General features: G+C 45.7%; 36 protein-coding genes (2 of these 36 only partly in view). 5 read left to right on the top strand and 31 right to left on the bottom strand.

All coding sequences use genetic code 11. From position 1 onward, the window contains the following. From metF to NQ546_RS05195, 4 genes are all read left to right on the top strand, one after another. A protein-coding gene (gene metF / locus NQ546_RS05210; RefSeq protein WP_029429308.1) for a methylenetetrahydrofolate reductase [NAD(P)H] crosses the window boundary here: on the top strand, positions 1 to 185 show its final stretch. The gene continues 769 nt to the left of window position 1, outside the view; only the last 185 of its 954 coding nucleotides appear in the window; the start codon falls outside the window, past its left edge; the stop codon is at positions 183 to 185. A 16-nt stretch (positions 186 to 201) separates the two neighbouring features. Next, the gene (locus tag NQ546_RS05205) at positions 202 to 1,326 is read left to right on the top strand and encodes a DNA polymerase III subunit (protein WP_004288967.1); all 1,125 of its coding nucleotides are present in this window, start codon (positions 202 to 204) and stop codon (positions 1,324 to 1,326) included. 106 nt (positions 1,327 to 1,432) lie between these two features. Beyond that, positions 1,433 to 2,776 (top strand): PSP1 domain-containing protein, encoded by a 1,344-nt coding sequence (locus NQ546_RS05200; RefSeq protein ID WP_004288966.1) that lies wholly within the window; start codon positions 1,433 to 1,435, stop codon positions 2,774 to 2,776. Then, positions 2,754 to 3,239, top strand: coding sequence for a gliding motility lipoprotein GldH (locus NQ546_RS05195; protein WP_004288965.1), 486 nt, complete (start codon positions 2,754 to 2,756; stop codon positions 3,237 to 3,239). The genes NQ546_RS05200 and NQ546_RS05195 overlap by 23 nt, the downstream gene beginning before the upstream one ends. 23 nt (positions 3,240 to 3,262) lie before the next feature. Here NQ546_RS05195 and rodA read toward each other — a convergent pair whose 3' ends face one another. The 15 genes from rodA to NQ546_RS05120 all read right to left on the bottom strand — a co-directional run bounded on the left by rodA (position 3,263) and on the right by NQ546_RS05120 (position 29,341). Continuing rightward, complete coding sequence (gene rodA / locus NQ546_RS05190; protein ID WP_004288964.1) at positions 3,263 to 4,720, bottom strand: rod shape-determining protein RodA; 1,458 nt, start codon at positions 4,718 to 4,720, stop codon at positions 3,263 to 3,265. A 26-nt stretch (positions 4,721 to 4,746) separates the two neighbouring features. Further along, a complete protein-coding gene (mrdA, locus tag NQ546_RS05185; protein WP_004288963.1) occupies positions 4,747 to 6,612 on the bottom strand; it encodes a penicillin-binding protein 2 in 1,866 nt (621 codons plus the stop codon). A 32-nt stretch (positions 6,613 to 6,644) separates the two neighbouring features. Beyond that, positions 6,645 to 7,145, bottom strand: a complete 501-nt coding sequence (mreD, locus tag NQ546_RS05180; protein ID WP_004288962.1) for a rod shape-determining protein MreD — start codon at positions 7,143 to 7,145, stop codon at positions 6,645 to 6,647. Continuing rightward, positions 7,142 to 7,978, bottom strand: coding sequence for a rod shape-determining protein MreC (gene mreC, locus NQ546_RS05175; RefSeq protein WP_004288961.1), 837 nt, complete (start codon positions 7,976 to 7,978; stop codon positions 7,142 to 7,144). The genes mreD and mreC overlap by 4 nt, the downstream gene beginning before the upstream one ends. 2 nt (positions 7,979 to 7,980) lie before the next feature. Beyond that, entirely contained in the window at positions 7,981 to 9,003 is a 1,023-nt protein-coding gene (locus NQ546_RS05170; RefSeq protein ID WP_004288960.1) for a rod shape-determining protein, read from the bottom strand. Between the two features lie 109 nt (positions 9,004 to 9,112). Beyond that, positions 9,113 to 10,636 carry a bifunctional phosphoribosylaminoimidazolecarboxamide formyltransferase/IMP cyclohydrolase gene (purH, locus tag NQ546_RS05165; RefSeq protein ID WP_004288959.1) on the bottom strand — a complete coding sequence of 508 codons (1,524 nt, stop codon included), beginning with the start codon at positions 10,634 to 10,636 and terminating at the stop codon, positions 9,113 to 9,115. 222 nt (positions 10,637 to 10,858) lie between these two features. Beyond that, entirely contained in the window at positions 10,859 to 12,895 is a 2,037-nt protein-coding gene (locus tag NQ546_RS05160) for a M13 family metallopeptidase (protein ID WP_004288958.1), read from the bottom strand. A 26-nt stretch (positions 12,896 to 12,921) separates the two neighbouring features. Beyond that, positions 12,922 to 14,892, bottom strand: a complete 1,971-nt coding sequence (locus NQ546_RS05155) for an ABC-F family ATP-binding cassette domain-containing protein (protein WP_004288957.1) — start codon at positions 14,890 to 14,892, stop codon at positions 12,922 to 12,924. Between the two features lie 337 nt (positions 14,893 to 15,229). Next, complete coding sequence (locus NQ546_RS05150; RefSeq protein WP_004288956.1) at positions 15,230 to 16,141, bottom strand: glycosyltransferase family protein; 912 nt, start codon at positions 16,139 to 16,141, stop codon at positions 15,230 to 15,232. Positions 16,142 to 16,316: 175 nt separating this feature from the next. After that, positions 16,317 to 18,671, bottom strand: coding sequence for a translocation and assembly module lipoprotein TamL (gene tamL, locus NQ546_RS05145; protein ID WP_004288955.1), 2,355 nt, complete (start codon positions 18,669 to 18,671; stop codon positions 16,317 to 16,319). 1 nt (position 18,672) lies between these two features. Next, positions 18,673 to 23,214 (bottom strand): translocation/assembly module TamB domain-containing protein, encoded by a 4,542-nt coding sequence (locus tag NQ546_RS05140; protein ID WP_004288954.1) that lies wholly within the window; start codon positions 23,212 to 23,214, stop codon positions 18,673 to 18,675. Between the two features lie 108 nt (positions 23,215 to 23,322). Further along, positions 23,323 to 25,659, bottom strand: coding sequence for a hybrid sensor histidine kinase/response regulator (locus tag NQ546_RS05135; protein ID WP_004288953.1), 2,337 nt, complete (start codon positions 25,657 to 25,659; stop codon positions 23,323 to 23,325). A gap of 30 nt (positions 25,660 to 25,689) precedes the next feature. Next, complete coding sequence (locus NQ546_RS05130; RefSeq protein WP_004288952.1) at positions 25,690 to 27,027, bottom strand: MATE family efflux transporter; 1,338 nt, start codon at positions 27,025 to 27,027, stop codon at positions 25,690 to 25,692. A gap of 207 nt (positions 27,028 to 27,234) precedes the next feature. Then, positions 27,235 to 28,470, bottom strand: coding sequence for a M16 family metallopeptidase (locus NQ546_RS05125; protein ID WP_004288950.1), 1,236 nt, complete (start codon positions 28,468 to 28,470; stop codon positions 27,235 to 27,237). A 31-nt stretch (positions 28,471 to 28,501) separates the two neighbouring features. Beyond that, positions 28,502 to 29,341, bottom strand: coding sequence for a peptidylprolyl isomerase (locus tag NQ546_RS05120; RefSeq protein WP_004288949.1), 840 nt, complete (start codon positions 29,339 to 29,341; stop codon positions 28,502 to 28,504). Positions 29,342 to 29,433: 92 nt separating this feature from the next. Here NQ546_RS05120 and NQ546_RS05115 point away from each other — a divergent pair, with 92 nt between their 5' ends. Beyond that, on the top strand, positions 29,434 to 30,795 hold the full coding sequence (locus NQ546_RS05115; protein ID WP_004288948.1) for a sigma-54-dependent transcriptional regulator: 1,362 nt from the start codon (positions 29,434 to 29,436) through the stop codon (positions 30,793 to 30,795). A 458-nt stretch (positions 30,796 to 31,253) separates the two neighbouring features. Here NQ546_RS05115 and NQ546_RS05110 read toward each other — a convergent pair whose 3' ends face one another. From NQ546_RS05110 to NQ546_RS05035, 16 genes are all read right to left on the bottom strand, one after another. Further along, positions 31,254 to 33,791 (bottom strand): prolyl oligopeptidase family serine peptidase, encoded by a 2,538-nt coding sequence (locus tag NQ546_RS05110; protein ID WP_004288947.1) that lies wholly within the window; start codon positions 33,789 to 33,791, stop codon positions 31,254 to 31,256. Between the two features lie 22 nt (positions 33,792 to 33,813). Beyond that, the gene (locus NQ546_RS05105) at positions 33,814 to 34,485 is read right to left on the bottom strand and encodes an RluA family pseudouridine synthase (RefSeq protein ID WP_004288946.1); all 672 of its coding nucleotides are present in this window, start codon (positions 34,483 to 34,485) and stop codon (positions 33,814 to 33,816) included. A gap of 106 nt (positions 34,486 to 34,591) precedes the next feature. Beyond that, entirely contained in the window at positions 34,592 to 35,338 is a 747-nt protein-coding gene (gene fabG, locus NQ546_RS05100; RefSeq protein WP_004288945.1) for a 3-oxoacyl-[acyl-carrier-protein] reductase, read from the bottom strand. 31 nt (positions 35,339 to 35,369) lie between these two features. Further along, complete coding sequence (locus tag NQ546_RS05095; protein ID WP_004288944.1) at positions 35,370 to 35,954, bottom strand: TetR/AcrR family transcriptional regulator; 585 nt, start codon at positions 35,952 to 35,954, stop codon at positions 35,370 to 35,372. 317 nt (positions 35,955 to 36,271) lie between these two features. Next, a complete protein-coding gene (locus tag NQ546_RS05090) occupies positions 36,272 to 37,588 on the bottom strand; it encodes a DUF4974 domain-containing protein (protein ID WP_050764425.1) in 1,317 nt (438 codons plus the stop codon). A gap of 13 nt (positions 37,589 to 37,601) precedes the next feature. Further along, positions 37,602 to 38,939 (bottom strand): glycoside hydrolase family 28 protein, encoded by a 1,338-nt coding sequence (locus NQ546_RS05085; protein ID WP_004288941.1) that lies wholly within the window; start codon positions 38,937 to 38,939, stop codon positions 37,602 to 37,604. A 66-nt stretch (positions 38,940 to 39,005) separates the two neighbouring features. Continuing rightward, positions 39,006 to 40,769, bottom strand: a complete 1,764-nt coding sequence (locus NQ546_RS05080) for a right-handed parallel beta-helix repeat-containing protein (RefSeq protein ID WP_004288940.1) — start codon at positions 40,767 to 40,769, stop codon at positions 39,006 to 39,008. A 46-nt stretch (positions 40,770 to 40,815) separates the two neighbouring features. Then, positions 40,816 to 42,912 carry an aceric acid hydrolase gene (locus NQ546_RS05075; RefSeq protein ID WP_004288939.1) on the bottom strand — a complete coding sequence of 699 codons (2,097 nt, stop codon included), beginning with the start codon at positions 42,910 to 42,912 and terminating at the stop codon, positions 40,816 to 40,818. Positions 42,913 to 42,949: 37 nt separating this feature from the next. Next, positions 42,950 to 46,987 carry a family 78 glycoside hydrolase catalytic domain gene (locus NQ546_RS05070; protein WP_004288938.1) on the bottom strand — a complete coding sequence of 1,346 codons (4,038 nt, stop codon included), beginning with the start codon at positions 46,985 to 46,987 and terminating at the stop codon, positions 42,950 to 42,952. Positions 46,988 to 47,034: 47 nt separating this feature from the next. Then, complete coding sequence (locus tag NQ546_RS05065) at positions 47,035 to 48,483, bottom strand: glycoside hydrolase family 140 protein (RefSeq protein WP_004288937.1); 1,449 nt, start codon at positions 48,481 to 48,483, stop codon at positions 47,035 to 47,037. Between the two features lie 44 nt (positions 48,484 to 48,527). Then, complete coding sequence (locus NQ546_RS05060) at positions 48,528 to 50,933, bottom strand: glycoside hydrolase family 95 protein (protein ID WP_039953072.1); 2,406 nt, start codon at positions 50,931 to 50,933, stop codon at positions 48,528 to 48,530. 279 nt (positions 50,934 to 51,212) lie between these two features. Then, the gene (locus tag NQ546_RS05055; protein ID WP_004288934.1) at positions 51,213 to 51,878 is read right to left on the bottom strand and encodes a DUF3826 domain-containing protein; all 666 of its coding nucleotides are present in this window, start codon (positions 51,876 to 51,878) and stop codon (positions 51,213 to 51,215) included. A gap of 90 nt (positions 51,879 to 51,968) precedes the next feature. Continuing rightward, on the bottom strand, positions 51,969 to 53,714 hold the full coding sequence (locus tag NQ546_RS05050) for a thrombospondin type 3 repeat-containing protein (RefSeq protein WP_004293454.1): 1,746 nt from the start codon (positions 53,712 to 53,714) through the stop codon (positions 51,969 to 51,971). Positions 53,715 to 53,906: 192 nt separating this feature from the next. Beyond that, positions 53,907 to 54,572 carry a DUF3826 domain-containing protein gene (locus tag NQ546_RS05045; RefSeq protein ID WP_004288931.1) on the bottom strand — a complete coding sequence of 222 codons (666 nt, stop codon included), beginning with the start codon at positions 54,570 to 54,572 and terminating at the stop codon, positions 53,907 to 53,909. Positions 54,573 to 54,727: 155 nt separating this feature from the next. Further along, a complete protein-coding gene (locus NQ546_RS05040) occupies positions 54,728 to 56,998 on the bottom strand; it encodes a RagB/SusD family nutrient uptake outer membrane protein (protein WP_004288930.1) in 2,271 nt (756 codons plus the stop codon). 23 nt (positions 56,999 to 57,021) lie between these two features. Then, positions 57,022 to 57,671, bottom strand: the end of a protein-coding gene (locus NQ546_RS05035; protein ID WP_004288929.1) for a SusC/RagA family TonB-linked outer membrane protein. It continues 2,836 nt past the right edge of the window; only the last 650 of its 3,486 coding nucleotides appear in the window; the start codon falls outside the window, past its right edge; the stop codon is at positions 57,022 to 57,024.

Genomic DNA, 57,671 nt, shown 5'->3' with positions numbered 1-57,671 from the left:
ACCTACCCGAAGAGCTGACAAAAGAAGTATTGAAATGCAAGAATGACGCCGAAGCGCAACAAGTGGGCATTGAATGGTGCGTACAGCAATGCAAGGAATTAATGAAACACCATATTCCCAGTATTCATTTCTATTCCATAGGCGCGGTAAACAGCATAAAGGAAGTAGCCAGACAAATTTATTAACTTAAATATCACCGTCGTGTTTTTTAAAGATGTAATCGGCCAGGAAGCAGCCAAACAGCGATTGATACAAGAAGTGCAGGAAGGACGTATCCCTCATGCACAACTTTTCTGCGGCCCGGCAGGAACCGGAAAACTTCCGCTTGCTTTGGCTTACGCCCGTTATATCTGTTGCCCGAACCGTACGGAGACTGACGCATGCGGTACGTGTCCCTCGTGTGTAAAATGGAATAAACTGGTACATCCGGACGTACACTTCGTATTCCCCATAGTGAAAAGCGCCAAAGGGAAGAAGGAAGTCTGTGACGACTACATAGCCGATTGGAGACACTTTGTGCTGAACAATCCTTATTTTTCGCTGAACCATTGGTTGAACGCAATGGGAGCGGAAAACGGGCAGGCAATTATCTACGCAAAGGAAAGCGATGAAATCACCCGTAAACTCAGTTTGAAATCCAGTGAAGGCGGATATAAGGTGACTATCGTATGGCTGCCGGAAAAGATGCATGAAGTCTGTGCCAACAAATTATTAAAATTATTGGAAGAGCCTCCTGAAAAAACGGTATTTCTTCTGGTATCCGAAGCTCCCGAGATGATATTGTCCACTATCCTCAGCCGTACACAGCGTTTCAATATCCGCAAAATAGAGGAAACGAGCATAGCAGACGCCTTGCAACGAAAGTATGGCGTACAGCCCATAGACAGCCAGACCATAGCGCATCTGGCAAATGGGAACTTCATCAAAGCATTGGAGACGATCCACCTGAACGAAGAGAACGAACTCTTTTTTAATCTGTTCATCAGCCTAATGCGTCTTTCCTATCAACGAAAAATACGGGAGATGAAACAATGGAGCGAGCAACTGGCTGCAATGGGACGCGAACGTCAAAAGAACTTTCTGGAATATTGCCAGCGCATGATACGGGAAAACTTCATCTATAACCTACACCGGAAAGAAATGAATTACATGACTCTGCCCGAACAGAACTTCGCCACCCGCTTTGCCCCGTTTGTCAACGAACGTAATGTGATAGGAATCATGGACGAACTAAGTGAAGCGCAGATACACATTGAGCAGAACGTGAACGCCCGCATGGTATTCTTTGATTTCTCCCTGAAAATGATTGTATTATTGAAACAGTGAGAAAAAAATATCGTAGGAGGATATTTCCAAATGATGGGATGATAAAACAATAAGATAAGAGAATTAATATAAAGAGAATTTGAATCGTAAATAAATAAAGAAAGAGATGGAATTTAAACTACATAACGGAAGCGGCGGTCTCTGCTGTAAAAGCTGCGGCAGGCAAGACAAGCAACTGAACACCTATGATTGGCTTGCCGACATTCCCGGCAATGCAGAAGAATCGGAAATGGTGGAAATCCAGTTTAAAAACACCCGTAAAGGTTACTTCCGCAACAGCAATAAAATACCTTTGGAAAAAGGTGATATAGTGGCGGTAGAAGCTACTCCCGGACATGATATAGGCGTGGTGACCCTCACCGGCCGGCTCGTCCCGTTACAAATGCGCAAAGCAAATATAAAGTCGGAAGCGGACATAAAACGTATCTACCGCAAAGCCAAACAGGTGGATATGGATAAGTACAATGAAGCGAAAGCACGTGAGCACAGCACAATGATTCGTGCCCGCCAGATAGCCCTCGACCTCAACCTCAACATGAAAATCGGTGATGTGGAATATCAAGGAGACGGCAACAAAGCTATTTTCTACTACATTGCCGATGAACGCGTAGACTTCCGCCAACTAATTAAGGTGCTTGCCGACGCTTTTCACGTGCGCATCGAAATGAAACAGATCGGTGCCCGCCAAGAAGCCGGCCGCATCGGCGGTATCGGACCTTGTGGTCGTGAGCTGTGCTGCGCTACGTGGATGACGTCCTTTGTTTCCGTATCGACCAGTGCAGCCCGCTTTCAGGACATCTCACTGAATCCGCAGAAACTGGCCGGACAATGCGCCAAATTGAAATGCTGTCTCAACTACGAAGTAGATTGCTATGTGGAAGCACAAAAACGCCTGCCTTCCAAAGAAATCGAGTTGGAAACCAAAGACGGTGTTTTCTATTTCTTCAAAGCTGATATCCTCAACAATCAGATAACCTATTCCACTGATAAAAACATTCCGGCCAATCTGGTCACAATCAGCGGCAGGCGCGCCTTTGAAGTTATCGGCCTGAATAAAAGAGGAATCAAGCCGGATTATCTATTGGAGGAAACACACCGCTCCGAACCTAAGAAGCCGGTGGACTTGCTGGAACAGGAAAGTCTGACCCGCTTCGACCGCAACCGCAAAAACAAAAATAGCGGAGACGGCAACAACGGTAACGGGAATAATAATGGAAACCGGAACAAAAAGAAGAAAAAAAGTTCCAATAACCGGCCCCAAGGCAGCGAACAACCAGCCACCCCGCAACCGCAAGAACAGCAGTCCAAACCTCAAGGGAATGAGAAACGGGCACAAGGAGATGAGAGACGCCCGCAACGGAACAACAATAACCGCAAGCGCCCTCACAACAACAAACCTAAACCCCAAGGGGATAAACCTGTTCGAGATGACAAACCGGTTCAAGAATAAAACAAAACATCTGAAATATATCATTCTGCTGTTTATCGTAGGCGCATTGGGCGCTTGCGATAAACAGACTGTATATCATGCTTTCCGGTCTGTTCCCCAAGAAGGTTGGAAAAGACAGGACACATTGTTTTTTGATGTCGCTGTGCCCGACTCACAGACTTACTACAAACTGACCGTAGAAATCCGAAACCGAAACACCTATCCTTATCAAAACATAAACCTGTCGGTCGGTTACGAAGATCCGGAAAGCAAAAGAGTACAGGTAGACACGCTGAAAGCCGTCTTAGCCAGCAAAGAAGGAATCTGGAAAGGAGACGGCTGGGGTGGTTTATATCAATCGGCATTCTCCGCCGGCAGCATCAAAATAGGGAGGTCCGGCAATTACCTCTTCAAGATAGCTTATACATTACCGGATGAGATTCTACCCGGCATCAACGATGTAGGAATCAAACTACGACGATAACATCACATATCCCTGCGAGGATATTACACCAGTCTTCTATTTCTTCCCGCATCGATACGCAGGAATATGAACAACAGTATCGTAAAGCCCCATAACGAAGAACCTCCATAACTAAAGAAAGGCAGAGGGATACCTATTACGGGAGTCAGCCCAAGTACCATTCCTATATTAATGAAAAGATGAAACAGAAAAATACTCAGCACCGAGTATCCGTACACCCTCCCAAATGCAGACTGTTGCCGTTCTGCCAGTACTATCAGACGAAGTATCAGTGCCAGGAACAGAAGCAAAACGGCCGTTGAACCAATAAAACCCTCTTCCTCGCCCACTGTACAGAAGATAAAATCCGTATCTTGTTCAGGAACGTATTTAAGTTTGGTTTGCGTACCGTTCAGAAAGCCTTTCCCTGTCAAGCCGCCTGACCCAATGGCTATTTTCGACTGATTTACGTTATACCCCGCCCCTGTCAGATCTTCTTCCATACCCAACACAACTTTAATGCGGATCTGCTGGTGAGGTTCCAATACTTTATTGAAGAAATAATCGCTGGAATAAAGAAAGCCTATCGAGCCTATGGCAAACAAGCCTATAAGAAGATAACTCAAATGGCGCTCGCGCAAAGAAAGATAAAACAAATAAAACGTTACAACCACACATAATCCCCATTGCACCCATACAAGGTTGAAAGGGGCGACATACTCTGAAATAATATAAGCTATGAGCAATACCACAGAAGAACCACCGATAATATTACGAACCGGCTCCCACCTCTTTTTATATACCCATACCATTCCACCGGCGAAAAGCAGCACCATCGACAATACGGCAAACTCTCCGATTGGGGTTGGGGTATCTGCTATAAGAACCTGGTCAAAACGGATTCCCACCACAAAATATACCACAGCGCAAATACCGGAAAAGAGCACCACTCCGGGCATACCTTCACGATAAAGCATCAGAAAGAAAGCGGTATACACCAATGCAGAACCTGTTTCCCTTTGAAGTATAATCAGTACCAACGGCAGAAGAATAAGAAAAGCCAGCATCAATGTATTCTTCCAGTTTTTCATAGTAAATGAATAGGCACTCATATACTTAGCCAACGCCAACGCCGTAGCAAACTTAGCAAATTCGGCGGGCTGCAGACTGACAGGTCCCAGAATCAACCATGAGCGCGACCCCTTAGTGTCAGGAGCGATAAAGATAGTTATAATCAACAATAGAATGAGCCCTATATATATAATGTAAGAAAACATATCGTAGAGCGTATCCTCCAGCATCAGCAAGACAAACCCCAACCCAAACGAGCAGACAATCCACATAAATTGTTTACCGGCACGAGTGGAGAAATCAAGAAAGTCACGATCACCATAGTCATAGCTTGCCCCGCAGACGCTGAACCAGCCAAACACAATCAGAATCAGGTAGATTGCGATTGTCACCCAATCCAACGATTTCCATATATTCTCTCTTCTTACCATTTGTTCTCTCGATATTCGACCGTTTACTATCTTTCTTCGTCTCCGTACAGTATTATGCGATTACTGAATTCCTCCGCACGTATCTCATTCTCCGGCGATAACTTGCCATGCAGATACTGATCCATCATCATAGCGCCGATAGGCACTCCGTAAGTTGCACCGAAACCGCCATTCTCCACATAAACTGCGATTGCAATCTTAGGGTTGTTCATCGGAGCAAATCCCATAAATACGGAGTGGTCCTTACCGCGGTTCTGTGCCGTACCGGTTTTTCCGCATGCCTCCACGCCCGGCAAAATAGTCCCCACCATGCGGCAAGTTGCACTGCCTGTGCTTCCGGTAACAGCAGCGCGCATACCCTCCGCAACCTCGTCGTAGTATTCCCGGTCAATCGAAGTTACACGCGGAGTGCGGTAGATGCTATCCAACTCATGATCTTGTATCTCCTTGACAATATGTGGAGTAATAAAATGTCCCCGGTTGGCAATGGTCGCTCCCAAATTGGCAATCTGCAATGGAGTAGTAAGGATTTCGCCCTGCCCGATAGAGATACTGATGACAGTCAGCCCATTCCAAGAACCCCGGTATGCTTTATCATAGAATTTTGCATTAGGAATTAAACCGCGCTGCTCTCCGGGAAGATCTGTGCCGAGACGATAGCCAAATCCTTGTGAAACCATATGGTCTTTCCACACCGTAATGGCGTTTTGCGGAGAACCATACTTCTTGTCGCTAAACATGCGGAACAATCCCCAACAAAAGTAAGAATTACACGAAGTGGCTATTGCTGGAATCAACGACAAAGGAGAGCCATGCCCATGGCAACCTACATGCAGACTTCCATAATTGAAACCGTGCGCACAAGGAAAAGTCGGGTAGTCTTCATGAATAATACCTTCTTGCAAGAATGTCAATGCCTGCGCAGTCTTAAAAGTAGAACCCGGAGGATACGCTCCCATAATCGCGCGATTCAGCAAAGGTTTCCGCCTGTCCCTCTGCAACATCCGATGGTTCTTTCCACGCTGGCGGCCAATCATCAGATGAGGATCGAAGGTGGGAGAAGACACCATGCAGAGAATCTCTCCCGTAGCAGGTTCGATAGCTACGATAGCTCCAATCTTATGTTGTAAGAGACGCTCACCCAACCTCTGCAAATCAATATCAATACCTAATGTCAGATTCTTGCCGGGGACAGAAGGACGGTCGAATTTGCCATCCATATAATGTCCTTGAATACGCCCATGAGCATCACGAAGCAGAATTTCCACTCCTTTTTCTCCACGAAGATACTTTTCATAAGACTTTTCAATACCCTGCTTACCTATATAGTCTCCACGAATATAGTAATTATCCGCTTCAATATCTTTCTTTGACACCTCTCCTATATCTCCCAAAGCATGCCCTGCGGCATCATAAGTATACTGACGGATAGTGCGCCGTTGGATATAGAAACCGGGAAACTTGAACAGCTTCTCCTGAAACACACCACACTCTTCTGCCGAAAGCTGTGTCATAAATACCTGATGCGTATATTTAGAATAGCCAGGATTCATCCAACGGTTTTTCACATCCTTCATTCGCTTCTGAAACTGCTCAAGCGTGATGTTCAATGCATGGCAAAAATCGAGGGTATCCAATTGCGTCACTTCACGAGGCACAAATGTAATATCGTATGCCGGCTGATTAAACACCAATAGCTTGCCGTTACGATCGTAAATAGCCCCACGCGAAGGATATTGAATTTTATTAAGGAAGGCATTGCTGTCCGCATTCTTCTTATAATCATCCGTCATGATTTGCAAGTCGAACAGGCGAATAACGTAAATAAGGACAATGACCACAGCCGCCATGCCTATCACATATTTTCGTTTCTCCAGCGTATAATCCTTCATTTAATTATCAACTATCAATTACCGGTTACAAGTTATTTCTTCCGTATTCCCTCCACTGCCATTATACAGGTCACAGTCAACAAAGTACTTGTTACAATTCTCAACAGCAGTGTTCCAATGTGGGCAAAGGAAAAGAATTCGAGTGTAAGCAACATCCCATGATGCACCAAGACACAAATTACTAAATATTTTAGGAAAGGGAAGATGCCCATTGTGCGAACTGCGGGAATCAACGTATCCAACGTATCGCGAGGCACGAACAGACGTAAGAATATCGGACGCAAGAAAGCCAGCAATACAGTAGCCGCCGCATTCATTCCCGGAGTATCGGAAAAAACATCCACCGTCAACCCAAGAAAGAAAGCCCATAACATCAATGTATTACGGGACACATCCGACTCAAACTTTAATATCAGGTATATATATAAAAACGGAGTGGCATATCCGGCAATATGCACGTTATTCAGTATCAGTACCTGCAACAGTACCAAACAGATGAACCACCCTATCTTATGCAAATAATTGATTATCATTCTTCTTTTTCCAGAATATTCTGTTCTTCTTGTCCGCTACGCGAAATGACACGCACATTGCTCACTTTCCCAAAATCCGTAGCTAACTTTATCTTCAGCAAATACGAAAGCCCGTCATGGGAATCGGACATATCATCAACCGTCCCTACCATAACTCCCTCAGGAAAGACCGTAGAGTAACCGCTGGTTACCACCGTATCCCCCAAATTGAACTCCGCATGGCGAGGTAAATCTTTCAGATAAGCGAAGCGGGAGTCCCCGCCTTCCCATTTCAAATAACCAAAATAGTCACTACCCACAATCTTGCAACTAATGCTCGATTTACTATTCAACAATGGAATAACCAACGAGTAACGGGGAGAAGTCTTATATACAATGCCCACCACTCCGTTGGCATCCACTACGCCCATCTCCGGACGAATGCTGTCTGCTGAACCACGATCCAACGTTATGTAATTATCCGCCTTATTCAGACTGTTCTTAATAACATTCGCCTTGTATATACGATAATCAGCCGGAGCAAGACGCGCCACACTATACAGCTTCACAGAATCCAAGCCGCGCTCTTGCAGACTTTTTTCGAGAAAAGCGACACGTTGTTCCAGCCACATATTACGGTCAAGCAGATCCTCATTGACCGATTTCAAATGGAAATAAGAACTAATCCCCCCTGAAATCTCATAAACTTTCCCTGCCACTCCGTTGGCAGAAGTGAAATATACACTCTGCTGATAATGGTTGAAGCGGAATAATAAAACAAAACTGGTAACCTCTAACAGCAGAAAGAGGAACCAGTAATTATATTTAATAAGAAAGTTCAGTAAATTTCGCATGCCTATCTCATCAGGAATGAGAAGCGGTCGACATTCTTCAGTGCAATACCAGTGCCTTTGGCAACGGCATGCAAAGGGTCTTCCGCAATGTGGAACGGTATGTTAATTTTATCGGTCAGACGCTTATCCAATCCGCGAAGCAACGCACCGCCACCTGCCAAATAGATACCGTTGTGCACAATGTCGGCATACAGTTCGGGTGGTGTATTCTCCAATGCGCTCAGGATCGCAGTCTCAATCTTGGAAATAGATTTCTCCAAGCAATGCGCCACCTCCTGATAGCATACGGGTACCTCCATAGGAAGTGCCGTAATACGATTCGGACCATGAACAATATAATCTTCGGGAGCATCTTCACCCAGTTCGGTCAATGCCGCACCGACATTAATCTTGATACGTTCTGCCATACGTTCGCTGACCTTTACGTTATGCTGACGGCTCATGTATTCCTGAATATCAGCAGTCAGATCATCACCGGCAATGCGGATAGAGTTATTGGAAACTATACCCCCCAATGAAATAACGGCAATCTCAGTAGAGCCACCACCTATATCAACAATCATGTTGCCTTCCGGCGCTTCTACATCAATACCGATGCCGATAGCTGCCGCCATCGGTTCGAATATCAAATAGACATCACGTCCACCGGCATGCTCGGCAGAGTCGCGCACCGCACGAAGCTCCACTTCCGTACTTCCTGAGGGAACCCCTATTACCATGCGAAGTGAAGGAGAGAACAGACGGTTACGATTGTTCACCATTTTGATAAGTCCGCGTATCATCTGCTCGCAAGCATAGAAATCGGCAATTACACCGTCACGAAGCGGACGGATAGTGCGTATGTTTTCGTGGGTCTTTTCGTGCATCATCTTTGCCTTTTCACCCACAGCAATCATCTTGTCTGTACGACGGTCCAAAGCAACCACCGAGGGTTCGTCCACTACTATCTTGCCATTTGTGGTAATGATAGTATTGGCAGTGCCAAGGTCCATCGCTATTTCTTGTGTAAAAGAGAATAATCCCATATTTCTTAAATGAAAAATTAGGAATGAAAAATTAAGAATACTATGCAGAATACCAACGCAAGCAAGCGCAGCCAATTCTTCACTCTTAGTTCTTCATTCATCATTAATATTAGTGTTTAAAATGCCGGAACCCTGTTGTCACCATTGCGATGCCATGTTCATTGCAATAATCGAATGAAAGTTCGTCCTTGATGCTTCCACCCGGCTGAATTACGGCCTTAACACCTTCATTACCTGCAATCTCTACGCAATCGGGGAAGGGGAAGAAAGCATCACTTGCCATTACAGCTCCATTCAAATCAAAGCCAAAGTTCTTAGCCTTTTCAATGGCCTGTTTCAAGGCATCCACACGACTTGTCTGCCCTACACCACTTGCCAACAACTGCTTATTTTTTGCCAACACAATAGCATTAGACTTGCTGTTCTTCACAATCTTATTTGCAAAAAGCATATCTTCGATTTCTTGCGCAGTCGGAGCTTTAGTCGTTACCGTCTTCAAGTCTTCAGGAGTCTCCACTTTCAAATCACGATCTTGTACCAGAACACCATTCAGCAAAGAACGGAACTGCTTCTTGGGGAGAGCCGCCTGCTTACGGACCAGAATAATGCGGTTCTTCTTCTGACCGAGGATTTCCAATGCATCCACATCATAATCGGGCGCAATGATAACTTCAAAGAATATCTTATTGATTTCTTCAGCTGCAGCCTTATCAATCACAGCATTGGTGATAAGTACACCACCGAATGCAGACACCGGGTCGCCGGCAAGCGCATCGTTCCAAGCTTCCAATACAGTAGGACGTGAAGCCAGACCACAAGCGTTATTGTGTTTCAGAATAGCAAAAGTGGTATCCGTAAATTCGTCAATCAAATCAACGGCAGCGTTGATGTCGAGCAAATTATTGTAAGAAATTTCCTTGCCATGAATCTGGTCGAACATAGCATCAATATTACCATAGAAATAACCCTTCTGATGCGGATTTTCGCCATAACGCAAAGTCTTTTGGTTATTGGCGGACTGCCGGAAAGCAGAACCTGCTTCACCGTCAAAATAGTTAAAGATAGCCGAATCATAATGAGAAGATACAGCAAAAGCCTCTTTGGCAAACCAGCGACGCTCTTCGAGTGAAGTGGTAGCGCCATGTTCCATCAACATGTCGCGAAGCGGCTGGTATTGAGCCTGCGAAGCAACAATCACGACATCGTTATAATTCTTGGCGGCAGCACGAATCAGAGAGATGCCACCTATATCAATCTTCTCGATAATGGCAGGTTCTTCGGCACCGCTGGCAACAGTTGCCTCAAACGGATAGAGGTCTACAATTACAAGGTCTATTTCAGGAATTTCATATTTTTCAATTTGTTGCATGTCCTGTTCCAATCCGCGGCGGCAAAGAATACCTCCAAATATCTTCGGATGCAAGGTCTTTACACGTCCACCCAAAATGGAAGGGTATGTAGTAAGGTCTTCCACTGCTTTACAGGGATAACCCAGAGACTCAATAAATTGACGTGTTCCACCGGTTGACAGGAACTCTACACCTTCTTCATGCAGTTTGGTTATGATTTCATCCAAACCTTCTTTATGGTAAACGGATACCAGAGCTGTTTTGATTCTTTTAGTTTCAGACATGGATTTGCGTATTAAAGTAATGCGTACATTTTACTATTTGATTTGCAAAGTTACGAATTTTGTTTATTCATACATACATTCATATACAATAAATTAGGTATAATTAAAAAAGGGGCTTATTATTAATTCCGGCACTCTTACGTAACCGTATAAAAAAGGCCCCGCTGAAAAGGCATAAACACCCTTTCAGCGGAGCCGATTTTTTTTATAGAAAAAGCTCTATTACCAAATAGAAACCCGTTTTTCTACCGGCACAAACATCGGGTCATTTTCAGTAATATTGAAAGCCTCGTACCAAGCTCCTATTTGCGGCAGAGCACCGTTAACGCGCCATTTGCCCAATGAGTGCACATCACTCTTGGTACGGTTCAGGACCTCCTCCGGACGAATATTATTTCCCCATACGCCTGCATAAGCAAGGAAGAAGCGCTGCTCAGGGGTGAAACCATCCATTACCGGCAACGGATTAGCAGCCGTAGCCTTCTTGAATGCCTGATAGGAAACCTGCAAACCGCCATGGTCAGCAATATTCTCACCCAAAGTCATACGTCCATTGCCATATAATCCCGGAGCCACTTCAATGCTGTCGAACACATTCACCATAACCTGGGCACGTTCATCGAAACGCTTGGAATCCTCAGCAGTCCACCAGTCTTTCAGATTGCCTTCCTTGTCATACTGGCGTCCCTGGTCGTCAAATCCATGCGTCATTTCATGGCCGATTACCACACCGATAGCGCCGTAATTGAAGGCATCGTCCGCATTCATGTCAAAGAACGGATATTGCAGAATAGCGGCAGGAAAACAGATTTCATTCGTCGTCGGATTATAATAAGCATTTACCGTTTGCGGAGTCATCAGCCATTCATCTTTATCTACCAGCTTACCGGCTTTAGCTACCATTTCCGCATGGCTCCATTCGTTGGCACGCTCCATATTAGCCCAATATGAGTCGTCTTTAATCTCTAATGTAGAGTAATCTTTCCACTGATCGGGATAGCCTATCTTCACATGGAAAGTGGCCAGTTTCTCCAAAGCCTTTATTTTGGTAGAGTCACCCATCCAAGCGAGGTTTTTGATACGCTCACCCAAACTTTCCTGCAGATTCTTCACTAAATCCACCATACGTTCCTTAGCTGCAGCAGGGAAATATTTTTCTACATACATTTGACCTACCGCTTCACCTAAAGCAGAGCTAACAGTACCGACAGCCTTTTTCCAGCGGGGCTGCATCTCTTGCGTGCCACTCATCGTACGTTCATAGAAATCGAAATTCTGTTCGGCCATGGCATCATTCAAAGTACCTGCGGCAGCATCAATCAATTTCCATTGTAAATAGAGGCTCTGTTGTTCAATAGGCAAAGTATCCAGGATTTCAGCAGCAGCCTTCAAAGAAGCAGGCTGACCTATGATGATTTCTTTCACATCTCTCAAGTCCATTGCCGACAAATAAGCATCCCAATCGAAAGTCGGATAGTTCTTCTTCAACTCTTCCAAACTCATCTTATTGTAATTGGCGTGCGGATCGCGCAACTCCGTACGTGAACGGAATGCTTTGGCAAGGCGTGTTTCCACATCCATTACAACTTCCACACCTTTTTTGGCAGCCGCCTCATCAAAGCCAGCCAGTTGATACATTTTCTGTACGTGTGTGCGGAAAGCATCACGAATTTTAGCGGTAGCCGCATCATTTTCCAGATAATAGTCGCGCTCGCCCATACTTAAACCGCCCTGATAGGACTGTACGGCATTCATACTACTATTCATTTCATCGGCACCTACATACAGAATATTATAAGCAACAATGCCTTTTTTCTGCATCTCACCCAACAATGCATAGAGTTCTTTCTTGTCCTTCAAGGCACCCAGCTGATCAAGTTCGGCCTTAATAGGAGCTACACCGTCCTTGTTCAGTTTCACGCTATCCATTACTATTTTGTATAAATCGCCTATTTTCTGCGCTACGCTCCCCGGCTCATGCTGAGTAGCGGCCAATTCTTCGATAAGCCCCTGAATCTGCTTACGGTTGTTTTCCGCAAGAATGGTGAAAGAACCATACTGTGAGTATTCGGCCGGAATCGGATTGTTCTTCATCCAACCGCCGCAGGCATATTGGTAAAAGTCAGTTCCGGGCAAAGCCGTTGTGTCAAGATTGGCAAGCTGAATACCGGCTGTCAGTTCAGCCTGTTTCTTGCCTGTGCTGCAAGCACCCGTCATTAAGCAGAATGCTGCAATAGGTAAAAAATGAAATACTTTCATACTTAGTATAAATAAATGTTATAAGATTATTTTCTTGCCTCCTCTAACTCACTGGAAGCGGCATCCCATTCTTCCATCACATTGTCCAATTGCGCTTTCAACTTTTGGTGCTGCTCATAAAGCGCCATGTCCGAAGCACCTTCCGGTGTAGCCATTTTGGTTTCAAGGATAGAGATAGCCGACTCTGTCTGTTCTATCTCTGCTTCACAATCCGCCACACGACGTTCCAGCTTTTTGAGTTTCTTATTGAGTTCCTTTTGTTCCTCATAAGAGAGTTTGGCGGCAGAAGTTTGGCTTGCCGCCGCTCCGGCGTTGCTGCCGGCTACCGTTTTTCCCACAGCAGGTGAAGATGACAATGAAGGAGATTTCTGCAAATCGTTCAGGTTCTCTATCTGCTTTTTCTGCAAGAAATCATAGATACCTCCAAGATGCTCTTTCACCAGTCCGCCACCGAACTCATATACTTTAGTCGCAAGACCATCCAAAAAGTCACGATCATGACTGACAATTATCACTGTACCGTCAAAATCCCGGATTGCTTCTTTCAAAACGTCCTTTGAACGCATATCAAGATGATTCGTAGGCTCATCAAGAATCAGGAAATTCACCGGTTCCAGCAGGAGCTTAATCATGGCAAGACGGGTGCGTTCTCCTCCGGAAAGCACTTTCACCTTCTTGTCCGAAGCCTCTCCGCCAAACATGAACGCTCCCAATATATCCCGTATCTTCAGCCGGATATCTCCTACTGCCACACGATCAATCGTATCGAAGACAGTCCGGTTTTCATCCAGCAATTGTGCCTGGTTCTGTGCAAAATAGCCGATTTGCACATTGTGCCCCAAAGTCAGCTTGCCGGTATAATCCGTAATCTCATCCATAATGCACTTCACAAGCGTGGACTTACCTTCACCGTTCTTACCAACGAAAGCGACCTTTTCGCCGCGGTTAATAGTAAGATTAACATCATGGAAGATAACATGGCTTCCATAGGCTTTGGCCACATCCTCACAAATAACAGGGTAACTCCCACTACGGCTACTGCAAACAAATTTCAACCGTAAAGAAGAATTATCTTCCTCATCCACCTCAATGCGTTCTATCTTTTCGAGCTGTTTGATGCGGCTCTGCACTTGCACAGCTTTAGTGGCCTTATAACGGAAACGCTCGATAAAATCTTCCGTATCCTGTATCTGTTTCTGCTGGTTTTCATAAGCACGAAGCTGCTGTTCGCGACGTTCCTTGCGGAGCACCACAAACTCATCATACTTCACTTTATAATCGTATATGCGTCCGCAGGTTATTTCGATAGTGCGGGTAGTGACATTGTTCAGAAAAGCCCGGTCGTGGCTGACAAGCACCACTGCATTGGCACGAGTGGAAAGAAAATTCTCCAGCCACTGGATGCTCTCTATATCAAGGTGGTTCGTTGGCTCGTCCAGCAACAGTACATCCGGACGGCGCAGCAATAACTTGGCAAGTTCGATACGCATACGCCAGCCTCCGGAAAATTCGCTCGTAGAACGGTCGAAGTCCTCACGACTGAATCCCAATCCCTGAAGGGTACGTTCTATTTCAGCACGATAGTTTGTCCCCCCCATCATCAGGAAACGTTCATTCTCATGAGTAAAACGATCAATCAGTTTCTGATACTCTTCGCTATCATAATCGGTACGTTCGGCAAGCTGTTGGTTCATTCGCTCGATGTCGGCCTGCATTTCAAAGATATGCTCAAAAGCCAACTCAGCTTCCTGCATAACGGTGCGTTCGTCACTGAGTACCATTACCTGGGGTAAATACCCGATAGTACATTCGCGTGGAACGGCAACAACTCCGGCGGTAGGCTGTTGCAAGCCTGCCAATATCTTGAGCATGGTAGATTTGCCCGCACCATTCTTGCCTACAAGGGCGATGCGGTCTTTCTTATTGATGACGTAAGAAACGTCTTCGAACAGAGCGGTAGCATTAAACTCCACCTTCAGTCCTTCTACGGATATCATAGTGTCAATGAATTTATCGTTTCAAGACTGCAAAGGTAGCGATTTTCAGTAGTATATAATAAGGAAAAGGATATAAATTGGGGCGTGCCTTTTTGTACCTTGCCTTGGTACGGCTTATATCTCACTATGGTACAGCTTGTACCTTGCCATGGTACAGACCGTACCTTAGTAAGGTACAAGCCGTACCAAACGGTGGAATTACTCGGTACATGCAAGTTTTTGGTTATCAAAGCAGTATACAAGAGAGGGGACTATCCCCTTACAGAGACAGTCCCCTCTTTATTTTTATCACCTACTGTCCGGCAATAACCGAACAACAGGGAATAATCACACAGCTTTAGAAAAGTTTGGCAGGATATTCTCCGGCGTCTACCAATGCCTGAATCTTATCAACCACACTCTGACGGTCTTCCGGATAAGTGACGCCGAACCACTTGCTGGTAGTATCGAGCACCTCGCAAGTTGCCACACCATCATTAATCAGTTTATCCACCATCAACGGAATAAAGAACTCGCTCTTCAGATTCTCCATGTTCTTCGGATCGCTAAGGAACGTTTTGAAGAACTCCTCGCTGTAAGCAAAATAATCGGGAGTGAATCCCCAGAAGTTCATGCTCACCGGAGTAGTATCAGGAGTAGCAGTCCACTCGCCATTATCATCGATATACTTCACTTCACCGTCCATACGCTGAATCTTGGTGCGCTCTACAACAGAGGTCAGCAAGTTGTTCTCATCCGTACCGCAAAGCCCGCGTGACACAGTGCCGCTTTCGCTTAATGTGTTTCCGATGCGGAAACCGACCATTGAATATACATTCTTAGAACCCTCAGGAAGTGCAGACAGGAACTTTCCCATTACCTGAAAAGAATCACGCCCATAGAAGTCATCGCAATTGATAACGGCAAACGGTTCCTTTATCACATCCGCCCCCATCATTACAGCATGATTAGTACCCCAAGGTTTGGTACGGTCTGCCGGGCAGGTAAAGCCTTCGGGGAGCGCATCTAATCCCTGAAAAACCAACTCGCAAGGAATATGCCCTTCGTATTTAGAAATGATTTTATCTCGAAAATCCTGTTCAAAGTCTTTACGGATAACAAAAACGAGCTTACCGAATCCGGCATTAATAGCATCGTAAATTGAATAATCCATAATAGTTTCGCCATTTGGGCCCAGTCCGTCCAATTGCTTTAAGCCACCATAACGGCTACCCATACCGGCCGCTAATAAAAATAAAGTTGGTTTCATATCAGTTATTATTAAAAAAAGGTTAGTGTATCATGGTTGATAACAGGTGCAAAAGTAGTAAAATTTATATCAGTTGGGGGGTATTTTAGTCCATTCTTTACAAGAATCGTCCAAAACCCCACCTTATTAACCTATACTTTCACTCCCAGCTCACATTTTGAGCCGATACATCTTATCAGAACGGGTAACCGATAGCAAAATGCAACGCCAAGCTGTCTTTGAACTTCGGAATATTGTAGTATCCCGACTTTCCCGTTTCGTACGGGTCGTGCAATCCCACTCCGCAATCCAGACGGAAAACCAAGAAATCCATATCATAACGCAAGCCAGCGCCGGTGCCCAAAGCTATCTGCTTGGCAAAATTCTTCAAAGAGAATTCGCCGTTAGGACGTGAATCATCTTTACGCATCAACCACACATTGCCCGCATCCAAGAACACCGCTCCATGCAAATCGCCGATAATGCGGAAACGGTACTCCAGATTAGCCTCCAGACGTATATCACCCACATGATTGATGAAAGAATATTTACTCTCTTTATCCGGCGCATATCCTCCCGGACCTATGTTGCGGGCAGAAAAAGCACGCACACTGTTAGCACCCCCAATATAAAACTGTTCGGTATAAGGAGCCGCCAACGCATTTCCGTAGGACCATATCACCCCACCGGCTATACGCGAAGCAATCAGCTGGTTCTTATCAATCTTGTAATGATAGCGGAACTCACTGTTTACCTTTAAGAACTGTGCAAAAGGAACGCCCATCAGTTTCTTGTCCTGCTCGCTGAAGGGCTTTCCGAAAATGCGGTAAATACACGAAGTAAGGTTACCGGCCGAACTTACGGTGGTCTGCCACCAGATAGGATTTCGTACGTGCGATAAAGGAGCGTTATCATACGTGTACATATATTCTATAACGGGAATAAACTGGTCGCGCAGACTGACATAAAGCGCCGGATTTTCCGCCTGCAACTCCTTAAAAGCCTCCGTAGGGTTACGAAGCACATTAAACGTCAGTTTGAACGGAGTGAAACTATGCTTGCTCGTACGCTTCGGCTGAAAATCATAAGTAGCGTTTCCTCCAAACGCCAGCAGTTTATAGTACTTGGCCCGATTCAACTGGTCGACATACAATTTAAACGTAGTAGTTGCCGGAAAGTCATACTCCTTATCACCAAAGCGAGGAAAGACCACACGCGGAAACATAAGAGAAGTAGACAATCCCATCTCATAGCTGTTCATTGCCGAAGAACGGTCTTTACCCGTCTGCCATTCATACGAATCATCCAGCTTAACATTCCACGCTTCGCCGCCGCCAAACACATTGTTCTTCGTTACAGTGAACGAAGCTCCCGGACCTGTTTGGTTATTACTTTTCATCTTCACATTGAAATCCAGCTCGGCATCATAAGGTTTGTCGAGAGCCGCATGAATATTCACATCCAGCGTATCACACACAAATGTCGTGTCGCGCGGAGTATACTGCATTTCAAGATAGCGGAAGATGCCCACATTATTCAAACGCTCCTGCACACGAGTCTGACGATACAAACTATACAGGTTCTGCATGGAACGCTTGCGGGAAATACCGGTACTGTCCTGTACCTGACGCTTCTGACGGTACGCTTGGTAGTTCAGCCACCTGTAAACCATGTTGGGACGCACCCTCAGCTTGTCGTGATAATAAATACGCAACCCCTTATAATCCATACTGTCATTAGGAGCCTGCCCTTGCTTTCCATAAAGATAGAAGGCCCTTTTACCTACATAAAACGGCTTTTCGGCAACCGCAGGCATACCGGGAGCAGGCACCATGCGCATAGTGACATGTCCGCCGGGCACCAGAGTCGTATCTGCCTGATAGGTCAGATAGTCGGGACGGAAATAATAGCATCCCACATTGCGCAACAAGGTACTGATGCGGGTACGTTCTCCGTCAAGATCGGTCACATTAAACTGTTCGCCCGGACTGATGAGCGAACGGCGGCGGCTCATATTCATGATTTGCAAAGTCCGTTTACTGAAACCATGATAGTAAACCGTATCAATGAAATAGGGATTACGCATATCCACCGTATATTGTATCTTCGCCTTTAATGAGTCCTTAGGATTCAGGAATGTTTTATAGCTCACCGTACCGTTAAAGTAACCGTAATCCCGTAACAAATTGGCGGCTGCTTTCTGTCGGATATCAGGATTTACGGACGACATCAATACCGGTTTTGCGGCAAAACGGTTGAATATCCACCTGCCAAAGCCTTTCTCATATTTCACAAATCCATTGTATATCCACAGTCCCATGGGGAAAGGTATACGAATACTGGAACTGCCCAGCAAAGAATTGTTGGGGGCAGTGGCAAGCGCAGCTTCAACCTCTTCCATCGCAATTTCACCTACCGGAGTGGTGCTGCGGTTTTCAACAATCATCGTTTTTTGTCCCGTATACAGGATTTCGCCTTCCGGCAGATGCTTGGTCGTGGAACATCCTGCCAAAAATAGGACACCTGCTATATATAATATCAGTCGTTTCATATCATTCTACAGTTTGTTTCTTCTTTTTCTTGAAGATGAAAAGTTCACCCAGGCGGTCCATCTTACGGCGAAGTACAAGGCCGACTCCTGTTTCCGTTATTTCTCCATCGAGTACACTCTCGTAGTTTTTGTCATAGAACACCCGGACATAACGCGTACCGGACGTGTCCAACCTATACTCCAGTGAGATATTATCGATGAATGATTCCGCATCGTTCGTGGCATTGGCACCGGTCGTCACCTTACCTCCGATAACAATCTGTACGCGATCGTTGAAGAGGCGTTGTGAATAGCGGAAACTATAATCGGTCTGTTTATCACCGGTTTCGGCCGCTGTACGGTCTTCCATACCCATGGTGAAACTTGCATTGATACTTTGAAAAGCAGAACCCGCCAATGAGTTAATCTGACTCTGGATAACACTGTTCAAGGCACTACCCATAGACAATCCGCCACCTTTGACACCACTATTCATATAAACGCCCGTTGCCAACATGGCAATGGCCTGCTTACTGCGTTCTTCAGCTCCCATAGCCTGCAATTCGTTTTCAACTGTGGCATCATCCGGAGCTGTTATATCGAAGATCAGTTCGGGAGCATCAAGCCTGTTCTTTATGGCTATGGACACGTCAAAGTTCACCACGCGTGACCCGCCGTCATTGCCGTCGGCAACCGAAGCACGCATACGTTCCGTCGCTTTGAGGTTCAGTGTAGGATTCATCGGATCACCGCGCCAGTCCACATAGCTTCCGTTATTAATCTGGAACTCTTTCAACGGAATGACCGGAAGCGAATATTTCATGATTCCCCCCGAAAGCGTATAACGTCCCGTAAGACTTATATCACCCTGCGGAGTATATTGCATATTCAGGTCTCCACCACCCTCCAGTTCTATAAACTTACTACGGTCAGGACTCAAATCGGCACGCAGACGTACGGCATTGTCAATGTGTACGGACATAATCATATCCATACCGCCCAAAGACATAGCAGGAACCTCATCGGCACTCACCGAAGCCGTATCCGCAAAGGAAGTAAAAGTAACCAGCCCTTCAAGACGGTCTTCCACCGTCAACGGTGAGTCTGTCAGCACATAGGTAACATCCGTATTTCCCAGCAGATTCATATTTCCACGCATGGTCAAAGCATCCAAAGGTCCTCGAACCGTAGCATTCAAGTCGACAAACACCTTACCGTAGATCAGGCTTTCGCGGGTACGCGGCGCATCCAGCAATGTATAATTCTCTGCCAGCAACTTCAGGTTTGCCGTAGGACGTTCCAAGTTGCGGAAGTCCACCTTACCGTCAATGGTAAACGGATTCTTACTGGTAGTGTAGATAGCAAACTTATCAAATATCAGTTGGTTGTCCTTAACCTGTACAGGACGGTCGTCAAACCAATAACGCGCCCCCGCCTGACGAGCATATACCGACACACTGTCCAACGTAACATCCCCGTCCATCTTAGGTTTCTCCAACGGTCCGTAGATATGCACTCCACCGTCAATGTCACCGGTGAAAGACACCATCTGATCCGGAATAAAGGCATTGGCTATCTTCATAGGGAAGTGTTCAAAAGTAGTAGTTACCTCCAGTGTGTCTCTACCATTCTTTTGCGTCAGCATACCGTCCGCCACCAACACCTCCTGATTGTCATAACTGAAATAAGTATTTAAATAATGTGTAGCCCCCTTGTCTCCCGGAAGCCACGTAGCACCCATACCGACGTCTCCTACATGCTGGCGTTCGTACGTCAGTTCATCAATGTTGGCTTCGGCAGAAACCTGCAAAGAAGTAGGCGTCTGTATGTACTGCGCTTCGGCAGAGAACAAGCCGGTCAGCCGGGGCATATAAGGAAGCACCTCACTCAACTCACCCAACTGCAGGCGGCTGAGTTCCACATTCATATTCTGTAATGAGACACTATCATTCCTGTCCGATTGCATACGGAAGCCCAAACCGTTGTCGCTATCCATATCGATATTGGCGTAGACACGCATATTCTTATGCAGATAGACCCAGTTGCTATTATCCACAAAATGGAATTTACGGTACGCAATAACAGGTTCGGCAGGCGTCAGGTTAAGCAACACTCCATTGCCTTTACCCTGTCCCTCCGTCAACGGACGGGCATTAACGCCAAACAGCACTCCGGTCTGCCCCTCTCCGTCCACATAATTCACAGTCAGTTCGGCATCCTCACTCCGGATCTCTCCCGTCAACGTACTGCGGAATACAAACTGCGGATTCTTCGGTCCGTTGATCACACCGCTTTGCAACATCATCCGGGAAGTATCCTGCTTCACTGTAAAGAAGATTGTATCGAGTTGCAACGAGTCCACCCGTAAGCCATGAACAGCCGTCCGCCCATTGATGCCCCGCGTCGGTGTAGAGCCGAAACGAAGGATGAAGTCATTGAATGTTATATCTTTTGTCTTCAAGAAGTAGCTGACAGGATTGGCCTGTCCTGCCGTCAGCTGCATGCCAGCCGAAGGAAGCACCCGCCGCAAAGCCGCATGATCCAGCCTGCTATCCTCTATCTGCTTCGTAAGAATGGCAACAAACTCATCCGACTGCTCCAGCAACTCCTTCAAAGTGCTGCGGGCCCGGAACTGAAGGTTCATATCGCCGGCATCCATTTGCAACTTAATGGAGTCGTGGCGTGCCTCCGCACCCAGACTAAACGCAAACGGATGCTCCAAAGGTTTGGGAGCAACTCCCAGTTTGTATAAATCCAGCTCTTCTACATTCACATTCAACTTACCGTCCATATATTTACGGTCAAGCCGCATATCAGCCTCGGTCTGCATTTTCAACAATGCATTATCACTCGTCAGATGCACAGACGCTACCGACGACTTTAAGCCCGCATCCAAATCTACGCCCGAAATATTCCAGCGGGCATATTGCAATTCATCCAGCTTGGCTTCTACGCGGGCGATGGTTTTATGTGAAGCCACATCCACTCCCTGCCCTTTAGCGGTAACGCGGGCTGTAAGCGTATAGATAGAATCCTTGGGCAAAAAATGATGAAGTTGCAAAGCATCTATGGCAAGGTCGGCGTGGTAGACCTCTGTGTTCAAGTTGTAGGCAGCATCCAAACCCAGACTACCCTCTCCTTCTTTGATTTTCAGGATTGCATTGCATTGCGGTCCGTCGAGACCGAGACGTGCCACAAGATTCATACTGTCGGGCACAATGATAGAGCCGTCGGGAGTTACTCCGGTGAGTCCGGTAAGGAAATTGAGGTCCTGCGTCTGCATTTCAAAGTCAAGTCCCCCGTTGCGTGTCAAGCTGTCCGTAAGGTTCCACAACTCACCGCCTCCACTCAAAAAGAAGGCACCGGGCAATTCAGCCGTAAAGCGGGAGATCTGCATCTGCTTCAAATTACCCTCCGTACCGGCATGGATCACCAACGGTCGGAAAGGATAAGCTTCCTTAAAAGTTTCGGGTAACCCGCCGGCAAAAAGCAGCACATCCTGCTTACCGATATTGGCATTGAAGCGGGCCGACAGATGTCCGGTAGTGGGGATATCTACCAGTTTCCAATAGGTCTGCGCCGTCAGGTCCATATCGCTGTGCGGGGTTTTGAGTTGCAGATAAGGGATACGGATAAGGGTTGAATCGGCAAACAGGCGCCCGGTCAACGAAGTCACAGTCAGTCCGGAACGGTCGTACATGGAAAACTCACGAATAATTGCGTTCATGTCACGACCGCAAGCCATCACTGAATCAATGCCGATACGAATATCGCGCAATGCGATATGCGAAGCGTCGAAACCCTCAACGGGAGCAGCCATGCCCGAATCATAATTCACAGCGGATTCCGTAAGCGTAAACCGCCGCCAACCATAGAACTGGCGTTTGAGGTCGACATTCGCATCCTCGATGCTTGCATCTCCGATATTGGCTCCCAACGCCATAGAGTCGAGTGGCATCTGCAAATCTACCGAAACATTTTTCAGCTTCAGGTTATGCAGCGCTATCCGCCAGTTGACAGCGGTCTCAGTAGAATCTTTCGGAGTCTCGGTAGTATCGGCAAGCATTACCTGCATATGGGTATTGCTCAATTCCACATTGTTCAGTATGGCATCCTCTTTTTTCAGGTCGATGCCATGGCTTTCAAGGAAGAACCGCCCGAGTGTCCCCTTGATGTGCATTCCTTCCAGCAGATTGGAAGAATTTACGGCAACCTGTTGCAAGGTTATGGCGTTCACCTCTACCCTACCTTGCAATAAAGGCCATGCCTGTACGCTGACATTCAGGCTTCCGAGGTTCAGCAAAGTATCGGGATGTTGGACATCAGCGGCATCCGCCTCTGACTGCACCACCTGTACGCCACGCACAAGCAGGTTCAAAGGAAAACGAAGGTCTATTCGTTCTACGGAGATATTCATGCCCGTAGCGTCCGATGCGATTGCCGTAGCCTGCTTCCGTATAAAATTCTGTACCGGAGGCACATACAGCAATATCATCAATATTACAAATAGGACAATAGGGGTGAGCAACACCCAAAGTGCCCCCTTTAACCATTTTCTTCTCATTGGAACGTCAAACTGTCATGTATTAAAAGTTGTACAAAGTAAACAATTAATTTTGAGATAAGGTTCCTAAAAAGTGAAAATACTGTGCTATACCGGTGTTTATGGCCGTCAACCCAAATCGGTCCGGGTCTGTGAGCGAAGAATATCCTCAATGAGGGCAAGCGAACGGAGGGCACGTTGTTCCTGTTCCTCAGTGAAGGAAGCCCCTCGCAGGCTTTCCAATATTTTGAGTTCCCCTACCAGTTCCGTAGCCCCAATCAACGTGAAGAGTGGAATCATCTTATGCGAAACGGCAGCCACCTCATCCATATCTGCCATGTCCACAGCCTTCTGCAAACGTCCGGCATTGAGACGGGTCTCGGAGATGAAACTCTTGAGAATGGAGTCGGCAGCATCCGAGTCGTCACCGGAGAAAGCGGTAAGCGCCGAGAAGTTATAAGGACAACCCGGAGCAGAAGTTCCGGATGTATGTTCCGCCGGATGCTCCGCGGCAGACTCAGACACTCGTTCATCTTGCGAGGCAGGCATCTGCCCGATGCCCTCCATGTCCAGTTCGCGAAAAAGTTCCGCCACCGTAAACGGCTTATGCAGGCAACCGGCAAAGCCATACGCCTTAAACTCCTCCGGTTTCATGTCGCTACGGGCAGTGACCGCTATTACAGGAATGGTTTGCGCTTGGGGGAGATTCGATGCACGCAACAGTTTCAGCAGGTCGAAGCCACTTATCGCCGGCATCTGTACATCGGTGAGCAGTACGTCAAAAGTCCCGGAGCGTAAAGCATCCAGCAACTCATCCGGCTGCATGCACGACACAGAGGTGATGCCGCTATGTTGAAGCATGGCCGCGGTAAGTGTAAGCTGGATACTATCATCATCAATAAGCAATACCCGAAGCGAAGGCGAAGAAGGGACGGGAAGCGGTTCCTCCTCTTTTTCCTGCATTTCCTCACCGGTGCGCTCCGGCATCCGTACGGGGAACAGAGGCACGCGCAATGTGAACGTACTTCCTTTGCCCGGCACGCTGTCCACATCGATTGTCCCCTCAAGCAATTGCACAAGCATACGTACAATGGAGAGCCCAAGGCCGAACCCCTCCTTGCCCTGTGCACCGGGCAGGCGGGTAAACTCCTGAAAAATCCGTTCCCTGTCGGCAGGCCCCATGCCCTTGCCCGTATCGGCAACGGCAACAACCAGCCTACGGTTCTCATAACACGCCGTCATCGTCACACAGCCCTTGTCGGTGAACTTCACTGCATTGGAGAGCAGGTTATTGATTATCTGGCGAAGGCGAAGCGGGTCGCTGATATAAGTACCCTCCAGTTCGGGAGCAATGTTGCAATGCAGTTCCAGTCCCTTGGCAGAGGTCAGCGGTTCAAAGCTGACATGAATCTCTTCCAACAGTCGGGCCGGATGGAAAGTCACCCGGTTTATTTCCGCTTTATGGAGATCAAGTCGATGAAAATCGAGCAGGTCGACCACCAGTTTCAGCAGATGTTCCGAGGAAGTTTTCATGTTATCCAGATAGAAACGCTGCCGTTCGTCCACCGTCAGCCGGGAAAGCAGATCGGCATATCCCATGATGGAACCGAGTGGCGCTTTAAAGTCGTGGGTAATGGCAAGCATCATCTTCTCCCGCATGGCCAGCAAATCTTCGGCGCGCTTGCGGGCTTCTTCCAGCTCGCGACGGTAACGGTTGCTGCGCGCAATGTCACGCCCTATAATTATCAGGAAAAAGACGGACAGCAACACTGCCCCCACTGCAATGCTGCTGATTATCTTAACGGAATGGCCGCGCACAGACTGCCGGTAGTCCGCCTCTTCGCGGGCACGTTGCAAGGTTTCCTGCTCATATCCTTTCAGCAAACTGTCTATACGGGCGGTCAGCATCTTGTCCATGCGTTGCAAAGTGAGCCTGCGGCGTCGCACAATCGAGTCGCTCACCTTCTTCTGTTGCGCCACAGCACGCAGTTTTTCCTGAAGGGAGTCTACCGGATTGTAGACATCGATCACTGTATCCGTAGCGTATTCAAGGGAAGTCTTCACCTGAATGGCGGTATCTTTTTTGGGCGGTACAAACACTTCGCCCAAACGGCGGAAGAAACCTTTCTTCTTGGGTTTGGTAACCACTGTGTCGCGATGCGTGATGATACGGCGTTGTACGCGCCGGTTGGTGACCACCGAGTCCTGCCGGGTGGCTATGATATTCTCTATCGCACTGGTAGACACCATGCTTTCACTGGTCTCGCTCAGCACACGCAGCATATAAATGGTATTCTCATCTTTCTCCCGGAGTAACGTAATCAGGCTGTCCGTCCAGTGCACATCCTGATTTTCGGAATGCATGAGATTCTCCATTTCCCGGTGCACAAAGAACAGGGAAAAGAACAACACTCCCAGCAACAGAGTGTATCCGACGACTATCTTTACTTTCGATACACTATTCATCGTTTAAAGAAAAAGGATAGGACCATCACTTCATCTCGCAGTCTTATACCGGAAGCGCAGCCATAGCATCAGCCCGGCGCTGGTCAGCCCGAACGGGAAAGCCATCCAGACTCCCACTAACCCCCAGCCCAGTACAAAACCGCAAAAATATCCTACGGGCAAAGATATAATAAAATAAGAAATAAATGCAATAATCATCATCGGCTTTACGTCCGATATTCCCCGCAGGGCATTGGCAAAGTTGATTTGCAAGCCGTCGCCAAACTGATAAATCAAGAAGGGGAAGAACAAAGACGCCACCAGCGCCGAGGCCTCCGCACTATCCGTAAACCAACCGCCCATTTGCCCGCGCAGCACAAAGACAATACTTAAAAGAATGATTTCCATAGCCATTATCAAGTGGAATCCGGCATACGTGGAACGGCGCACATTCTCCATATCACCCTGACCTTTGAAGTTGCTGACGCGCACAGCCACCGCCGCCCCCATGCCGTAGTACATCATAAACGTGAATTGCGAAATCGTGAGCATTATCTGATGGGACGCCAGAGCGATAGTGCCCAACCAGCCCACCATGATAGCACTAAGGCTGAAAGAAGCCGTCTCCATCCCCATTTGCAGGCCGACGGGCCAGCCCAGCGCATTAAGCTGCCTGAACACCGGGAACGACCACCCCATGCGTAAGAAACCAACCCGGTAGCGGAGGAACCGGCGGCTGCGGAGCACAATCATCGCAAAGACCGCCACCATCGCAATACGCGAGAACAGCGTGCTGATGCCCGCTCCCAGCAAGCCCAGTTCAGGAAAGCCCAGCTTACCGTTAATAAGGATATAGTTGCCTACGATGTTCAGCGCATTTCCACCCAACAATATCCACATAGCGGTCTTGGTATCCGTAATGCCATCCGTAAACTGCTTGAAACCATTGAACAACATAACGAAGACCAGCGAAGCAAGCAGCACCAGATAATAAGGCTTTATCAAAGGAATCAGCTCTTCGGGTTGCCCCAGACGCTCCACGTTGAAGTAGACCACCGTCATAACAAAAGTAAGGAGCAAAGCCACCAAGACATTCGCCACCAGGCTGCATCGTAATGCCTGCCCCGCCTCTGCAAAGCGACGGTTACCGTAAAGACTGCCCACAATGGGCGTCAGTCCGTAACTGAAACCGGTACTGAAAATTATACAAAGCGTAAACACATTGTTCACGAAAGAAGCTGCCCCCAGCTCTTCAGTACTGTGATGCCCTATCATCAGGGTATCCGCAAAACCAAGAATAATTACACCAAGCTGCCCGATTACAATGGGAAGCCCTAAAAAAATCAAAGCTTTGTAATGTTGCTTATAGCCGGCTATCAAATTCATCATCGTACAGTTTAATTTAATTCAAAAAGAATAAACTCCCAATTTATTCCTAATAAACCTCCGGTTTAATACTAATAAACTTCCGGTTTAATGGGAATAAACCGGAGGTATACTTAATAGGAATTTTTTGTATCATGCGAGGGAACAATTCTTCTTGAAAAACGAAACGTTTCCCTTTCCGCAAAGTAACGGAAATTCCCCCCCTACATATCACTTATCACTCTTATAATATAATACTACGGTATTGTTTTCACAGAAAGCACGCTGTGCCACAGTGTGTAATTGTTCCGTTGTGACGGAACGGTAACGCTCAACTTCAAGGTCGATATCTTCCGCCTTTCCCGTCAACTCAAACCAAGCGAGGTTTGTAGCCACGTTCAGGTAATTGATATTGCCGAATATCTGGGTCGATTCAAATTTATTCTTGACCTTTTCCAGCTCCTGTTCGCCCACCGGAGACTGTCGCAACTCTTCCAGCTCCCTGCGTACAGCAGCTTCCGCCTGCTCCAACGACACACCTGCCGCCGGCTTACCGCTGATTTGCAACAGTCCGGCATCACGCGTACCGCTGATATATGCATCGATACCGGAGAAGATGTTCTGTTCCTGCACCAGACGACGGTTCAGACGACTGGAGCGCCCATTGCTGAGAATATCCGACAGAATATCGAATGTATAATAATCGGCACTCCCGCGATCGCACATGTGATAACCCATCAGCAGAGCATCCAGCGGCACATTCCTTTCTACCGTCAGCCTGCGTTCTTCCGTCTGCTCCGGCTCTTGGGGCAACCGCCGCACCGGAACGTTCCTCCGCGGAACAGGACCGAACCACTTCTCGGTAAGCCTAACAGTTTCCTCCCATGAAATGTTTCCCGTCACTGCCAGCACAGCATTGTTCGGAGCATAGAAACGATAGAAGAACGACTTCACCTCATCCAGCGTGGCCTGTTCTATGTGCGAAAGTTCTTTGCCGATAGTGGGCCAGCGATACGGGTGCACCCGGAAAGCCAGCGGCCGGAACAGATGTCCTATGTCGCCGTATGGCTGGTTAAGGCAGCGTTGCTTGAACTCTTCCATCACAACGCCCCGCTGCACCTCAAGCCCCTGCTCGCTGAATGTCAGCTCCAGCATCCGGTCGGACTCCAACCAGAAGGCAGTCTCCACATTCGTTTTTGGAACTGTGAGGTAATAATTGGTTATGTCATTGTTGGTCCAAGCATTGTTTTCCCCTCCCGCCAGCTGCAAAGGGGTGTCATAATCGGGAATATGCGCCGAACCGCCAAACATCAGATGCTCGAACAAATGGGCAAAACCGGTGTGTTCCGGATGCTCATCGCGCGCACCGACATCATAGACGATGTTCAGCGCAACCATTTGCGTACTGGTATCCTCGTGATGCACCAGACGCAAGCCATTGGGGAAACAATGTTTGTTTATTTTCATACGCAGTGGATGAAGATGTGGCAAAAGTCCATCATTCCATCACAGTCACTTTCGTAATCTTCACATCCTCTTCAGGACGGTCGCTACGGTCTGTTTTCACCTGCTGTATCTTATCCACTACATCCATGCCTTCAAGCACTTCGCCGAATACGGTGTATTCTCCGTCCAAATGCGGTGTACCGCCGACGGTAGTATAGGCTTTCACCTGCTCCGGCGTGAAACGGAACTCCGGCTCATCGGCCACCTGAGCTTCGGCCTGTGCGATGAGCGTATCCTGCAAGTTCATCAATCCTTCCTGGTCACCGTCCTTACGCATCTTGTAGATCTCCTTCATGTGCTTCTGCGCCAAAGCGTTGAAAGCATTGTTCAGGCGTGCCTGATTCATCTGATGCTCCATGCCGAGAAGCGTAGAGTCATTATAAACCTTTCCGGTCACGATGTAGAACTGGCAGCCGGATGATTCCTTCTCCGGATTCACATTGTCACCCTGACGGGCAGCAGACAGCGCACCTTTCTTGTGGAAGTATTTGGGATAGACAAACTCTGCCGGAATGGTATAGCCAACATCACCTGCCCCCAGCATCTTGCCTTTCGGAGCATTTTTTGATTCGGGGTCACCGGCCTGTATCATGAAATCCTTGATGACGCGGTGAAACAGAGTGCCTTCATAGGTACCTTCCTCCGCAAGTTTGATAAAGTTATCACGATGCTTCGGCGTCTCGTTATACAGTTTCACGATGATGTCACCCGCAGTTGTTTCAATCTTCAACTTCGTTTCTTTTTCCATATTTCCGTCTTTCTTTTGTCCCGGTTTGCAAGCCACCAGACTGCAAGCCAGGATAGTTAATATTACAATGAGATTTCTTTTCATCTGTCTTTTTGTTTAATTTAAGCCTGCAAATATACTAAAATCGAACAAAACGATTTACCTTTGTACCATAAAAGAGATAAAAAGCAGCAAGGATGAAATCCATATTAATCGTAGAAGATGACATCACTTACGGTATGATGTTGAAAACATGGCTCGGCAAAAAAGGTTTCCGGGTCAATTCTGTCAGCAGCATTGCCCGGGCCCAGAAACACATTGAGTCCGAAAATGTAGACTTGATACTGTCTGACCTACGCTTGCCCGATCGTGACGGCATAGACCTGCTGAAATGGTTGGGTGAACATTCCTTGCGCATACCTCTTATCATCATGACGGGATATGCCGATATACAGTCGGCCGTACAAGCCATGAAATTAGGTGCGTGCGACTACATCGCCAAACCGGTGAACCCTGATGAGTTATTGAAGAAAATGGATGATGCATTCCTTCCAAGCGGATTGCCTGTCTCGTCCACACCGGCAATGCGTGCCGAAGCCGGCAGTAATTCTCTCCGGGAAGAAGCGGAAAGCGCATCTTCCGACTATCTGGAAGGTGAAAGCGATGCCGCCAAACAGCTCTATAATTACGTGAATTTAGTATCTCCCACCAATATGTCCGTCCTCATCAACGGAGCCAGCGGAACGGGTAAGGAGTATGTGGCGCAACGCATCCACAAGCTGAGCCGACGCTCTAAACAGCCTTTCATTGCCATCGACTGCGGCTCTATCCCTAAAGAACTGGCAGCATCCGAATTCTTCGGCCACGTGAAAGGCTCTTTCACCGGTGCGCTGACCGACAAGACGGGCGCATTCGTCGCAGCCAACGGAGGAACGATCTTCCTGGATGAAATAGGTAACCTGAGCTACGAGGTGCAAATACAACTGCTTCGTGCCCTGCAGGAACGCAAGGTGCGCCCCATCGGCTCCAACAAAGAGATACAGGTAGACGTGCGGCTGGTCTCCGCCACCAACGAGAATCTGGAACAAGCCATCGAAAAAGGTACATTCCGCGAGGATCTCTACCACCGCATCAATGAATTCACCCTGCGCATGCCTCAACTGAAAGACCGCCGCGAGGACATCCTCCTCTTTGCAAACTTCTTTTTGGATCAGGCCAATCGCGAATTGGACAAGCATCTTATCGGCTTTGACGAGAAAGCATCCAAAGCCCTTCTGGAATACCAATGGCCGGGCAATCTGCGTCAGATGAAAAATATCATCCGCCGCGCCACTCTCCTTGCACAAAGCAAGCTCATCACTTTGGACGAGCTCAGCGAACTGCGAAACCAAACAATACAACCCACCGGCATGCCGCTCCGCAACGAAGAAGCCGAAAAGCAACATATCATCGAAGCCTTGAAGCAAACCGGCTACAACAAAAGCCGCGCCGCACAATTGCTCGGCATAGACCGGAAAACACTCTACAACAAACTTAAACTATACGGAATAGAACTATAATTGTGGAAAAACTCCACAATCTATTCCACACTTTCCACACTATTCTACACATTTTTTCAATGTGCCATTCTTCCACACTGAAATTAGTTCACTAATATTCAGTATGTTATCTTCCAAACTTCAAATCTTGGCATATCATTTGACGTATATTCCACGTGAACCTCAAGTTCACAATGTTAAAACAAAATTCGCCTAAGCTGAGACAAAACAATATATCAACCTTTTAAAAGTAAAAAGCAAAAAATTAGTATTAGTAGCAGCCCTGTTTATGTTTGTTTGTGACGGATCGTTCTTGGCCTGAGCACAGATGCAAATGGCCAAGAGCATCCAATCCACAAATTTAAGTGGCCGAATAATAGTAAGCACACTAACAACAAAAAAAGCCGTTTCCTTCTTGTCTATTCCGGGAAACGGCTTTTTTTACTATATGTATAATAAGGCAATATCACTTCATCACCCTACCAATGTCTTTCCGGGTAGAGCTCATTCCACCACGCCGGGCTATCCTGCAACCAACGTGCAAACCACGCCATAATGGAGTTGTGCCACAACTCACGCTTGGGATAATCACTGATAAAATGGTTCTCACCGTCTACCGTTATAAACTCCACCGGCTTGCCCAATATCTTCAACGCATTGTACAACTGGATGCTTTCACCAACAGGCACATTCGTATCAACCGTACCATGCAGCAACAGCAACGGAGTCTTGATTTTATCCGCATTAAACAGCGCCCCATGCTTCGTAAACAGATCAGGATTATTCCATGGATAGCTCTCGGCAGCAGCAACAGAATTATAGGAATATCCCCAATAGCCCTCACCCCAGTAACTTGTCACGTTACTGATGCCGGCATGTGAAACAGCAGCAGCAAACAAATCGGTCTTTGTCTGTAAGTACATTGTCATAAAGCCGCCATAGGACGCTCCAATACAACCAATACGCTTATCGTTAACAAACGGATGAGCCGCACAGAACTTCTTCGTTCCTTCAATGATTTCATCGGCAGTACGTTCGCCCCACGCATTAACATGGCGGGCGGAGAACTCCTGACCGTAACCGATAGTGCCGCTGGGCTGGATGACATAAACCACATAGTCACGTGATGCAAACAGCTGCGCACAGTAGGGCGAGGTGATGCCGCGCGTAGTAGGCATAGTTCCACCGTAATAATATACGATAAGCGGATATTTTTTATTCGGGTCGAAAGCAGGAGGCAGGCACATCATACCTTTAATTTCCGTACCGTCCTCTGACGTAAAGTTCCATTCTTTCATTGTACCCATTTCTATCTTATCCAATGCAGGCTTCATCGGATTGGCAAGCAATGCGGATGTTTTCTTCTTCACATCGTACGTATAAGCCACCCCTACACTGGTATTCCCCCCTCCTACATATGCAGCAACCGTTGGATTGTTTTCCGCCAAATCGAAAGAAGCAATCACATCTTCCTGAAGCGGCAACATCTCAAAGCTGTCGGTTTGGGGGATATAGCGGTAAATATGCTTGCAATCCTCATCCGTTGTATTAAAATAGATGCAACCATCTGTGCGGTTCCATTGCAGGAAGTCTACGGAAGGATTGAAATCGCGCGTAATGGGAGCGACTTTCTTCGTAGCTTTATCCACGATGAATGCCTGTGTATCAAAATCATTAGCAATAGGATGTTCACCGCAGTTCTTTCCCACACCGCCAAAAGCCGAAGGACTGCCGACTACTAAAAGTCGCTTTCCGTCGGGAGAGTAAGCCCCTCTATTCACATAAGGATCCCATGCAACCAACGTATCTACTTGCAGTGTAGCCAAATCGACCTCGAATATGGAAGTAAGAGAGAAAGGACACTGAGTGATGTCCGACTTGGAAGTGGAACACAGAAGTTTTTTCCCGTCAGAAGATATATCGTTCAGGTAGACGGCATGACTGCCATACGTCAGGCGCTCGGAAAGCCCTGTTGCAGGATCATATTTAACAAGATAATTACGGGAACGGGCATCGGGAATGCGATCATCGGGGTGCAGTAGCCTCTTCAAAGGACCACTGACCGCTTCCCCTTTATCATCGGGAGAATAAATAAGATAGTCCTCTGCGGGCGACCAGACAAAGTATCCTTCGGGAACATCTTTCAGCAGCACCTCCTCATGCATGGTAGCCGGATCGAACACAACCAAATCATTCCGTTTTTTGCCGGTCACTGTATAATAGAGCTTATTGCTACGGGGCATCCAGCGCATTTTCTCGTCAGCATCAGGCAATATCACCTTGCCGGTCTTTAGTTCTGTCAACTCGCAACGTGTTCTCGAACGCTTCAATGAGTAATTGTCCGCATAGCAGGTAAGCAGGTACTTGCCATTCGGAGAAAGGCTCACCGAACGTACACGACTTCCAAACGCCGTATTATGCAAAGCGAAACGCCTTTTCAAATCCGGTGCAATCTGATAACCGACATCGGCAAACTCCTTATCCTTCTCAAACTCACACTTCAACACCGGAGCAGTCTTATCGGCAGCCACTGATAATAATTTAATGACTATCTCATAATCCACTTCCGGTTCCAGACGTAAACCAAGCACTGAAGGGGACACTTGCGACAAGCTATCTTCCGCAGTCGTCTTTGATTGTTTGGAAACTCCATTCACAAATACCTCAAAACGTGCGGGAGAATAGATATTCAGTTTTCCTTTCATGAAACGTTCCGCACGCAAATTAGTAGCAAACAGATAAAATAAATTATCTTTATCGGCCTTTGCTACCCGCACGTACCCTGCCGTATCGACTGGCACACGCTCATAAGAACGTCCGTCGAAGTCGAGGTCAATATCGGTTTTCAGAAGTTTATCGGCAGTGAATTTCTCTCCCGTAAAATTAATGCTGTCACCCTGAATTGGAGTACGCACCACAATGGCAGGCCGCACATTGTATTCGGTCACTTTATCTTGTGCCCGGACTGCAAATGCCGCAAGCAGAGACAGCCCTGATAAAATCAGAATCTTTTTCATCGAAGTTGTTATTAACAGATTATCAAATCATTTCAAAACCATTCCACAGATTACCGGTAGGAACAGGGGCCTCCACCTCTATCAATTCCTTGGACACCGGATGTATAAAACGGACAAAGCGCGCGTGCAGGCAAATACTCCCATCCGGATTGGAACGGGGAGAGCCATACTTCAAATCTCCTTTAATGGGACACCCCATTTTAGCCAGCTGACATCGTATCTGGTGATGGCGCCCCGTTTTCAGGTCAATTTCCAGCAAATAATAGTTCTGCGATTTAGCTATGAGCCGATAATGCAAGATCGCTTTCTTGCTATTCGGCACTTCCTTATCGTACGCATAACTTTTGTTCTGCTTTTCGTTACGAACCAAATAGTTCACCAACTCTCCTTCCGGCTCGTGAGGCTGGTTCTTCACCACTGCCCAGTAGGTTTTCTTAACCTCACCATTCTTGAACATGTCATTCAGGCGGGTAAGCGCCTTACTGGTTTTGGCAAAAACAACAAGACCGCTTACGGGGCGGTCCAAGCGATGTGTAACACCTATAAAGACATTACCGGGCTTTTGGTATTTCTCCTTGAGATACAGCTTTACGGTTTCCGAAAGCGGTGTATCACCCGTTTTGTCTCCCTGAACGATCTCGGAAGCGGTCTTGTTGACTATAATGATATGATTGTCTTCGTATACGACAGTCATTTATTTAGCGATTAGCGGTTAGTAATTAGTGATTAGTGATTAAAAAGCTGCGGTTAGCGGTCGGCAATTCTCATTAATCACTAACCGCCAATCATTAATCACTATTTTACATATTCATACCACCGTCTACCTGAATCACCTGCCCTGATACATAAGAAGACATATCAGAAGCCAGGAAGGTAGCAATGTTGGCTACGTCTTCGGGTGTACCACCACGACGCAAAGGTATCTTCTTGCACCATTCAGCCTTCACTTCTTCGGACAAAGCATCTGTCATTGCTGTCATAATGAAACCCGGAGCAATAGCGTTGGCGCGGATGCCACGAGAGCCCAACTCCTGTGCAATAGATTTGGCCAATGCAATCATACCTGCCTTGGAAGCAGAATAGTTGGCCTGACCTGCATTACCATGAACACCTACTACAGAAGCCATGTTGATGATGCTTCCACCTTTTTGACGCATCATGATCGGAGTACAAGCATGAATGAAGTTGAAAGCGGATTTCAGGTTAACGTTGATAACCATATCCCATTGTTGTTCGGTCATACGCATCATCAGACCGTCACGAGTAATACCTGCATTGTTAACCAAAATATCAATGCGGCCGAAATCTGCATGGATAGCCTCTACTACTTTGGCAGTATCTTCAAAGCTCGCTGCATTAGATGCATATGCTTTGGCTTTTACTCCAAGCGCTTCAATTTCTTTTGCTGTTGCCTCAGCATTTTCATCAATCACCAAGTCGGTGAATGCTATATTAGCCCCTTCTTGAGCGAACTTTAAAGCGATAGCCTTACCAATACCACGAGCGGCACCGGTTACAATGGCTGTTTTTCCGTCTAATAATCCCATACTGTTTTAAATTATTGATTAAATATTCTTTTTATGTTCTATGCAACGCGCCAAACACAAGATTGACAACGTATTTATCGCGGGTTTCATCATCGAGCTTTGCACCGATATGTCCGCGTATATAAGGTACTTCAATACCTTTTACGCAATAATGCACCAGCTCGGCGGTCATGTCTATATCATCTATCCGAAACACGCCTTTCTCCACCCCTTCACGCAGCACATCCTTGAATAGCAGTATCTCTTTAGCATCAAAACGTTTACGCACTTTCTCCACCCGCCAAATGTCACGAAAGAAATTGGCCCGAAGCGTACCGTTACGAAACACTACCTCCTTCACCGCATCCAAACGCGTATATATCATTTCAATCATTTTCTCGTCCGGCGAAATATTTTTCTCTGCCACACGCTTCATCATATCCGAAAGCATATCCAGTTCCGACTCAACAACAGCCATATAGATATCTTCCTTACTTTTAAAATAGGTGTAGAGGGTTCTCCTACCTTTTTTAGAAGCGAGAGCAATATCATTCATCGTGGTATTTTCAACACCCATTTTAGCAAACAACTGACGGGCTACATCCACTAATTTAGCTTTTGTCTTCGATACGGCCATAGGCTAATTGCACATTGCTTAATAATTTGTGCAAAAGCGTGACTTCTTTTTGCACACTGACTATCAATATTTTACAAAACTATTCTTTTGTAAATCACACTTATATGCTTCAATTTGAGCGCAACAAAGATAGCAATTCTTTTTTATCCAAAGGAATTTTCTTATAAACTTTTCCCCTCGCCGGAAGCTCCCAAACTCTTATATATGAGAAAGCTTGAAGCGCAAGGCAGTATTCGATGCATTGGCTTCAAGCTTTATATTAACAATTCTTTATCAAAAAAACAATAGAATATTTAATGAAATGATGAGCATTATCTTTAGTATCCCACACGCGATTGCATCATTTCCTCATCCTCTATCGTAACTTTACTTTCGTCAAGCTTACTACGGTCAAGACTGAATACCTTGACAAAAAAATCATAAACAGCATTGCGCTTATTCGGACCGAAGTCGTGACGTTCTTTGGGTAGGTGCACATTCACAATGCGGTCCTTGGCTCCGTAAAATCCATAGACACGCTGCAAATAGGGATACTCCAACGTAGGAACAGAAGCGGTCCAATCTCCGCCATCGCTCACAACCAACATGGGACGCGGTGCGAACATAGCTGCCAATTCAGCATTACAAGTTCCACCACCTGCCAATTGAATGGGTTTCCCACTCTCACAGGGACATCCGCCATCAAAATGAGAAGCCAGACTTACAACAGGTGCCATAGCCGTAAAACGTTCGTCCAAGACTGACAATAACACAGTTTGAGTGCCCCCACCTGAACCTCCGTTTACTCCTATACGGTTCGTATCAATATCCTTACGGTTTTTCAACATATAATCAAGAAGCAACAGTCCATCCATAGCCTGCTTCACATGCGCCGTATCGGTTCTATGCGCTCCCGCACCCACTTGTTTTTCCGATTCTCCCCATCCATAAAGGTCGTAATCCACACAAACAGCCCCCATCCGCGCCAATGTTCCCAAGCGCTGCTGTTGATCCTTACGATAACGCCCACGATAAAAATGCCCGTTAGGACAAATAATCAGTGCATGTTTTCCCTTTTTACGCGGTGTGTAAACAGAGGCATAAAGATATACTCCGGGCCAGGTTTCCATCGCCAAATTCTGTACCGTATAACCATCATATTTACGAACTTTTGACAAGATTGGCGCAGCCCCCTTCACGCAACGAGACAAAGCTTCATCTAACTCCAATCGCTCACGCACTTCTTTACGCAATACAGCACTACGTTTCTCCCATTCATTCCTGTTGGTGTACAGCCCACTGAGATAAGCCAACATTTTTTCCCCGTCGACAGCTGTACGGCGCGGATATTCATACGGCTTAATTTTATAACTCTTCTCATTCTGTTTTTGATACTTAAAGTCGAAAAAACTCAACACATTAGTAAGAGACTCTTCTAATGAGTAAGGACGAATACGAAAATCGGCATAAGGCAGTCTCTTACCAATAGTGTCTACATTATATTTGAACTTCACATCGAAACGCCGGGACAAATCGTTCATTACATCACTCAACGGGCGGGTAAACTGATTCTCTAAATCAAGTTTCTGCGCATAAACCACATTACCCGCAAACAATGTCGTTCCCATACACAGCGCAACTATTCTCTTTTTCATCATCGCCTTGCAGTTATTTTTCATATTTTATTTTCTCGCCATTGACATACACATCATCTATCACCAAGTCCTTGCAGTCACGAAACAGGCACTCCTCTTTAGCATCATTGACATAAATATCCCTGAACACAATCCCCTCAATGGGAGCCTCCGGCAGCCCATCCACTTTCAGCGGAGTTTGGGTACCGCGCACAGTAAGCCCGGTCACGAAGATATTACGAAAGACAGGCGTACGTTCGCTCTTTTTCTCCATTTTCATCTGACTATATTTCAGATTAAGAACTACCGCCTCCCTTTTAATATCACTCATCACTACATTGCTTACACGAATATCCTCTACCACGCCGCCACGTCCACGAGTCGATTTGATACGGATACCACGATCGGTGCCATCAAATACACAATTACTGATGGTCACCTTCTTTACGCCTCCACTCATTTCACTACCTATCACTACTCCCCCATGCCCGCTTAACATCGTACAATTTGTAATAGTGATGTTTTCACAGGGACGACCTATCTTTCGGGCTTGCAAGTCACGACCACTTTTAATTGTAATACAATCGTCCCCTACGGAAATATGACAGTCACTGATGTGCACATTGCTGCACGATTCGGGATTGATTCCGTCAGTATTAGGTGAAGGTACATTATTGATTGTAACCCCTTTCACCGTCACATTGTCACAAAAGTTAGGATTAACAGTCCAAAAGGGAGAGTTCACAATGGTAATGCCTTCTATACGAACATTCCTGCAACGTAGCGGCTGGATGAATGGAGGACGTAAGAAACGACGATCCAACGTACTATGCCAATCGACATTAGTTTCTGCATAAAGCGTTTTCATGTCATTGGCTTGTTCAAAAAGAGGCTGATACTTGTTGATATCACGCTTACCGTTGTCACGTAAGTCTATAAGTACCCGGAAAAATTCCTTCCACCATGCTTTTCCTTGCCCATCAAGCTTTCCTTCACCTTTGATAGTGATATTCTCGGCATCTGTTGCATAAATCAACGGTTGGAAGCTCTTCATCATCACACCTTCGTGCCGCATTTCCACAAATGGCATATAATCGTCAAAATTGTCACTGAAACGCAACGTGGCTCCCGCCTCCAGTTCAAGTGTAATATTACTTTTCATGTGAATGGAAGCTGTGAGATAATCTCCTGAAGGGAAGAAGAGTGTCCCCCCTCCTGCCTTGTTCAAACGATTAATCGTATTGTTTATAATCTCTGTATTTTTTAAGGCTTCTTGGTTGTCAACACCGGCTTCACGCATGTCTACACGTTCTGCAAAAACTTGCAAAGCTACAAAAAAAGCCATAAGAACAGTTATTGTAATCTGTTTCATAAGAATTTTACATTTAAGTTCCAACCGAAGTTAGATAATCCATTATTAATTATAATTGCATAACCGTTAGTCGATTGATGCAACGCCGGCCTTTACTTTGATACTGTCATTCACCGTAGGACCGTTGTTTTCCCACACATTACCGGGACCATTGGCATTTTTGAGGAACTTGTCCGCCTCCGTCCAATTATCGCGAACAGTGATAAAGGAAGAACCTTCATCAGTATAAAGATAAAACCAATGATTGGGATCATGCACATAACCGGGTTTGTAAATACTATGTACACAATTCTCCGTAATGAAGCTATGAGGCTGCGAACCAAGAGTATAGATACCTGCCACATCATACATGTGCTTCGCATAATGATGGATGAGATTGGCATGTACGGTGTTATTACGCATACACCCCACAGTGCGGTTCCAACCCCATCCCAGACTAATGGCTGTATAAGAAACCCCACTGATCGTATTATGTGCAATATTAATATCACGAACAAATCCGGCACAGATTCCATGTGTTCCCCAGTCTTCATTAGTCACATCAGTGATATAATTATTCACTATATTCAAAGCGCGGCACACTTCACGTTCATCTGCCGGATCATAAGGTAAATGCGTTTCGTGCGCTTCAGGACTAAAGCTACCTGTGAGAATACCGTTTCCGGATATATCTTCAAAACAACATCTTTCTATACTTCCACCTTTTGTACCCCACTCATAATCAATACCGGTAGACCCTAAATGGCGAAAATCACATTTTATGAAATCAATATTTTGAGCAGCTTTTACTACAACCGCCGAAACAGGCCGCCCCAACCATCCCTGATTGTCGAGTTTATGATTCTTGGAACGTACAATCTGCGGGCGAAGTTTATAAGCATCCGTCAAATACATACCAGCCTGCAAAGGGACATGCCCCTTCAATGAAGGGCGCATCCAGGTACTGTAACTGAAAGTAAGCCCTTCAATACGAATATTCCGCACCGGGCGATCCAACGTACCTTCCACACGCAGCAAAGTTTCCACTGCGGGCACGACAGCTTCCTCTATCAGTTCGCCCTGGCGAGGATAATAATAAAGCTTGCCTGCGCGTATATCATGATACCACTCGCCGGGCACATCCAGCAGTTCGCGAGCGTTGGTAAGATAAAAGGCCGAATTATGTCCGTCCGTTGTCACCATAGGGCAGGGCCAAGGATGCTCAAACTGAATACGGCTCTCTGGATCATGAAAGCTCACAGCCGCACTGTCACCGGCAAACATTATATCTTTAATACGCAGATTGGCTACACACCACATTTCATGCAGCACCATCTCGGCATAGGGAGCTTTCTGAATTTTCCTCACAGCTGCTGCCGGCACCCATAGTACCCGCTTCTGCTTATCTACACGAATAATCCGGTACATGTCTTCAAAATCAGCTACATCACGTGCACGTACCGCCTTCTTGCCGTTTACATAGAATTGCCTGAAATCTAACGGCCTGCCACAAAAATCAGGAACATCTGCCACCATCAATTTACCCTGACGCTTCCATCCGGTGACAGTTACCCCACCGCTAACTATAACCTCTCCCTCCCCTTTGATAATTGTGGGGGATGAGGGTGTACCACTATCCTCGGGACGCAGAAATAGAGGTTCATAAATCCGGTAGTTACCGGCTGCCACATGAATGGTAATCCCTCCCTCAATGGAAGGGTCGTTCAAACGACGAAGCTCACGCGCCTGCCGAATAGCATCTGCGATACTTTCTCCCGGCTTCACATAAATATCTGAAGCCTGCAATAAAGTCGAAGCAAGAAGCAATATAGAGAAAATCAGTTTCTTCATTATCTTTTATATTTAGATTATTACCTTCCAAGCTGTTCGGCTAAAATCACCTCTTTACCGGCATCCATACTGTCATTTCGGACTTACCGCGATTCCCCCAAGCATAATAAGGAATGAGACGGATATGAACCGGTTTTTGAGTAGGATTCACTTCACGATAAAGCATCCCTTCCCACGACTCCGCCTCGTTCAAAGAAGCGATGCCTTCCAACACCATGACGTCACTGCCCGCGATCTGCATCTTGCGCGGCGTAAATTTGATGTTTGTAGGAATCTGTACATCATCAATACGCTTTCCACCATCAATATCCATACTTTCCAAACAGTATACAATAGGACCACGTTTTACTACTACCTGATTACGAATCTCTTCAGCAAGCGGATGAGCTTCAAGCAGTCTCACCGACATATCCATCACCCACTCCACTATATCCCCTTCTTTCCATATACGATTTACATGGGCGTATTCGTTCCGTTTCCAGTTACCCGCTACAGCCTGACCATTCACCGTAAGCGTAGCTTTATCACACCACTCCGGCATCCGGAAATAAATTGAAAAAGCTGTCTTACGGGATGCACGAGGCAATGACTCTACAACAAGCCGCACACTACCCTCCCAAGGATAATCCGTATGCTGTGCAAGAGCTATCTTACCCAATCCTTCCAATTCGGTCTGAAGAGTATTGGAACCATAGAGATTACAATAAACGGCCTTATCCGCCAAAGTATAGGCATAATTCTGAGCTTGACAAACCGTACGCAACGTATTAGGAGGACAGCAGAAACAGCTGATATACTCTGTACGCACTTTAGGCCAGCGTAGAGTATAAGGCAAATCGGCACTAATGCGCAAAGGATTAGTATAGAAATATTTCAAACCATCAAGGCTTATACCACTCAACACACTATTGTAAAGGGCAGTCTCAACAATCTCTGCATATTTGGCATCGCCTGTAATCTCAAGCATACGCCAGTTAAAGAGCATATTACCGATATTCGCACAAGTTTCATTATGTGCAGTACTGTTAGGTAACTGATAAGGACGACCATAACTTTGATGCACTTTCTGAATACTATCCGGTTCATAGAAAGTTCCATCGGGCGAGGTCCCGTCATAAAGCGCTCCACAAGCACCGGTCACATACATTTTCCGATTTACAATATCGCTCCAAATACTTGTCAGGTTCTTCATCAATTGTTCCTCGCCCGTCTCGGCGTACACATCCGCAACGCCGGCATAAAGGTAATTTGAACGTACAGCATGCCCCATGGCATTGTATTGTTCACGAAAAGGAATCCGGTCTTGATTATCATCAGTACCATTCTCTACCATGCCACGAATATTGATCAGATTTTGCGAAAGTTCAAGATAGCGGGTATTACCGGTGGCGCGATACATTTCAACCACTCCCATATAGTGTGAGGGGCAAATAGCATTACGTGCCAATTCTGCTGATGCTGTCTCATAAAAGTGGCAAAGAAAATCCGTAGCCTTTACAGCAACGTCAAAAAGAGTATTTTTTCCCGTAGCACGTTGGTGAATGATTCCTGCCATCATCAGGTGCCCCAAATTGTAAGTCTCAAAGTTCAGACGGTTGGCAAAAGCGCCCTTTTCGTTTTCGGCACCTACTTTCGTACCGATCACTGTCTGTTTATTGGCAACAGCATGCGTATCAATGCCCTTGTTCTTTTCATCAATAATAACCGGCGTATGAATATATCCATCAGCCCGTTGCGCCTTTACGACACGAGCAATAAAATAGTCCATCAGCTCGTCAAGTTCGGGATCATGATTGACCGCATAAACAGCAGCTACTCCTTCAAGCCATTTATACATATCACCATCATGAAACGGAGGTCCCCAATGAGTGCCTTCACATTCACCGGCTGCAATTTCAAAATTGCGGAACCCATGACTTACATCAGGATTCTTCCAGGTATTCCACATCCCCTGCAAAGAGTGTCGGCTAAACACATTAAAACGTTCTCCCCAAAAGCCGCCTGTCCATTTCACAGCACCAAGTTGTGTATTAGTCATTTTTGCGAACTTGCTTTGCCCCATATCGACAAGACCATTTCTCTGTGCCATAAGGTTATTCAAAACAGATGCTACTACAAATAAAAAGAGTATTGTTTTCCTCATGCTATATCATTAACAGTTTAAATTCGTAAAATATAATTTACTTTAGTTCAATGGCTTTATAAGCAATACGCTTACGGCGCCATGTATAGACACAATGCAGTTTTCCGTCTTTTCCCTGAATAATACTGGGATAAGAATATTGGCTGATAGGGCTGTCCTCAAGCACAACCGCGTTCTTCCAAGTTTTCCCATCATCCTCAGACACCGCAATAGACACAGGTGTACGCACACCTTTAGGTGTACCAGGCAATGTAGCAAAATCATTGAAAACGACCACCTGTCTGCCATCCGCCAAAGTCACTGCATCCGTACCCGAATTGTTATTAGGCAAATCACTAAGGACCACCTTACTCCAAGTATCTCCACAATCACTGCTATAAGTCACCGCCAGTTTTGCATTACGTGTGCGGCCAATAGCCATAAGCCTTCCATCTTTAAGCTGTAAAATACTGGGCTGAATACAGAGAATAGGTTGCGCCCCTTTCTCTGTCAGAACCTCACCGGCTTCAAGATCATCACCCGTCTCTTTTTTAATACCTGCCTTACGTAGGGCAGTGGGCAGTGAATATTCCGCATCTACGGGCCCTACATACTTCCATGTCTTTCCTTTATCATCCGAAATCTCGAAATGAAATTTCCAACCATTTCCCTCTGTACTTGACGGTGCTATGATGCGACCATTAATATAAACCGGTTTATTCTTAATGGGGCCCAAGAAACCTTTGGCAAGAGCTTCCGGTTTACCCCAAGTCTTTCCTCCATTCTTTGAACGAACTTGCCAACCGGTCCAGTCTCCTACTCCGTAACCTATTTTATAATACAGTACCAGATCCCCGCCGGGGATTTGGAATAACACAGGATTATAGCAAGGCTTACGCCAAGTTTCGTCTACCAAGGGCTTACCGCTATTCTTGGCGGGCGCCATCCACCATGGATAATTCTTGCCATCTCCCATAGGAACTGCCGGAGCAGCTTCCCTGGCTCCCCCCATACGCAACATTGCCTCGCGAAATAGCGCAAACCTATCTTGTTGTACAACATTCGGCTTATCTCTCAGCAATTCATCAATAATACTGTCACGCGCTGCAAATTTACTTAAATCTCTTTCACTGAAAGCGGCAGCCGTAAGTTTTGTATAAATACCATCGGCAGCTTTATACGGTTTAGTCCATTCTTTACTACCATAGGGCTTGCGGCAGGTCCAAATATTACAATCAGGATTCTTTTCGCGTGTCCCCCCAAAGAAAGCTGCTACCAAATCACCATTTTCCAATTCTACAACAGTAGCGCCATGACATTGAGGAAAGCCTGCATCTTCATAAAGGAACTCATCAGTCACAATACATTTGTCGGCAGCAGGGATATCCACACTAAAATGATACTTTCCCGAACCTACTTTTTCTACTTTCCCATTAGGAAGATAGACTGATGCAAACGTATTGACAGGTATCTCTATATCCCACTCTAAGTGTTGCAAGGTTTTCTTCCAGCGGCTTACTACCCTGCCATAAGGTGTGCGGTAACTGGCATCAACATAGCTAATATCTTGTATCTCAAAATTAGGACACATTCTGATATGTTTGAATCCTACCTTACCACGCCCACGTTCGCTCTTTATTCCAGCCAGATTCTCATAACACCATGGCAAGAAATCACCCAAAAGCATTACATGGTTACCACTGTTCATTGCCGGATTCGCCGTATTCCCATTCCAAAGTTCCCAAATGGTAGTAGCTCCCTGTTCGGCCATATAGCCCCATGAAGGATAAGTAGTGTTAGTTGCCAACATATAAGCCACATCGGCAAATCCTCGACGTGAAAGTTCGCGTAACAGCCATTGTACTCCAATTACCCCACAACTGATATGTTCTTTATTAGTCACCACAATGGACTGAACAGTACTTTTTACCACATCATCCAAACAATCTTTGGGAACCAAACCAAAAGCCAACGGCAGAATATTGGCTGTCACTGTATTGTTGCCATAGTACACACTATCAGGGTATAACACATGCCCCGGCACAAGCGAAGTACCGCGTTTCACTGTGAGATACTTCCGATTAAAAGCATCCTTCACTGCATGTTCCAAATCCATCCAGTACTGTTTATCGGTTTCATACCCCAGTACCTCGGCAAACCGATGAAGAGTCTGCAACAATTTGGCACCATAGGCAGTAGCAATCAGAGCTCCCTCAGTCACCCTTTTAGGATCACGACTGTGAATCATGTCAAGCGATTCAGGAGGCACGCACCAATCACCATAGCGATCTTTAGTAAAGATATATTCGTCAGTCATGTATTCCTCAACCATGTGATTCATCCAACGTTTCATGGAAGCATAGCTTTGCCGCATCGGCAGTGTATTGCCATATTGAGTGTAACACATATCCACTGACATAAACAATGCAGCAGGCCAAGTCATGTTGTCGCTGTAATAGTTCCAATAGGCAGGAGCCACATCAGGGATACAACCATCTTCACGCTGAGCTTCACAAATGTCACGTATCCATTTGGAATAGAGAGGTCCATTTCCAAACAAATAGCTCTCACCCCATGTTCCCATAGTGCGATCCCCCAGCCAGGGCTGGCGCTCATTACGCTGTGGACAATCTACGGGCATACCTTTATAATTACCCAAAATACCCCACCAAGCATTTTGGTGAATACGGTTCAACGTTTCATTTGAAGTGGTGAAAGTTCCAAGTTCTTCCATTTCATCACTGACTACCTCACCCACAAAATCATTAATAGTAGCAGTAGGAAATCCCGATACCTCTACATAGCGAAAGCCATGATAGACAAATCGAGGCGCCCATGTCGCATTATTTTCACGAGCGTTACAAATGTATGTATCTGTGACTTTGGCATCACGCAAGTTCTTCACATAAAGCTCCCCGTCGGGCTGTAGCAATTCGGCAAAGCGAAGTTTAATGGAATCACCCAACTCGCCACGTACATTCATACGAACCCAACCTACCATGTTCTGCCCCATATCAAGAATCCATTTCTCTCCTTGACGGCGCATACTGACAGGCTTCAGAGACCTCAACACTTTCATATTAGGAGCCATTGCACCACGCAATGTACCGGTGGGAATACTCACCCGCTCTGCTGCCCCCCATTTAGAGTCATCATAACCGGCACAAGTCCATTCTCCCAACTCTTTGCGGGCATCATACCTCTCACCGTCATACTCATTGTTACTACGGATAGGACCATCTGCAGTCAGTTTCCAGCTCTTGTCAGAAACCAGCGTTTCACAGCTACCGTCAATATACTCAATAATCAAATTAAGACGTAATTTGGGATAACCAAAATTTGCAATTTTATAAGGTTTATAGTTCTGCCGCATAGTGTAGAACCTTCCATTGCCTAAAGTTACACCAATAGCATGTATTGTGTCGGACGCCAACTGACGGGTAACATCGAAGCTATTGTAAATAATGGTTTTGCGATAATCGGTCGGTGCAGGCGCCAGTACCTGCTCGCCTATACGCGTACCGTTGATAAAAGCCTCGTACATTCCCATACCCGCAATATGCAGAGTGGCACGTTTCACTACCTTCGAAGTAGCAAACTCCTTACGCAGGTAGCGAGAAGCTAATCGGCTCCATTGCGTTTCACTATCCCAAGGCGCCGGACGATCCATGCCAATCCATTGTCCGCGCCAATGTCCTTCATTCAACAGTCCAATACCGAACTGTGCCACTTCACTCCATGAGGTTTCGCCTTGATTGGTATAACATTTCACCTTCCAAAAAGCTCGCTGATTGCTTTTAAGCTTTACTCCATTATAAGAAACCCACAGCGATTGTTCACTCTCAATGCAGCCCGAATCCCAAAGGTCAGCTTTATTTTCAGTAAGCATTTCGACTGAAGAAGCGACCAGTATCCGGTAAGCGGTCTGCATCACCCCCTGCCCATCGCTTTGCATCTGCCAACTGAAACGCGGTGTAGTCGTATCAAGCCCCAAAGGATTGCTCATCTGTTCAGTATAGACGGACGAGACTTTTACAGTAGTAGCCTGAGTTATCAGAGCTATAAAAAGAAATATAAATGATAAAGTTTTACGCATCAGTGTTATATTATTTAATGAAAGCAACTATCCTGTCAATACTCATATCAATGCTTCTCCGGCAGTTCTTTCCACTCCTTTTTTACATACTCTTTTGAAGTATCAATAGCGATAAGGACCTGATCGTTTCCACTCATATAGCCGCTGTCATGTTGAAAACTTGTAATCTTGCTGTCAAACTCGCCCAAGTATTCAAGTTTACCCGTAGCAGCACTCATCCACCACACTTTTTTCTTGTCACCACTGATTTTCGACAAATCAATTTGCATGGGTCGTCCCGAGTAGTTGTAAACCAACAGATAGTCATTGCCACGAGTAGCTATAGCACGATCATAGCGCTCGCCATTGGCACCGGCAATAATGCTCTGGTCGGGAATCCGTTCAAAGAAAGGAAAGGCCAGCATCAGGTATTTCAAATATTTCATCTGATGAAAACCGGGATCTTCAAGAGCATCCCACCAAGCTTTCTTCATGCCATCAGCACCAAAAGAGCCAAGCACGCCCGGACGGATAAATTGCATGATGTCATTGTGTCCGTAGCTATGTCCGAAAGATCCGGCAAATACTGACCAATAGGCATAACGGCGTACATCATGCTCATTCCAGCGAGTTTCGTTGGGATCATGCAATCCTTGAGGAATATTCTCATAAATAGGTTCATCGTCAATTACGGGTTTCAGGGGATTGAGTGTAGAAGCTTCCACAAAACGCCAGTTATCCTCTTCTGTGTTTTCTTTGATAGGATAATCACCATCTCCCTTACGCTGGCCATAACGGCGATGTCCGCTTTGGAACATATTAAAATCAAGCCATTCGCGATCATTAAACCAAGCAGCAGAAGTAGTGCGTCCACGAGGGTGGAAAGTCATCAGATGATCTTTGTCCTGCTGACGGATGCTGCGTGCCAAAGCATCCCAAACTTCCGTTTTCTTATCACCGCGAATATCGCCACCGATAATCCAGATAATGTTCGGATCATCTTTATAGCGGTTCACAAGAAATTCTCCATAAGCCACTGCTTCTTTCTCATTCATTAATCCGGCATCCACAGGGCTTCCCCAAATACATACCATACCGATATAGATACCTTTCGAAGCTGCCGTCCTAATGATATAATCCATGTGGTCCCAATAGCCATACTCGCCTTTCTTATCAATGTTCTTAAAGTTCCACCCGTCAGGATTAGAACTTTTTCCATAAATATTGTACGAAGGCACACTATTAAGCACCTGCACTTGAACCATATTATAGCCTGCCTCTTTGCACTTTTGCAAATAATAGTTCACTTCATCGCGATTTAGCCGCTCAGGCATCAGCCATCCGGTTTCACCCAACCAAAAGAAAGGAGTACCATTTTCATGTCTTAAGTATCGTCCCTCATCCGATACCTTCAATTTCCCGTTTTCCCAAGGAATATACGTTTTAGCTTTTTGAGCCATTACGCCGCTACCCATAAACATCAGGACAGCCATCGCTATCATTGAAATCTTTCTCATATATTTGAATTTATTATTTTTTGCATTTTTTAAATCGCACGTTCCTATCTACCGGCAATTGTATAGCTTTCACCGGCTTTGGTATTCAAATCATAAAGATAAGTTTTTTTCAACTTAACTTCATGGAGTTTCGCCTCTTTATTCACAACCGGCTCCATGACTTGAGGCACTTCGTAAATGGCATTAGGATTTTCACCGCGTGCTTTCTTTAGTCCTTTGCCCTGAACAGGAGTAAGCGTACGCAGACGGAAGTTTCCACCCTTCGACGAGTATATGGTAAGTTTGTCCAATTTTCCGTTTTTCCAGCAGAAGTCAAGTTCAAAACCGCCACGTGCCTTAATGCCGCGAATACGCCCTTCTTTCCAGTTAGCGGGTAAAGCGGGAAGTAAATAAACAAAACCATCATGGCTCTGCATCAGCATCTCCGCGATACCTGCCGTACAACCGAAGTTACCATCAATTTGGAAAGGTGGATGAGCATCGAAGAGATTAGGATAAGTCCCCCCTTTTTTCTTTTCATTGCGCACCAGTGTCAGCTGATCGGTAATCAACTTGTAGGCATGGTCGCCATCAAGCAAGCGGGCCCACAAACAGACTTTCCACCCCATACTCCAACCTGTGGAAGGATCACCGCGATGAATTAACGAAGTACGGGCGGCATCCCAAAGTTCGGGCGTACGAAAAGGAGAAATCTGATTGCTGGGGAAAAGCCCGTAGAGGTGCGAAATGTGGCGGTGTACATCCTTAGGATCATCCCAATCAAACATCCACTCTTGCAATTGACCCCACCGGCCTACTTGCATAGGCGCCATCTCCCTAAGCCGTTGTTCATAGTGAACAGCCAAAGTTTCGTCTGTATTCAATAGACGGGCGGTAGTAATTACCTGATTCCAAAGATCAAAAATCAACTGATTGTCCATAGTGCAACCGGGAGCGGTAGTTGACTTGCCTTTGCTACCCGCATGTACATTTTCCGGAGAATTACTGGGACAAACCACCAACCAATTATGCACCGGTTCCTTCACCATAATCTGATCAAAGAACTTAGCGGCCTCCTTCATTATGGGATAAGCAGTACGAAGAAAACCTACATCGCCTGTATAAAGATAACGTTCCCACAGATGACGGCACAACCATGCTCCGCCCGTAGGCCAAAGTCCTGAAGGAGCCTTATCAATAGCCCCTGTAACACGCCAAATATCAGTATTGTGATGAAGCACCCAACCTTCAGCGCCATACATAGTCTTAGCCGTTTCGCGACCGGTTTCACTTACTTCGCTGATAAGTTGCATTAGCGGTTGATGCAACTCACTGAGATTGGTTACCTCAGCCGGCCAATAATTCATTTCGAGGTTAATGTTACAAGTATATTTGCTATCCCACGATGGAAAAAGTTTATCATTCCAAATTCCTTGTAAATTGGCAGGTTGGCCGCCGGGCTGAGAAGAGCAAATCAGCAGATAACGCCCAAAACGAAAATAAGTTGCTACAAGAAAATCATCCTGCGTTTCACGAAAGTTCTGCACACGCATATCGGTGGTAACATCGGCATAACGGTCGGGGCCCAAGTCAAGGTCCACCCTATCCATATAACTCTTGTAAATGGCCAAATGTTCCAATAATGATTGTCGGTAACTATGCTTCAAAGCAGCATGCAGATAGTTCTTGCTACGCTCCACCTCATTACCCGTAATATCCTTATAATTCACAAAATTTGTAGCGATAGAGAGATAGAAAGTAGCTTCATCCGCTTTTTCGACTGCTAACACACCATCTGCGCACGAGCTATGTCCCCCTTGTGTACGAACTGCCATACGCCCCTGAAAGAGAACTTTACCTTTCAATCCTTCGTGCCAAGAACTTACACCGCTCAGAGTTATTTCATCTCCTTCACTGGCAATCATTACATCTTGATGTGGTGAAGTGAGATGTGCATTACAAGTAATCATGCCGGGCCGGGAAGCCGATAGACGCACCATCACCACCTGATCGGCAAGCGAGGTTATGGTCTCGCGCCGGTAACGCACTCCGTCAACGGTGTAACATACCACTGTACGGGCGGAATCAAGACTAAGTTCACGATAGTAATCGGTGTAGCGGGTGTGACCGGGAAAAGCAATACGCAAATGTCCAAATGACTGATAAGGCATACCGCTATTGGTTTTTGCCATCACCTTTTCGGTGGCAAGCGTTTGCGCTTCAAGATACTTGCCCTCAAACACCAATTGACGCACCTTGGGAATATACTCCAAAGCATTAGGGTTGGCATTGTTATTCGGACGTCCGGCCCAAAGTGTCTCTTCATTAAGCTGGATATTCTCCATGGCAGGTGTGCCATAAACCATAGCACCCAGCCGTCCGTTACCCAGCGGAAGCGCTTCAGTCCACACCTGGGCAGGTTCGTCATACCAAAGCTTATAAATTCGTGCCTCATCGGCAACAGTCTGCATCACTGGCCTCCTGATGACTTCTGCAAGGCCCTGCAGAGCGGCGCAAACGATAAATAAACAAATAGTGATATACCTTCTCATGTTTTCTTATAAGATGAATAGTGAGCACATAATTATATATAGCAGACGATTGAGAAACGGTATTGTACTGACTATTCAGAACCAAAATAAAGGCGTCCGGCAACATAGAAAAAGGTTGCCCACCTTTTCCTTATCAGGAAAAAGAGTAGACAACCTTTCTTACAGAGTAGTTTTGCCGAGCAACGAGTGATTTTTCCGTCAGATTTTCTTACCGGCTGCTTTTAAACGCTTATACCATTCATTGCGTTCTTTAACCAAATCATAACCACGCTTAGTCAGATAATTATTGATGCGGCCTTTATATTTATTGAATGCAGCATGTTTCTTATCAGAGTTCTCGGCATCCATCGAAAATTCCCGAGCCTCTTTATACCAGGCATAAATCTGCTTTTTTTCTTCCTCGGTCAGCGAAGGTACCATGTCTACCAATGACTCATATTGCACCTGCAATGAATTATATGTCATCCCATCTTTTATCGCATCAATCTGCTTGTCGTTGATATAGAGCGAAAGGGAAGCAGGAAATTCGAAATGGCAACGATACAAAGTCGCATCTTTCTCAAGTTCCGCTGCTTCAATGGCTGCTTGCTTGGACGCGCCCGTAAGAACGGCCTTGGCATACTTCACTTTCTGGTCACGTACCTCATAAATATCATTCAGTTTAAAATAGCGATTGGCCAAAATATACAGCACATTCTGCTTAACCGCAGGATCAGTAATACCAAGATTATCAACTATCTTTTCCGAGCGTTTCAAGATAGACTTTACATAGTTCGGGTCGCGCCCCAAGCTATCAAGCTCAACAGCTGAAGCCGAAAGGGCTACGCAACAGAACATGATGCTAAGAAATATTTTTTTTAACATACAAATTATATTTTATTATCGGTATAAAAATATTAACCCGCACCAGTCAATCAGAATAACTAAATAACTGGTGCAGGCATAATTTACTGATTACATCAAACGTCCTTTTTCTGCAAGTGTATCGTAGTTGTTATTCAAATTCGTCCAATCGGTACGATTAACAGTACTGATACCATTAATATATTTTTCAATATTAGTATATCCGTCTCCTGTGCAATCCTCATTTGCATCCGAAGCATCGTTAGGATTCAAACCATTGGCCTTTTCCCATTCATCCGGCATACCGTCTTTATCAGTATCCACATAAGGAGTTCCCTTATATTCCGGATATCCCCCCATTTGGTTAGGATGTGTAATAATACCTATTTTATAAGAGTCTTTAGGCAAACGACGGTATTTGAACAAACCGTCCTCATTCTGTGACTTAGGAGAAAGTCCCCACTTGCAACCGAATGCATCCTCAGGAAGCTTCTTCATTTTCTTCTTATCGGTATAACTAGGATCAACATAAGGTACGCCTGTTGTTACTTCCTCTACAATGCGTTGGTCTACAATATCGCGGCAAGGCAATGTAGCTCCCACATTCTTCAACACAAAGTCATAGGCACTCTTTGCAGAAAGGATATTGACATAAGGCATCACAAACGGTTCATACTGACGAACATATCCTTCATGACCTTCTACGCCATTAGTTTCTTCAATCTGAATACCGCCTTTCCAGTTGTCCTCAGTGATTTCAGGATAACCTTCCATAATATTTCCTGCAGCATAGATACGGCCATAAACCTTATGATCGAGTTTGCTACGACCGGCTTCCGGTTTCAGAATACGATGGCCTACAGAAGTATCCTTAGGAGTAGCAGGGCCCGGTTTATAATAATTGTTTATCATATTGAACATAGCCGTATAGTCACCGCCATCCGATGAACGATGCACCCAGTTGAATACTACATTGTTTACAAAATTAAAGATACCATTCCAACCAATAGAAGGGTTGCGGCCCGAGTTACTCGCCCAAAGGTTACGTGCAAAAGCGCAATTCTCTCCACCCAAGGTGCTGCCAAATGCATGATTGTAAGTATCCAGCGCTTTTGCCGAAATTGTATTTTGGATAGTGACATTCACAGTAGGCAGTTTCTTAGCTTTCACCTCATATTGTCCTTCACTTTCATCGAACATGTGACGGTAGAACGAGATATTTTCATCCAATCCCCATGTACAGGAACAGTGGTCAATCATAATGTTCCCCACAGGATTACCCCCGAAAGAGTCATCACGATGATATACATTGGTCTCTCCACGACGGAAACGCATATGACGCACTACAACATCATGAGTCTCCACCCAAAAAGATTCACCGGCTATACAAACGCCATCACCGGGTGCTGTCTGTCCGGCAATAGTAACATAAGGAGCGCGAACAATGATAGGAGTTTTCAGTTTAATAATACCTGCCACATTGAATACAATGATACGGGCACCACCTGTTTCGCAAGCCTCACGAAACGATCCGGGACCTGCATCATTCAAATTGGTTACAGTGATAACCTTACCACCACGTCCTCCAAACGAATACATACCTCCTCCTTCAGCACCTGGAAAAGCGGGAATTTTTGCCTGAGGCAAATCGTAAGGACGGCTTGCCCAAGGCACGTAAGGACGACCGTTTTGAGCTTCTTTCATCACAATGGGATAAGCCACAGCCCATGCCGAGTCCGAGTGTGCATATAGCTCTTTACGCATTTTCTGATAAGCTTGGCCTGCCTCAGAAGTCAGCTGAGGATATTGCGCCCATGCTCTTTCAGAAACGAAAAACGAAACAAAGGCAGCAGCCATAACAAATAGATTTCTTTTTTTCATGGTTCTTATAATATTATCAATTAGAATTCATCACATAATCATCAAACAGTTATTATTTGGACGAAAAGCAAGCTATTTTGTACTCGCGTTTTCCAACTGCATTTACCCTAAAAAATCACCTTTTATGGGAAAAGTTTGAGATTCAATGTCCTAAACAAAAATCCTAAATTATTTCAGGATACATTTACGCGCTTCCTGTTCTTCGGTCGCCTTACGCAAGTCATATCCACGTTTGGCAAGATAATTATTGATACGTCCCCGATACTTAGTAAACATCTGGCGCATCTTCCTGTCATCCAAAAAATCCATACTAAACTCACGAGCCTCAACCAACCAATGATAAACCCGCTCACGCTCTGCTTCAGTAAGTGAAGGCAGGAGATCTATAAAGTCATTATAGCGCACGAAAAGATAATTATTCGTCATCAAATTCTTCACAGTCTCTACCTGAGCATCCGTAAGGTAAAAATTAAGCCAAGCGATAAAATCGAACCGGGTGCGATAAAGATCATTATTATAGTTATAGTAAGACCGCTCAAAAGCATTGGCTTCTTTTTGCTTTGGCAATTTGAGAGCCCGGATAGAGTCATTACGGTTATCATAGCGATTATGAATGGCACACAGTTCAAGATAGCGATTCGCAATAACAATATGTACGTTCTCACGCGTAGAGTCACAAAGTTGTCCCAAACCTGCCACTATTGCTTTCGCCTTTGCTTCAGCTTTAGCGATGTCTGCTACACGTAAATTACGGGTATTAAGCGTTGCATCTGTAGCATAGACCGTCACAGAAAGTGCAAAAAAGAGGACAAAAGTACAAAAAATACGGTTCATAAGAAATATAAATTAAATGATAGATATAAATATAAGGAACCCGCCCAAAGCCCATTAGCATTCAGGCGGGTTCGTATAATAATTTAATGATTATCCGTAATAACACCACTGCATTTCATAAAGGCAGCCGATGTAATATTGGGGACAACCGAAGACTATTCCTCTACGGTACAATAGTAATAAGTACCATTCTGCTCATCGACTGTTGTGCACGAAGGAGTACGGTTTTCGATCATCCAACCAGCTGTTTGCTCAATCCAAGTATTACCCTTCCCTGCATCATACATATCGTAATGAATAGGATAAATATAGTACCATCCACGCCATGCAAACAAGAAATTACGATCTTTCTCCGTAGCTCCCGAATCCATACCATACTTGTCTCCCAGTTTCTCGATAGGATCGTAAGTCTTCATATTCACGCCTTCGTAGAATTCATCAAGTTTATTCAAAGCTACTTCACGCTCAGTTTCATTCATATCACGTTTAATGGCAGGAACCTTCTTATAAAGTTCATTGTCAATCAAAGGATGATTCACTTTATCGCCTTCATACTCATCGACCGCATGTATATTGTCAATATCATAAGCCCAAATTTTGCTCGTATGTTTAGTTCCCGACAAAGGTTTCATGCCAAGGCGGGTCAGAACATTATCTGTACGGGTATAGTTAGGACGGCCGTTCTGACCATCATAGATTTTCCATCCCGCTCCCCAAGCAAGTTCCGGGTCGTATGCGCCTGTTCCGGAATTATATCCGCCACCAATATTGGGGTCAAATCCAGCACCGCCTTCAAACAGCAACCAGCGCTTCAAATCCCAAGGACGTTTCCCTTCATATGCCAGTTCAATCTGACGCTCAGTTAAAACAGCCTTAATGAGTTCATACCGTCCGCTGATTGAACCTAATCCATAATTATCCGTAGATAGAATACCCACACGCGAACGAACCTTTCCAAGATAAGTCAGACATTCAGCCTTTCCTTGAGCTGCGTAACACTCTGCCACATTTAAAAGAAGTTCACCGTAACGATATTCCATAATATCCGTAGAACTCGAATTCTCAGCGCCTATTGCAGTTTTAGGATCACTCATCTTCCAAACAATAGCACGACTCTTACCGGACACTCCACTATCACCCTTACGTCCATCTGTGTAACGATACATGTTTCCATCCTTATCGCTATACTTGTAAGCAAAAAGCCAAAGGGGTTTCTCAACACCCGGCCATTCGCAACCTGAGAATGCAAATGTACGGTAGAAACGGGGGTCTCTATCACGATAGAACTTCTCATCATCATAGCCGTTAGCCGGAGTAGCTTCTTTACCACTCTTCATAGGGAAAACTCTCAATATCTCCTCGGGAGCAGGGATACCTGCCCCATCATTACTGGCTACGGCACTCGGACGAATCTTGTTTTCCCACTTATTAAATACACCAGGCACCAAAGGATCATCACACATCATTAAGGTAATAATACTTTCGGGGTTGAATGTATTATTGAAGCCATAAAAAGCCTTGTCCCATGAATTAATGTCCGTCACACTGGTTCCATAACCGGCATCATCGGCAGCCTTCAAAGCAGCAAGAGAAGCCTCGAGCGCTTGCTGCCAGCGTTGGCTGTCCGGGTTGTCCCAATTTGCATTAAAGATAGGACTTGCCATGAAAATACGGGCGCGGGCAGACATTGCCAAAGCCGCTACGGAGGTAAAACGGCCGTAATTCTCGTTATCCCATTTGGCAGGCAGTAAAGAGGCAGCCTGTTTAAAATCTTCACAAACTTTATCAATACATTCCTGCATAGGCATACGTGGCGACTTAGTGTCCATGTCAGGCATATCAATATCAGTACAATAATAAGGAAATCCGCCCCATTCTCTTGCGGCATCAAAGAAAAGCCATGCACGCATGAAAATAGCCTGACCTTTCAACCGGTCCCAAAACACATTATCCGCAATAAGTGAACGTGAACGTTCTATCTCCTGAATAAAGTTATTAATAACATAAACAGTGGGATAAAGGGTCTTTTTATCAAAATTATTATAGTTTTTCGTATCAGAACGGGGAGCATTCCAATAAGGAGGATTGGAAATGTGATTACCCGCCTTTACCTGCTTCTGGACCGAACCATCATAATAGCTTCCTTTCCAACCGGTCATTTCTTCCGAAAATTTAGCCTGCTGGCCACCGGTATTCTTATCATGCCGCATGATAGGATCTGCCCCGCAAAGAGGAGAATTATAAGTCTCAAAGCACTGTTTATAGAGTTTGGCAAGTACAGCCGTAGCTTGCCCTTTGTCACTATACACATCGACAGTAGTCATGTTGTTATAGTCTTTCTTTTCTTTCAAGAAGTCATCGCTGCATGAGGAGATTCCAACCATCAAACACGCAACACCGATATATGTCTTAAATAGATTCTTCATATTAATTGCTTTTTTTCTAAAAATCAGAATGTCAGATTCACACCAAGACTCCAAGTTCTCAACGTAGGATATCCTGTACTGATACCATCATACATATTCACAAAATGATCCGGGTACGGGTTGTGGAAGTCCCACAGGTTATTACCGCTCAGGCTGACAGAAAGCGCATCAATCTTTGCTTTTTTCAGCAGTGATTTTGGAAGTGAATAAGAGAAAGACATGTTTCGCACATACATACGGAATGAAGATACTTGCCAGAAATCTGACGTTTCTCCCCAAGCATTGCCCGCAGCCATAATCGGATAGCGTCCATTAGGATTCTCTACCTCATCGAACATATCAGTTACAAAAGAGTATTGGCTCCAGATGAAATCGTCCGCCTTGGCAGCTATACCGCGAAAATCAGTAAATCCACCCCATGAGGTAGCAAGCTGGGCTGACCAACTGAAGTTGCCCCACTGTAAGCGGAGTTTCGTATTGATAGTATGAATCCGGTTATCAGCCAATTCAACATAATCTTCACCATGATCCCTTGATATCACACCGTTAGGACCGGCAATGGTCTTGTTTTTCGTATCAATATCTCCGTTAACATCTTCGTATACCAACATTCCCGGATACATTTTTTCTTTTGAGGTAATGCCGAGGAAGTTTGGAGATGTACCCGCTGCCT

Source organism: Bacteroides eggerthii (genome assembly GCF_025146565.1).
GTDB lineage: Bacteria > Bacteroidota > Bacteroidia > Bacteroidales > Bacteroidaceae > Bacteroides > Bacteroides eggerthii.
The sequence above is the reverse complement of the archived record's forward strand: the minus strand, read 5'-3'. Positions and strand labels throughout refer to the sequence as shown.

Bases quoted from the DNA above. Each gene is read 5' to 3' on its own strand.
- NQ546_RS05200 (WP_004288966.1), top strand. From the start codon at position 1,433: ATGGAATTTAAACTACATAACGGAAGCGGCGGTCTCTGCTGTAAAAGC.
- NQ546_RS05195 (WP_004288965.1), top strand. From the start codon at position 2,754: ATGACAAACCGGTTCAAGAATAAAACAAAACATCTGAAATATATCATT.
- rodA (WP_004288964.1), bottom strand. From the start codon at position 4,720: ATGGTAAGAAGAGAGAATATATGGAAATCGTTGGATTGGGTGACAATC.
- mrdA (WP_004288963.1), bottom strand. From the start codon at position 6,612: ATGAAGGATTATACGCTGGAGAAACGAAAATATGTGATAGGCATGGCG.
- mreD (WP_004288962.1), bottom strand. From the start codon at position 7,145: ATGATAATCAATTATTTGCATAAGATAGGGTGGTTCATCTGTTTGGTA.
- mreC (WP_004288961.1), bottom strand. From the start codon at position 7,978: ATGCGAAATTTACTGAACTTTCTTATTAAATATAATTACTGGTTCCTC.
- NQ546_RS05170 (WP_004288960.1), bottom strand. From the start codon at position 9,003: ATGGGATTATTCTCTTTTACACAAGAAATAGCGATGGACCTTGGCACT.
- purH (WP_004288959.1), bottom strand. From the start codon at position 10,636: ATGTCTGAAACTAAAAGAATCAAAACAGCTCTGGTATCCGTTTACCAT.
- NQ546_RS05160 (WP_004288958.1), bottom strand. From the start codon at position 12,895: ATGAAAGTATTTCATTTTTTACCTATTGCAGCATTCTGCTTAATGACG.
- NQ546_RS05155 (WP_004288957.1), bottom strand. From the start codon at position 14,892: ATGATATCCGTAGAAGGACTGAAGGTGGAGTTTAATGCTACCGCTCTG.
- NQ546_RS05150 (WP_004288956.1), bottom strand. From the start codon at position 16,141: ATGAAACCAACTTTATTTTTATTAGCGGCCGGTATGGGTAGCCGTTAT.
- tamL (WP_004288955.1), bottom strand. From the start codon at position 18,671: ATGAAACGACTGATATTATATATAGCAGGTGTCCTATTTTTGGCAGGA.
- NQ546_RS05140 (WP_004288954.1), bottom strand. From the start codon at position 23,214: ATGAGAAGAAAATGGTTAAAGGGGGCACTTTGGGTGTTGCTCACCCCT.
- NQ546_RS05135 (WP_004288953.1), bottom strand. From the start codon at position 25,659: ATGAATAGTGTATCGAAAGTAAAGATAGTCGTCGGATACACTCTGTTG.
- NQ546_RS05130 (WP_004288952.1), bottom strand. From the start codon at position 27,027: ATGATGAATTTGATAGCCGGCTATAAGCAACATTACAAAGCTTTGATT.
- NQ546_RS05125 (WP_004288950.1), bottom strand. From the start codon at position 28,470: ATGAAAATAAACAAACATTGTTTCCCCAATGGCTTGCGTCTGGTGCAT.
- NQ546_RS05120 (WP_004288949.1), bottom strand. From the start codon at position 29,341: ATGAAAAGAAATCTCATTGTAATATTAACTATCCTGGCTTGCAGTCTG.
- NQ546_RS05115 (WP_004288948.1), top strand. From the start codon at position 29,434: ATGAAATCCATATTAATCGTAGAAGATGACATCACTTACGGTATGATG.
- NQ546_RS05110 (WP_004288947.1), bottom strand. From the start codon at position 33,791: ATGAAAAAGATTCTGATTTTATCAGGGCTGTCTCTGCTTGCGGCATTT.
- NQ546_RS05105 (WP_004288946.1), bottom strand. From the start codon at position 34,485: ATGACTGTCGTATACGAAGACAATCATATCATTATAGTCAACAAGACC.
- fabG (WP_004288945.1), bottom strand. From the start codon at position 35,338: ATGGGATTATTAGACGGAAAAACAGCCATTGTAACCGGTGCCGCTCGT.
- NQ546_RS05095 (WP_004288944.1), bottom strand. From the start codon at position 35,954: ATGGCCGTATCGAAGACAAAAGCTAAATTAGTGGATGTAGCCCGTCAG.
- NQ546_RS05090 (WP_050764425.1), bottom strand. From the start codon at position 37,588: ATGAAAAAGAGAATAGTTGCGCTGTGTATGGGAACGACATTGTTTGCG.
- NQ546_RS05085 (WP_004288941.1), bottom strand. From the start codon at position 38,939: ATGAAACAGATTACAATAACTGTTCTTATGGCTTTTTTTGTAGCTTTG.
- NQ546_RS05080 (WP_004288940.1), bottom strand. From the start codon at position 40,769: ATGAAGAAACTGATTTTCTCTATATTGCTTCTTGCTTCGACTTTATTG.
- NQ546_RS05075 (WP_004288939.1), bottom strand. From the start codon at position 42,912: ATGAGGAAAACAATACTCTTTTTATTTGTAGTAGCATCTGTTTTGAAT.
- NQ546_RS05070 (WP_004288938.1), bottom strand. From the start codon at position 46,987: ATGCGTAAAACTTTATCATTTATATTTCTTTTTATAGCTCTGATAACT.
- NQ546_RS05065 (WP_004288937.1), bottom strand. From the start codon at position 48,483: ATGAGAAAGATTTCAATGATAGCGATGGCTGTCCTGATGTTTATGGGT.
- NQ546_RS05060 (WP_039953072.1), bottom strand. From the start codon at position 50,933: ATGCAGACTGTTGCCGATGAGGCACGAATTTATAAGCTTTGGTATGAC.
- NQ546_RS05055 (WP_004288934.1), bottom strand. From the start codon at position 51,878: ATGTTAAAAAAAATATTTCTTAGCATCATGTTCTGTTGCGTAGCCCTT.
- NQ546_RS05050 (WP_004293454.1), bottom strand. From the start codon at position 53,714: ATGGCTGCTGCCTTTGTTTCGTTTTTCGTTTCTGAAAGAGCATGGGCG.
- NQ546_RS05045 (WP_004288931.1), bottom strand. From the start codon at position 54,572: ATGAACCGTATTTTTTGTACTTTTGTCCTCTTTTTTGCACTTTCTGTG.
- NQ546_RS05040 (WP_004288930.1), bottom strand. From the start codon at position 56,998: ATGAAGAATCTATTTAAGACATATATCGGTGTTGCGTGTTTGATGGTT.